The organism is Corynebacterium sp. HMSC08C04, from assembly GCF_001807495.1.
Lineage (GTDB): Bacteria > Actinomycetota > Actinomycetes > Mycobacteriales > Mycobacteriaceae > Corynebacterium > Corynebacterium simulans.
This window is the reverse complement of the sequence record NZ_KV789192.1, coordinates 1-57,127: the sequence shown is the minus strand read 5'-3', so window position 1 is coordinate 57,127 and position 57,127 is coordinate 1. Positions and strand designations below refer to the sequence as shown.

Annotated in this window: 51 protein-coding genes and 1 pseudogene (1 of these 52 cut by a window edge); 17 read left to right on the top strand and 35 right to left on the bottom strand. The window is 59.4% G+C overall.

Translation table 11 applies throughout. The features are described from left to right. The 10 genes from HMPREF3169_RS00700 to HMPREF3169_RS00655 form a co-directional block, all read right to left on the bottom strand. A protein-coding gene (locus HMPREF3169_RS00700) for a type I polyketide synthase (protein ID WP_070455342.1) crosses the window boundary here: on the bottom strand, positions 1-263 show its beginning. It extends 4,519 nt beyond the left edge of the window; only the first 263 of its 4,782 coding nucleotides appear in the window; it begins with the start codon at positions 261-263; its stop codon lies off the left edge, out of view. A gap of 179 nt (positions 264-442) precedes the next feature. Further along, complete coding sequence (locus HMPREF3169_RS00695) at positions 443-2,281, bottom strand: FadD32-like long-chain-fatty-acid--AMP ligase (protein WP_070455340.1); 1,839 nt, start codon at positions 2,279-2,281, stop codon at positions 443-445. A 102-nt stretch (positions 2,282-2,383) separates the two neighbouring features. Continuing rightward, positions 2,384-3,319, bottom strand: coding sequence for a cutinase family protein (locus tag HMPREF3169_RS00690; protein WP_061925032.1), 936 nt, complete (start codon positions 3,317-3,319; stop codon positions 2,384-2,386). A gap of 11 nt (positions 3,320-3,330) precedes the next feature. Further along, on the bottom strand, positions 3,331-3,864 hold the full coding sequence (locus HMPREF3169_RS00685; RefSeq protein WP_070455335.1) for a DUF732 domain-containing protein: 534 nt from the start codon (positions 3,862-3,864) through the stop codon (positions 3,331-3,333). Positions 3,865-3,866: 2 nt separating this feature from the next. Then, positions 3,867-5,834 (bottom strand): alpha/beta hydrolase-fold protein, encoded by a 1,968-nt coding sequence (locus HMPREF3169_RS00680; protein WP_070455333.1) that lies wholly within the window; start codon positions 5,832-5,834, stop codon positions 3,867-3,869. Positions 5,835-6,095: 261 nt separating this feature from the next. Beyond that, positions 6,096-7,118 carry an alpha/beta hydrolase gene (locus HMPREF3169_RS00675; protein WP_070455331.1) on the bottom strand — a complete coding sequence of 341 codons (1,023 nt, stop codon included), beginning with the start codon at positions 7,116-7,118 and terminating at the stop codon, positions 6,096-6,098. Between the two features lie 225 nt (positions 7,119-7,343). After that, positions 7,344-9,122 (bottom strand): arabinofuranosyltransferase AftB family protein, encoded by a 1,779-nt coding sequence (gene zomB / locus HMPREF3169_RS00670; RefSeq protein ID WP_070455329.1) that lies wholly within the window; start codon positions 9,120-9,122, stop codon positions 7,344-7,346. A gap of 110 nt (positions 9,123-9,232) precedes the next feature. Beyond that, a complete protein-coding gene (locus HMPREF3169_RS00665; protein ID WP_070455327.1) occupies positions 9,233-10,228 on the bottom strand; it encodes a decaprenyl-phosphate phosphoribosyltransferase in 996 nt (331 codons plus the stop codon). Next, positions 10,225-10,752 carry a phosphatase PAP2 family protein gene (locus tag HMPREF3169_RS00660; RefSeq protein WP_070455325.1) on the bottom strand — a complete coding sequence of 176 codons (528 nt, stop codon included), beginning with the start codon at positions 10,750-10,752 and terminating at the stop codon, positions 10,225-10,227. Before HMPREF3169_RS00660 ends, HMPREF3169_RS00665 begins: the two co-directional genes overlap by 4 nt. Continuing rightward, on the bottom strand, positions 10,742-12,721 hold the full coding sequence (locus HMPREF3169_RS00655) for a glycosyltransferase (protein WP_070455323.1): 1,980 nt from the start codon (positions 12,719-12,721) through the stop codon (positions 10,742-10,744). Before HMPREF3169_RS00655 ends, HMPREF3169_RS00660 begins: the two co-directional genes overlap by 11 nt. Positions 12,722-12,933: 212 nt before the next feature. Between HMPREF3169_RS00655 and HMPREF3169_RS00650 the strand changes: the two genes are divergently transcribed. Next, positions 12,934-14,244, top strand: coding sequence for a hypothetical protein (locus HMPREF3169_RS00650; protein WP_070455320.1), 1,311 nt, complete (start codon positions 12,934-12,936; stop codon positions 14,242-14,244). An 8-nt stretch (positions 14,245-14,252) separates the two neighbouring features. Here HMPREF3169_RS00650 and HMPREF3169_RS13205 read toward each other — a convergent pair whose 3' ends face one another. Continuing rightward, entirely contained in the window at positions 14,253-14,795 is a 543-nt protein-coding gene (locus HMPREF3169_RS13205; protein ID WP_061925057.1) for a three-helix bundle dimerization domain-containing protein, read from the bottom strand. Positions 14,796-15,086: 291 nt separating this feature from the next. Here HMPREF3169_RS13205 and HMPREF3169_RS12555 point away from each other — a divergent pair. After that, positions 15,087-15,477, top strand: a pseudogene (locus HMPREF3169_RS12555) (type I restriction enzyme endonuclease domain-containing protein); the annotation flags it as partial. Here HMPREF3169_RS12555 and HMPREF3169_RS00640 read toward each other — a convergent pair. Together HMPREF3169_RS00640 and glf are read right to left on the bottom strand one after the other, a co-directional pair. Further along, positions 15,474-16,970, bottom strand: coding sequence for an ATP-binding protein (locus HMPREF3169_RS00640; RefSeq protein WP_246815048.1), 1,497 nt, complete (start codon positions 16,968-16,970; stop codon positions 15,474-15,476). The pseudogene HMPREF3169_RS12555 and the gene HMPREF3169_RS00640 sit on opposite strands and share 4 nt — an antisense overlap. Before the next feature lie 252 nt (positions 16,971-17,222). Beyond that, complete coding sequence (gene glf / locus HMPREF3169_RS00635; protein WP_070455318.1) at positions 17,223-18,419, bottom strand: UDP-galactopyranose mutase; 1,197 nt, start codon at positions 18,417-18,419, stop codon at positions 17,223-17,225. Positions 18,420-18,623: 204 nt separating this feature from the next. Between glf and HMPREF3169_RS00630 the strand changes: the two genes are divergently transcribed. Continuing rightward, positions 18,624-20,783 carry an N-acetylmuramoyl-L-alanine amidase gene (locus HMPREF3169_RS00630; protein ID WP_061925063.1) on the top strand — a complete coding sequence of 720 codons (2,160 nt, stop codon included), beginning with the start codon at positions 18,624-18,626 and terminating at the stop codon, positions 20,781-20,783. A gap of 36 nt (positions 20,784-20,819) precedes the next feature. On the opposite strand, the gene HMPREF3169_RS00625 is transcribed toward HMPREF3169_RS00630, so the two are convergent. The 6 genes from HMPREF3169_RS00625 to serS all read right to left on the bottom strand — a co-directional run bounded on the left by HMPREF3169_RS00625 (position 20,820) and on the right by serS (position 29,424). Further along, positions 20,820-21,656, bottom strand: coding sequence for a Cof-type HAD-IIB family hydrolase (locus HMPREF3169_RS00625; protein ID WP_061925066.1), 837 nt, complete (start codon positions 21,654-21,656; stop codon positions 20,820-20,822). Positions 21,657-21,777: 121 nt separating this feature from the next. Next, a complete protein-coding gene (gene glpK, locus HMPREF3169_RS00620; RefSeq protein WP_061925069.1) occupies positions 21,778-23,325 on the bottom strand; it encodes a glycerol kinase GlpK in 1,548 nt (515 codons plus the stop codon). Positions 23,326-23,370: 45 nt separating this feature from the next. Continuing rightward, the gene (locus HMPREF3169_RS00615) at positions 23,371-24,111 is read right to left on the bottom strand and encodes an MIP/aquaporin family protein (RefSeq protein WP_061925072.1); all 741 of its coding nucleotides are present in this window, start codon (positions 24,109-24,111) and stop codon (positions 23,371-23,373) included. Between the two features lie 27 nt (positions 24,112-24,138). Beyond that, the gene (locus HMPREF3169_RS00610) at positions 24,139-25,851 is read right to left on the bottom strand and encodes a glycerol-3-phosphate dehydrogenase/oxidase (RefSeq protein WP_061925075.1); all 1,713 of its coding nucleotides are present in this window, start codon (positions 25,849-25,851) and stop codon (positions 24,139-24,141) included. A gap of 354 nt (positions 25,852-26,205) precedes the next feature. Next, positions 26,206-28,026 (bottom strand): lysophospholipid acyltransferase family protein, encoded by a 1,821-nt coding sequence (locus tag HMPREF3169_RS00605; protein WP_061925078.1) that lies wholly within the window; start codon positions 28,024-28,026, stop codon positions 26,206-26,208. A gap of 141 nt (positions 28,027-28,167) precedes the next feature. Next, on the bottom strand, positions 28,168-29,424 hold the full coding sequence (gene serS / locus HMPREF3169_RS00600; protein WP_061925081.1) for a serine--tRNA ligase: 1,257 nt from the start codon (positions 29,422-29,424) through the stop codon (positions 28,168-28,170). 65 nt (positions 29,425-29,489) lie between these two features. Here serS and HMPREF3169_RS00595 point away from each other — a divergent pair, with 65 nt between their 5' ends. From HMPREF3169_RS00595 to HMPREF3169_RS00585, 3 genes are read left to right on the top strand one after another with little or no spacing between them, the layout of a single operon-like run. Continuing rightward, a complete protein-coding gene (locus HMPREF3169_RS00595) occupies positions 29,490-30,224 on the top strand; it encodes a GntR family transcriptional regulator (RefSeq protein WP_061925084.1) in 735 nt (244 codons plus the stop codon). Between the two features lie 44 nt (positions 30,225-30,268). After that, entirely contained in the window at positions 30,269-31,351 is a 1,083-nt protein-coding gene (locus tag HMPREF3169_RS00590) for a septum formation family protein (RefSeq protein ID WP_070455316.1), read from the top strand. A 45-nt stretch (positions 31,352-31,396) separates the two neighbouring features. Further along, entirely contained in the window at positions 31,397-31,744 is a 348-nt protein-coding gene (locus HMPREF3169_RS00585) for a metallopeptidase family protein (RefSeq protein ID WP_096337089.1), read from the top strand. Between the two features lie 9 nt (positions 31,745-31,753). Here HMPREF3169_RS00585 and HMPREF3169_RS00580 read toward each other — a convergent pair whose 3' ends face one another. Together HMPREF3169_RS00580 and pheA are read right to left on the bottom strand one after the other, a co-directional pair. Further along, entirely contained in the window at positions 31,754-32,419 is a 666-nt protein-coding gene (locus HMPREF3169_RS00580) for a histidine phosphatase family protein (protein WP_061925090.1), read from the bottom strand. Positions 32,420-32,430: 11 nt separating this feature from the next. Beyond that, positions 32,431-33,348 (bottom strand): prephenate dehydratase, encoded by a 918-nt coding sequence (gene pheA, locus HMPREF3169_RS00575; RefSeq protein WP_070455314.1) that lies wholly within the window; start codon positions 33,346-33,348, stop codon positions 32,431-32,433. A 33-nt stretch (positions 33,349-33,381) separates the two neighbouring features. Here pheA and HMPREF3169_RS00570 point away from each other — a divergent pair, with 33 nt between their 5' ends. The 3 genes from HMPREF3169_RS00570 to HMPREF3169_RS00560 all read left to right on the top strand — a co-directional run bounded on the left by HMPREF3169_RS00570 (position 33,382) and on the right by HMPREF3169_RS00560 (position 36,723). After that, positions 33,382-34,530 (top strand): amidase, encoded by a 1,149-nt coding sequence (locus tag HMPREF3169_RS00570; protein ID WP_070455312.1) that lies wholly within the window; start codon positions 33,382-33,384, stop codon positions 34,528-34,530. Beyond that, on the top strand, positions 34,527-35,276 hold the full coding sequence (locus HMPREF3169_RS00565) for a CPBP family intramembrane glutamic endopeptidase (protein WP_070455310.1): 750 nt from the start codon (positions 34,527-34,529) through the stop codon (positions 35,274-35,276). Before HMPREF3169_RS00570 ends, HMPREF3169_RS00565 begins: the two co-directional genes overlap by 4 nt. Before the next feature lie 103 nt (positions 35,277-35,379). Then, positions 35,380-36,723 (top strand): LCP family protein, encoded by a 1,344-nt coding sequence (locus HMPREF3169_RS00560; protein ID WP_070455308.1) that lies wholly within the window; start codon positions 35,380-35,382, stop codon positions 36,721-36,723. Between the two features lie 118 nt (positions 36,724-36,841). Here HMPREF3169_RS00560 and HMPREF3169_RS00555 read toward each other — a convergent pair whose 3' ends face one another. From HMPREF3169_RS00555 to HMPREF3169_RS00545, 3 genes are read right to left on the bottom strand one after another with little or no spacing between them, the layout of a single operon-like run. Then, positions 36,842-37,762: a DUF5926 family protein gene (locus tag HMPREF3169_RS00555; protein WP_062036768.1), complete on the bottom strand. Its 921-nt coding sequence runs from the start codon at positions 37,760-37,762 to the stop codon at positions 36,842-36,844. A 21-nt stretch (positions 37,763-37,783) separates the two neighbouring features. After that, on the bottom strand, positions 37,784-38,482 hold the full coding sequence (locus HMPREF3169_RS00550) for a glycerophosphodiester phosphodiesterase family protein (protein ID WP_062043054.1): 699 nt from the start codon (positions 38,480-38,482) through the stop codon (positions 37,784-37,786). Then, complete coding sequence (locus HMPREF3169_RS00545; protein ID WP_061925105.1) at positions 38,482-39,429, bottom strand: L-lactate dehydrogenase; 948 nt, start codon at positions 39,427-39,429, stop codon at positions 38,482-38,484. The genes HMPREF3169_RS00550 and HMPREF3169_RS00545 overlap by 1 nt, the downstream gene beginning before the upstream one ends. 130 nt (positions 39,430-39,559) lie before the next feature. On the opposite strand from HMPREF3169_RS00545, the gene HMPREF3169_RS00540 reads away from it, so the two are divergent. After that, the gene (locus tag HMPREF3169_RS00540; protein ID WP_083286024.1) at positions 39,560-41,407 is read left to right on the top strand and encodes an alpha/beta-hydrolase family protein; all 1,848 of its coding nucleotides are present in this window, start codon (positions 39,560-39,562) and stop codon (positions 41,405-41,407) included. 40 nt (positions 41,408-41,447) lie between these two features. Here HMPREF3169_RS00540 and msrA read toward each other — a convergent pair whose 3' ends face one another. Then, the gene (gene msrA / locus HMPREF3169_RS00535) at positions 41,448-42,098 is read right to left on the bottom strand and encodes a peptide-methionine (S)-S-oxide reductase MsrA (RefSeq protein WP_070433105.1); all 651 of its coding nucleotides are present in this window, start codon (positions 42,096-42,098) and stop codon (positions 41,448-41,450) included. 197 nt (positions 42,099-42,295) lie between these two features. On the opposite strand from msrA, the gene HMPREF3169_RS00530 reads away from it, so the two are divergent. Beyond that, positions 42,296-42,898 (top strand): superoxide dismutase, encoded by a 603-nt coding sequence (locus tag HMPREF3169_RS00530; RefSeq protein ID WP_061925107.1) that lies wholly within the window; start codon positions 42,296-42,298, stop codon positions 42,896-42,898. A 95-nt stretch (positions 42,899-42,993) separates the two neighbouring features. On the opposite strand, the gene HMPREF3169_RS00525 is transcribed toward HMPREF3169_RS00530, so the two are convergent. After that, positions 42,994-43,902 carry a LysR family transcriptional regulator gene (locus tag HMPREF3169_RS00525; RefSeq protein ID WP_070433104.1) on the bottom strand — a complete coding sequence of 303 codons (909 nt, stop codon included), beginning with the start codon at positions 43,900-43,902 and terminating at the stop codon, positions 42,994-42,996. A gap of 92 nt (positions 43,903-43,994) precedes the next feature. Between HMPREF3169_RS00525 and HMPREF3169_RS00520 the strand changes: the two genes are divergently transcribed. Continuing rightward, positions 43,995-45,146, top strand: a complete 1,152-nt coding sequence (locus tag HMPREF3169_RS00520; protein ID WP_070433103.1) for an MFS transporter — start codon at positions 43,995-43,997, stop codon at positions 45,144-45,146. A gap of 11 nt (positions 45,147-45,157) precedes the next feature. Then, positions 45,158-46,438: a copper oxidase gene (locus HMPREF3169_RS00515; protein ID WP_246815567.1), complete on the top strand. Its 1,281-nt coding sequence runs from the start codon at positions 45,158-45,160 to the stop codon at positions 46,436-46,438. Between the two features lie 83 nt (positions 46,439-46,521). On the opposite strand, the gene HMPREF3169_RS00510 is transcribed toward HMPREF3169_RS00515, so the two are convergent. Beyond that, a complete protein-coding gene (locus HMPREF3169_RS00510) occupies positions 46,522-47,985 on the bottom strand; it encodes a TM0106 family RecB-like putative nuclease (RefSeq protein ID WP_083281292.1) in 1,464 nt (487 codons plus the stop codon). A gap of 66 nt (positions 47,986-48,051) precedes the next feature. Here HMPREF3169_RS00510 and HMPREF3169_RS00505 point away from each other — a divergent pair, with 66 nt between their 5' ends. Further along, positions 48,052-48,684 carry a DUF6474 family protein gene (locus tag HMPREF3169_RS00505; RefSeq protein WP_070433101.1) on the top strand — a complete coding sequence of 211 codons (633 nt, stop codon included), beginning with the start codon at positions 48,052-48,054 and terminating at the stop codon, positions 48,682-48,684. 53 nt (positions 48,685-48,737) lie between these two features. Here HMPREF3169_RS00505 and HMPREF3169_RS00500 read toward each other — a convergent pair whose 3' ends face one another. Next, positions 48,738-49,376 carry a LuxR C-terminal-related transcriptional regulator gene (locus tag HMPREF3169_RS00500; RefSeq protein ID WP_061925116.1) on the bottom strand — a complete coding sequence of 213 codons (639 nt, stop codon included), beginning with the start codon at positions 49,374-49,376 and terminating at the stop codon, positions 48,738-48,740. A 42-nt stretch (positions 49,377-49,418) separates the two neighbouring features. After that, a complete protein-coding gene (locus tag HMPREF3169_RS00495) occupies positions 49,419-50,591 on the bottom strand; it encodes a sensor histidine kinase (protein WP_070433100.1) in 1,173 nt (390 codons plus the stop codon). On the opposite strand from HMPREF3169_RS00495, the gene HMPREF3169_RS00490 reads away from it, so the two are divergent. Beyond that, positions 50,590-51,144, top strand: coding sequence for a DUF2020 domain-containing protein (locus tag HMPREF3169_RS00490; protein ID WP_061925122.1), 555 nt, complete (start codon positions 50,590-50,592; stop codon positions 51,142-51,144). The genes HMPREF3169_RS00495 and HMPREF3169_RS00490 overlap by 2 nt on opposite strands. Here HMPREF3169_RS00490 and HMPREF3169_RS13045 read toward each other — a convergent pair. Both HMPREF3169_RS13045 and HMPREF3169_RS00485 read right to left on the bottom strand, forming a co-directional pair. Beyond that, entirely contained in the window at positions 51,141-51,293 is a 153-nt protein-coding gene (locus HMPREF3169_RS13045; RefSeq protein WP_162839577.1) for a hypothetical protein, read from the bottom strand. The two genes, HMPREF3169_RS00490 and HMPREF3169_RS13045, sit on opposite strands and share 4 nt — an antisense overlap. Next, complete coding sequence (locus HMPREF3169_RS00485) at positions 51,294-52,025, bottom strand: class E sortase (protein ID WP_061925125.1); 732 nt, start codon at positions 52,023-52,025, stop codon at positions 51,294-51,296. It abuts the gene before it with no gap. Between the two features lie 61 nt (positions 52,026-52,086). On the opposite strand from HMPREF3169_RS00485, the gene yidC reads away from it, so the two are divergent. Next, positions 52,087-53,061, top strand: coding sequence for a membrane protein insertase YidC (gene yidC / locus HMPREF3169_RS00480; RefSeq protein ID WP_070433099.1), 975 nt, complete (start codon positions 52,087-52,089; stop codon positions 53,059-53,061). Here yidC and HMPREF3169_RS00475 read toward each other — a convergent pair. From HMPREF3169_RS00475 to HMPREF3169_RS13040, 4 genes are all read right to left on the bottom strand, one after another. Beyond that, positions 53,018-53,626, bottom strand: coding sequence for a TetR/AcrR family transcriptional regulator (locus HMPREF3169_RS00475; protein WP_070433098.1), 609 nt, complete (start codon positions 53,624-53,626; stop codon positions 53,018-53,020). The two genes, yidC and HMPREF3169_RS00475, sit on opposite strands and share 44 nt — an antisense overlap. A gap of 75 nt (positions 53,627-53,701) precedes the next feature. Further along, positions 53,702-53,965, bottom strand: a complete 264-nt coding sequence (locus HMPREF3169_RS00470; RefSeq protein WP_061925134.1) for a GlsB/YeaQ/YmgE family stress response membrane protein — start codon at positions 53,963-53,965, stop codon at positions 53,702-53,704. A gap of 155 nt (positions 53,966-54,120) precedes the next feature. Next, a complete protein-coding gene (locus HMPREF3169_RS00465) occupies positions 54,121-55,020 on the bottom strand; it encodes a universal stress protein (protein ID WP_061925137.1) in 900 nt (299 codons plus the stop codon). Positions 55,021-55,063: 43 nt separating this feature from the next. After that, the gene (locus HMPREF3169_RS13040) at positions 55,064-55,207 is read right to left on the bottom strand and encodes a hypothetical protein (protein ID WP_162839578.1); all 144 of its coding nucleotides are present in this window, start codon (positions 55,205-55,207) and stop codon (positions 55,064-55,066) included. Here HMPREF3169_RS13040 and HMPREF3169_RS00460 point away from each other — a divergent pair. Next, positions 55,155-56,195, top strand: coding sequence for a pseudouridine synthase (locus HMPREF3169_RS00460; protein ID WP_082778664.1), 1,041 nt, complete (start codon positions 55,155-55,157; stop codon positions 56,193-56,195). The two genes, HMPREF3169_RS13040 and HMPREF3169_RS00460, sit on opposite strands and share 53 nt — an antisense overlap. The last annotated feature ends 932 nt before the right edge of the window (positions 56,196-57,127 follow it).

The window sequence follows — 57,127 nt, the reverse complement described above, 5'->3', positions numbered from 1 at the left end:
GAATCGGCCGCGGAGTTGCTCGAGGATGCTACACCGTTGACCAGACGGTCAGCGAGCTGTGCAATAGTCGGGTATTCATAAGCGACAGTCGGTTCTAACTTCATCCCGAGTAGGTTCTCCAGTTCACCGGAGAGAACCACTGCATCGCGGGAGGACAACCCGAAGTTTTCTAGAGGCTTGCTATCAGTAATTTCCTCAGCGGATAGGCCGGTGGTTTGCGCGACCCAATTGCGTAGCCAGCCTCGTAGTTCTTCAACAGTCATCTAAATTAGCTTTCTATAAATGGGGAGTTTCCGCACAATTCTGCACAGCACTGGTTGCCGCATGCATGCAATCTTTATCGCTTTATTGTCTCATTTTGTTAACTTCTGTCACGATAACAACTCACCTCTGCTATATGGCAGTGCAATACAGCAGAGGTGAGAAAGCTAAAAGCGCCGCGTTAGCTCGCGAGGAAGTGCTTCTTCGCTACACGGCGTGCAATCTTCCCAGAAGAAGTGCGATTGATTTCATGCGCGCTAAACCAGCGAATGACCTCCGGTGTAATACCGTGTGCCTTCGAGACGGCGGTACGAATAACCTCAGTCGCTGCTTCATCGCCTGCAGAATCTGCATCATCAGCACGTTCGATCAGCAGCACTAGCTGCTCGGTACTGCCACCTTCCACAGAGAAGGCAGCGATGGAATCTGGTCGCACATGCGCCGAGGCCTCCTGGACGGTCGCCTCGATATCTTGCGGGTAGTGGTTTCGTCCCGCAACCACGATCAAGTCCTTCAAACGGCCCGTGATGTAGAGGTGACCATCCACGATGGTGGCAAGGTCGCCCGTGGCCATCCACTTGTCATCTTCCGGCGCCCCAACAACGCGGGAACCCTCCGGCAGGCGCGTGGCCAAAGTATTCCGGAAAGTAGAAGCTGTCTCGTCCTCGCGGCCTAGGTAACCGGCTGCCATGTTGTCCCCGTGCAGCCACAGCTCGCCGATCTGGGCGTCGGCAAGCTCAGCCTTGGTTTCTGGGTCCACGATCGTCAGATACTGAGCAGGCATGCCCTGACCATTTGATGCAAAAGCCACCGTCTGCTCGGACTTGTCCTCCACAACGGCCTTGCCTGCCGTCAACTGCTCACGGTTGAAGTGCGTGATGAGCGGGCGCTCGCCTTCCTGCGGAGTAGCCACCATCAACGCTGCCTCTGCCAAACCATAGGAAGGACGCATAGCCTCGCGCTTGAGACCGTACTTGCTAAAGACCTCCCAGAAGTTATCAACTGCAGTCTCTGTTACAGGTTCGGAGCCGATGATAATGCCATCGATATGCGATAGATCAATATCCTCACCCGCAACCGGTGCGCCATAACGAGCAGCTAGCTCCAGAGCAAAGCTCGGAACCACGGCATAGATTCCTGCGAAGTTCTCATCGCCTGGCTGGCGGCTAATCTGGCGTACCCAACGCTTCGGCTGCTGCACAAAGTCACGCGGTGTCATCATCTCGAAGTTCAAGCCCAAAATGGTGGCGAAAGAAGCCAAAATAATGCCCATATCGTGATGCAACGGCAGCCAGGAAACGATGCGCGGCGGCATCTTAATGTGTACCGCAGCAAAAATCTGCAGTACGTTCGTCAAAATCGAGCGGTTAGTCAGCAACACGCCCGCTGGAGTGCGGGTAGAGCCGGAGGTGTACTGGAGGAAAGCGGGAGCGTCGACGGGCGCTGCTGCGCCCTCACCGGCGCCTTGCTCAACTGGATTCTTCCACGAAGCCGCGAGCGAATCCGGCAGAGAATCGATGGAAATCACGCGTGGGCGCTGCGCCGACGGCAAGTCTGCGAAGTAGCGGCGAACTGCGGCTGCAGAAACATTGTTGGTCAGAACAATCGAAGGATTCGAATCACCAAAGACTGCGCGCAGGTGCTCGGAGTGCCCCGGCTCGTTCGGATCATAGAGTGGCAGCGGCGTCATTCCCGCATACATCGCGCCCATAAAGCCAAACAGATACTCAGGAGAGTTTCCGGCAAGAATAGCCACGCGGTCCCCTACTGCGCCGACCTGCTGCAGGCGCGCGGCCACAACCTTGATTCGCTTGTTTACCTCTGAGCGGGTGAAATCGCGCGGAGCACCAGCTGGGTCATCATCAAAGAGCCACTGGCGCAAAACCGGGCGATCAGGAACTCCTGATTGTTGTTCCATTTCAAAGACGTACTCACAAAGCCCCGGCAGGGTCAAGTGAGGCGGCAGAACAATGCGACCATTCCCGTCAAAGAACTGGCCAATCAATGCTTGGAGGTCCATCTAATCTCCTTTTGGGCTTAGATTGTTTACTTTTGACATTAAAAATATCATCTCGGAGACGCACAGCGTTACATAACATGACCGTTTTAAGTTTGAACGGAGTTAGGTGCGGTCGATAATTTCCCGCGCCCAGCCGACGACCCATTGATTGGCAGTCGTGCCCGGAATCACGTTCGGGTTGGTGGCATACATCGCGTGCACACCGTTTGCTTCAATGAGCCCGCGTGCGCGCTCAAGGCCGTTTGGGCCATCGAGTGGGGCATCACAGATAGAGTCATCAGGTGCACAAATCTGGAAGGTGCGATCTGCCAAGGAGCCGAAGCCATTTGCACGCGGCCCGCGCATGGATGCTCCAGGAACGATGCCTTGGATGAGCATGCCAACCGGCTGCAGAGCAATCTCTGCACCGACACCAGCAACGGGCACACCGGGGTTCTGGCCTACGCCTGCTTGGCGACGCCCATCTGCCACCAACGCAACGCCCGAAACAGCCTCGGCTGGGATTGGGCCATTGCCACCACCGATGCGGTCTGCGACGTCGCCCGCAATGACAGCACCCTGAGAGAAACCGGCGATGATGAACTTGGTGGCTGGGCAGTTCTCGTGCATGGTGGTCAGCTCGCCCTCGAGGCGAGAGGTACCCTCATCACGGGATTCGTCGTAGCTCATCTCCTGTTGAGCGTTGATGTTTTTAAACTGCGCGGTATAAGGCAGCGTCCAGACCTTTACGTCTTCAGGAACGTAGGCCTCCTTCAGCGGGTTGCTGATGGAAAGCATGAAGGACTTGGGGTTGGCGGTCGGGTTGATGGGGTCATCATCGGCCTTGGATTCCCAAGTGCCAGGGGCAGAAATCACTTCGAAGCGCGGGCACCAATCCGGCTGGGCAGGGGCCTCGACTCCCCCGCCCTGCTCGGTGGGCACCGGCTCACTCAGGTTGTTGGATTCTCCTGCCTTGTTGGCGTTTAAGAAGTGAACCGCTCCCGCGCCGATGACAGCTAATACGACGAGGACGGCAACAACCGTGAGTGTTTTTCGCATAAATTTCTACCTTATTTAGCACACAGGGTGCCGCGCGCTTGGTCCGTGAGGACAGCGGTTAGCTCCTCATGTGACAAAGGTGCGCGGCCCTGCTCGATGAGCTGACCTGCAACAGCGGGGATGGTTACGGCATCGCCTTCGTTGCACGCAGCTTGGCCTGCACCGATGATTTGATCTTCTGCACCTTCTGTTTTTACTCCAGCTTTCTGAACTGCAGCTAGGAAATCTTGCTCAGGTCCCTGAGTCCGGCTAGGCGAAGGGATAGCGGAGATTTCCCGGGCGCCACGGTCTTCAGGCTCATCGCTTGCCGAAGCAGCGCTGGATTCTGAAGAGGACTTTTCGTCCGAAGAATCCGCCGACTGCGAGCTAGCTTCAGAGGCGCTTTCAGAAGCACTTGCAGGCTGCGGAGAACGCTCGAGCGGGGCGACTTTCGTCTGCTCGGGAGAATTCTCGCTTTCAACCGTTGCGGAACCACAGGCGCTTATGCCGAGTGCAGCAGCCATGAAGGCTGCGCACATTACAGGAACCCGGAAGGAGGTACGCATGATTACTTCTTTTCCGCCTGAACGCTGCCCATGATTTCGCGGATCTCACCGTGCTGGAATGTCTGGGAGATGCCGCCGGCTGCGATCTGGTTGTAGTCACTGGTTGGCCAGCCGAACTCGCCCTGCTCGAAACCGCGCTTGCCCCACTCGTCCATGATTGCGCCGTACAGAATGTAGTGCGCACCGGATTCAGCGGACCAGTAGATGTTGCCGTGCTCGAATTCTTGGAAGAAGCCGCCCTTAATTGGCTTTTCGCCACCCTTCGGGAAGCCCAGCGGGGAGGACGGGCCGCCCAGCTCCTTGTACTTGGCACCGATGGCACCGTGGACGATGGAGTGGGACTCATCCGGGTTACGGGTCAGAACGCCATTCTGGAAGTCCTGTGCGAAGCCCTCGCCGACCTTAGTGACTGGGCCGGTTGGGTACTTCAGGTCGCCGCCTTCGAAGCCATTCTTGCCCCATGCCTCAACCATGTCACCTGGAATAGCCCAAGCGCCGGTTTCTGCGGTCCAGTAGATGGAGCCGTGCTGGAAGTGAACGAAGCGACCCTTGCCGTCTGGGGTCTTGGTCTCGCCGGTGGTTGGGAAGCCCAGCCAGGAGGTCGGGCCGCCGCTTTCTGCGTAACGTGCGCCGATGCGACCGAAGATGGCGTGTGCACCAGTCTCTGGGGACCAGTAAGCGGTACCCGCCTGGAAATCCTCGGCCTTACCGCCGGCGACGTCGTACTCATTGTTCAGGCAGGAGCCTAGGATGCCGGACTTGGTTGCCTCTGCGATAGCTCCAACCGGGGTGCAATCTGCGCCGCGGTCTTCCTTAGCGATGCCGAGGGCGTCGGCCATGACTGGCCAAGCCTCGCGCATTTCGAACTGCCAGTATTCCCAGCTGTGAACGCCAGATGGGCGGAAGCGGGAAACAACTGGCACACCGGCGCGCTTCGCGTAATCGACGAAGGTCTGGGTAGACATACGGGAGATGACCTCGAGGCCAACGCCAGCAGCATTTGCAGGGCCCTTTGCCACGGAGCTCAGATTGCCGTAGTCGTCCTTACCGGAGCCGGCGGAGACGTAGACCTTCATGTCCTTGAGTGCTTCGATGCCCAGCTTCGGATCATGGTCGATCCAATCCTGAGAGTAGTGCGGACCCCACATGTTGGTAGAGGTGTATCCGCCGGCGTCCATCTGGGCTGCGGCGATAGCCTCAGGCATGCCCTGCGTGGTGGTGTCCAGGTAGCCAGAGAAGGAACCAACGAACTGGAACAGGTGCGGGTTTCGCTCCGCCAAGTTCATAGCCGCGGTACCGCCCATGGAGATGCCGGTAACGGCGCGCTTCTGGTTGGAACGATAAGCCTTATCGAGAATCGGGACGAGCTCCCTAGTCAGGAAGGTCTCCCACTTGTAGTTGCGGCCATTGTCCGGCTTCTGCCAGTCAGAGTAGAAAGAGGACTCGCCGCCCACCGGCATGATGAGGTTGACGTTGCGCTCAGCGAACTGAGTCTCGATGTCGGTCTCGATGGTCCAGCCGGACTCGTCATCGCGTGCGCGCAGGCCGTCGAGTGCCCATACCTCTGGGAACTTCTTATCCGGGCTGGAGTACCAGTCACGAGCAAGCTGGATCTGGACAACCTGCTCCTTGTCCGGCATCGCTGCGGACTTGATGTAGACGCGCAGGTTGCGGTTGGTCAGGTATTCCACGCGGGAAATATCGACGCCTTCCGGAAGACCCTCAACCTCTGGGTACTCGGTCTGAATCGGAGTACGCTCCGGCGGGGTGCCAGGAGCGAAAGCATCGGATAGGTTGGAGCTACCCAGGTTCTGTGTCAAAGAACCAAGGGAGGACTGAGCCGTTGCATTCGGCAGGAGAGACAGGCCCACCGCTACAGCAGTAGGCAAAGCTGCGATGGCCAGACCCTTACGAGCCTTGGTCGGGGAACCTGGAGAGCGCAGGCTGGATGCAGACGCATTTTTACGCATAGATGAGTCCTTGTATGAAGTCGAGGTTTTAATGTCGAGGTAGCGGACTAGGCGTGGTTTCCGAAGGTTCCCCTCCTCCGGACTTTCCTCATCTAGGCCGCGAAGTGCTGTCTATTGTGTGCTCAAGTTTAAGTTGAACTTGAGACTTTTCATAGAGGAACACGCCCAAAACACAAAACCGGCCGCAGGAAAACCTGCGGCCGGTTAAGAACCCATCTAGGACAATTCGCCGGAGCGATTCCTAACGAATTCCCTAGATGCTTACCAAGCGTTCATCACATTGAGAACCTGTGGCTTAGAGCGCTCCAGCTGGTAGCCAAACTGTGCCCAGTTGTGTAGGCCCTGCATTGGGTAGTTGGAAGTCACGCGCAGACCAGTTGCACGAGCCTTAGCCTCCCAGATGCGGGTGGTCGCACCAGCGAACATCTCCAAAACGGCGCCAGACAGCTGATGCTGCGGCAAGTAACCTGCATCGCCTGCGCCTGGGATACCGGAAGCTGCAGAGATGTAGACGTCAGTGTTGCGCAGACCGCCCATGACGCGGAACGGATCGTTCTCGAAACGGCGCGGGCTAACCAGAGAACCGTACATTGCGTTGATGTTGAATCCGCCGGCGTCGAGAAGCGCGAGACGCATGAAGGTCTGTGCACCTGGCAAGGTGGTGGTCAGGTAACCAGAGTAGGACAGAACCTGGCGGAACTGGCCTGGGTGCTTGCCGGCCAGGGTGATGGCTGCGGTGCCGCCCATGGACAGACCAGCAATAGAGTTGTTGTTACGAGCAACGCCGAAGTTGCGCTCCAGGTAGCCTGGGAGCTCGGAGGTCAGGAAGGTTTCCCACTTGTAGTTAATCGGGGAAACAGCGTTGTAGGTAGCCGGGCCCTCCCAGTCAGCGTAGAAGGAGGCTTCTCCGCCAACCGGCATTACGAGGGTGATGTTGTGCGGCTCGTAGGTGCGGGCAGCATTTACGTCGTTGACCCAAGCGTTGGTGCGGTTCGTCGCGCGCAGGCCATCGAGCAAGTACAGACCAGCGTTGCCGCCGTTCTTAGCCGGCTGAATCTGCACCGGAATGTTGCGGCCCATTGCTGGGGACCAAACGTCACAGCGCTGCACCCACCAACCGACGGCATCCCAGTCACAGGTGCCCGTGGCATCGGCACGCAAAAAGTCGCGGTTTGCAGCGGACGCTTCCTGGCTACCGGCAGCAACAGCGAGTCCAAGCGCGACCGCAACGGCCATCACGACTGTGAGAACACGCGCCTTGAGACCCGAACTCAGTGAAGTCATGTCTCTCCTTTATGTACTTCTCAACAAGAGCTAGATAGAAAAATTTAGTGCTACTGACACATATCGTCGCCACATCTGGAAACGTTAACGTCACAGAAATATAACGAGGAATCTCTAGCAGCTTAACCCACTTAGCCAGGAAAGTTCCATCCAGAACCACGTTAACTGAGTAGGCGCAGGGCAGTTTAGGGAAGCTGCCACGCCGTAACGGAGATTAAATCCCTATCATTTCCCAAGGTAATCGTCAGGATCTTCAGAAAAAGTCAGGGTGCGGCCGTCGGTTAGCGCGAATTTGATGTTTTCGAAAAATCTCTTCGCATCAAGCGGATCTTTGTAGGTGGCAAACAGCTTCTGGAAGTCCTCTGTCTGCAGCGCCTTGCGTGCCTTCCGGGTTTCTTCCTTGTCGTACCAGGACGGCAGCTCGTCGATATCCACCGCGGTCTGCGCCGCCTGCCAATATGTCGGCAGGCTCTTGTCGTGACCAATGCGGCCGTCGGCGATGCGTGGTTGGCGGGCGGCGAGCGGCGTCGCCAAGCCGATGTCATCGAGCACGCGCACCTCGAGCGGTGCGTACATAGAAGTCATGCCCATGTTGATGAAGTAGACCGTGGGTAATTCATCAATGCTGGGGTCTCGTTCGATGCCCATCCAGCCATAGGCATCCTCCTCACCCTTCTTGGCATAAAGAACGGCAAGGGCGTCGCCAGCTTCGAGCTCATCCATGCCCTCTTTGTAGTGCTCAATAAAGCGCATGTGGCCGAAGTCTTCCAGCGAGCGCGGCGGGTGGCCGGTTTGGCGCTTGGTGGCATGCGTCCAGAACTCACGCTCGTCGACGATGTTGAGCGGGCCAGAAAAATCATCCCAGTCAACGGAATGCCCACGCAGAACAATCACGCATGCCCAGACTGCGCAGATAGCAGCGGTTAGACCCCCAAGAATCGAACGCAACGGGAGGACGAAGACCGGCAACAGCAAAGCGAAAAGCGGCAACAAAAGCATTCGGCCATGCATGAAGTCACCGCCGACGCGCAGGACATAAATCAGATGCAAAAGACCGGCCGCGAGCAAAAGGTAGGCTGCGGTGGCCGGAGTACGAAACCCACTGGGACGCAGTTCACGACGCAGGCTCCACAGCGCCCACGCAGCGAGGACAATGAGCGGTACGTAGAGCGCATAAGGCAGAGCGAAGTCGCCCAAATAGTTAAAGCCGTGGCTCCACACTGCGCCGGATGCGGACTTCGCCACCGCAGTGTGCGGGGTAAGTAGGCCGTAGTAGCCCATGCGGAAAATCTGGTAGCCCAGCGGCAAAGGCAGCGCCGCAGCGAGAATGCCGAGCCATGCTTTCCAATTACGGTGGGCAGCCAGCAGCAGCACACCAACCAGCCCGCCATAGAGAGCGAGCTCTGGGCGCACGAGCCAGGACAGACCAGCCCAGACAGCCAGCCAATATGGCATGGAGTCGCTGGCATTCGCCGCATGCTTGTCGACGCCCCGAGCCCACTTCAGCAGCATCCACCACAGCACGGCCAGATAGAAGATGGCTAGGCCCCATTCGAGGCCGGAGGTGAAAAAGTCGCGAGCTGGTGGCAACGCGAGGTAGACCAGTGCGCCGGCAGGAGCGACGAGGGTTGCGCTCTTGCCCCGCGAAACAAGACCAGCGGTGGCAAATGCGCCGAGCGCCATCGCACAGACAGCAAAGAAAAGCCCTAAGTAGATGGCAATGCCTGCGAGGTCGGCGCCAGTGATCCAGCGCAGCAGCAGAATCAGGTACTGCCAGAGCGTGGAAGTGTTAGCCTCGACGCGCTCGCCCATGTTGAACACGGGGCCATTTCCGGCTTCGAGGTTGCGTACGGTGCGCAGGACGATGAGGCCATCGTCGGAAATCCAGCGGCGTACGAAGCCACCCCAAAAAGAAAAAACACCAATAACAATCACCGATGCCGCGGCGCTGAGCCGGACCAGATTCTTGTTATTAGTGTTATTCACGGGGTAAAAGTTTAACATTACCCATCTTATTTGGTTATATTCCTAGCTTTGTGCTGCCAGAATACATTCTTTATGGTGTCATATTCCGTTCCTGTAGAGCGCCCTGCCCCTGCAGAGAACCCTGTTCTCTACAGCATCGGCATGATGTAGACCGCCATAGCGATGCAGGCCAGCCACGCGAGCGCAAGGACTTGCAGTGCTCGGTCTTCCAGGGCGATTTCGTCGGGAGCGCCGCCATTGCCGCGGTCGACGTCAGCGGCATAGCGCAGCACAGCGATGGTAAACGGAACCATCGAAACCTGGTACCAGACGCCAGCTGGGCCATCGGCGGCGTTGGAAAGCTGGAAGCCCCACAGCGAGTAGGACATGACCAAAGCGGTAGCCGCAAGGGTCCAGACGAAGCGTAGGTAGGTCGGCGTGTAGCCCTCGAGGGACTTGCGAATCTTGGCGCCGGTGCGCTCCGCAAGAAGAATCTCCGAGTAGCGCTTACCGGAAGCCATAAACAGCGAGCCGAATGCCGCAACCAACAGGAACCACTGCGACAAGACGATGCCCGCGGCAACGCCACCGGCCATTGTGCGCAGCATGAAGCCAGAGGAAACCAGCGCGATGTCGATAACCGGCATGTGCTTCCAGCCAAAGCAGTAGCCCAGCTGCAAAGCGATGTACACAGCCATCACGATTGCCAGCTGTGGGCCAGCGGTGGCCAGGAAGGACAAAGCAATGGAGCCAACGATGAGCACTGCCGCCATGGTGTAGGCCAGGCCAACTGGTAGGACGCCAGCGGCAATCGGGCGGAAACGCTTGGTCGGGTGCGCGCGGTCAGCTTCGACGTCGCGTGCGTCATTGATGAGGTAAATCGAGGACGCGCCCATGCAGAAGACGATGAAGGCAAGGAGGACGTCGAGAAGCACGCGCGAATGGAACAGTGCGTCCGCACCCGCTGCTGCTGGAGCAGCGAGGACGAGGACATTTTTGACCCACTGCTTTGGGCGGAGGGCCTTTACCATTCCGTCGGCGAGGTTCTTCGGCGGCTTACGCTTGCGGCCAGTGTCGATGCCTGCGGTATGCGGTTCAGAGTGGAACACGCGCTGCGTACCGTCGTCGTGGTGGGAATCGCTCACGCGGTCTTCCTTTCGTAGCGGGTTAATGCCTCTGCGGTGACTGCGCCGATCGCAGCTCCAACCGCGGTATCCGTTGGATAATGCACTCCGAGCACCATGCGCGAAGCCATCATCACGGGCACGCCGACAAGCGGCGCTGGGGTGGACAAAAGATGTGCGACGGCGACGAGGAACGCGGTTGTCGACGTCGAGTGGGAAGAAGGAAACGACAGCTTAGACGGCGTTGCCACGCCCACACGCACGTACGGGTAATCGGGACGCTTGCGGCGAACGATGCGCTTTAACACAACGCTGGCCGCATGGGCAGTAAAAGCACTCGCGCCGACGTATGCCCACTGGCGAGCCTTCGCTTTGTCCGCGCGATTGACCGCGTACATGAGAGCGGAAGTGCCCATCCAGCCCAGGGCATGCTCACCCAAGTGGCTAAGGCCGCGGGCGGCAGGTACAACTCCAGGAACGTCGAAAGCTGCGTTCTGGATGCTTTCCAGAACGTGTGATTCAGCTACAGAAAGCTTACTGGGCATCGAATACCTTCTTCCAGGATTCGCGGGAGGTCAGCTCCGGCATCGCGGCGCGATACTGCGCCTTCAGATCGTCGAAGTTCTCCTCGATCTCCTTGAGCAGGCCGCGGGTCTGCTTGACGAGGTCGGTGGCCAGATCGCGGTCGCGTTTGCGGAAGGCCACGCCGGTGCCACCTGCGGTGGAAACTGTTGCGGAGTCCACGCGGGACAGGGTGAACCAGCGCGCCTCGTCTGGGGTGAGGTTGAGCTGCGGCGCCTCGTAGTGCGCGCGGTCTTCCTTGGTGACCAGGTGCTTTGCGGACTTCAGCAGCCATGGCAGCTTCTTGACCTTGCCGAGGCGGCCGCCGATGTTGCGGGTCGGTACGCCCGGCGCGCCGGTCGGAGCCGGCAGTTGGTCGGCAGACTCGATGATGACGGCATCGGAGTAATTCTTGCGGATTTCCGCGATGCGCGGCAGGGAGGATTCCAGGATGTCGAAGAGGTGATCCGGGCCGGCGAGGAAGTCCTTCATGGCCTCAATCTGGATGGCCATGGTGGAGTATTCCATGCACATCATGTGCTTGAGGGTGGACTTGAAGATGGACTTCGTAATGCCCTTGACGTCGCCGTCGTAGTACATCGCAGCGACGATGAGACGGTTGCGCAGGTGGAAGTACGCCTGCCAATCGATGGCGTCATCCTTGTCTGCCCAGGCCATGTGCCAGATGGCAGCGCCTGGCCAAGTCACGGTTGGGAAGCCGGCGCGCTGGGCACGCAGGGAGTACTCGGTGTCGTCCCACTTGATAAACAGCGGCAGCGGCTGGCCGTTGGACTCGGCAACTACGCGTGGGAACAGGCACATCCACCAGCCGTTGTATTCGACGTCGACGCGGCGATGCAGAGCACGGGAGTCGTACTTGCGTGGGTCGAGGTGCGACTGGGCGTCGCCAATAGCGCGCAATGGGTACTTGGCGAAGTCGTGGTCGTAGACCGCGTGCGGTGCCCCGCCCCACATGAAGTCGTGCTTGTTGACCTGCTCGCCAGTGGTGCGCAGCTGGGAGCGCTCCTGCAGGTTCAGCATCTGTCCACCAACGATGATCGGCTTTGCGGCGTATCGCGCGGCCTGAACTGCGCGCAGGATGGAGTCAGGCTCGATGGCGATGTCATCATCCATGTAGAGGATGAACGGGGAATCGGTGTTCTCCAACGCTTCGTACATGATGCGGGAGTAGCCGCCGGAGCCGCCCAGGTTGCCCTGCCGGAACTCGCGGAAGCGCGGGCCGAAGTGCTCGACGGCCTGCTCGTAGCCTGGCTCGTCTGCTGGGTGCTGGTTGCCCTGGTCCGGCATAAGGACGTAGTCGATGATGCCGTCAACCACTGGGTCCTCGGCGAGAGCCTGCAGAGCTGCGACGGCGTCGGTTGGGCGGTTGAAGGTAGGAATTCCCACGGCAACGCGCTTTTCCGAAGCCGGCAGTTCGGTGCCATCGGGCAGGATCTGTGCCTGTGGGGCGTGCGGTGCACACCATGCCGCATTAGAAAGGACGGTTTCCTTCTCTGCGGTGATGTCGAACCACAGCCAGCCGCCGTCTTCGAAGTTCTTCAGCGGCAGTTCGAAGTCGTGGTGACCGCTGCCGACCAGGTGGTTGGCCACGGAGATGCGCTGACCGTCCTGTTTGGAGCGGTAAATGGAGACGTTGGCTTGGCCTTCGAGCTCGAGGGAGAGCACGATGGACTTCAGCTGGGACCAGCGGCGCCAGTAGGAGGCAGGGAAAGCGTTGAAGTAGGTCTCGAAAGAAGCTTCTTCACCCGCTGGAATCGTCACCGCAGTGCGGTTGGTCCAGCTCAGGCGCTCGCGGTTTTGCTCGGACTCGATGAGATAGAGCATCCGGACGTCAAAAGGCTCGCCGCGCTTGGGCAGCAAGATTCGCTGAACAGGTTCGAAAACGTGGGTTTCGCTGCCAGCGGCGCTGGCGGAGGGATTGTTGGCAGTCACGATTACTTCGATTCTCCAAACGGTTTTATGACAATATTCAGTCAAACAGCCTAGTGGTTTGTGGCCGATAACCTCGCTCCCACACGGATTCAGGGCTGCAGTGACGCATATTTAACACAACCCGGCCGTGAGCACTACGATTAATCCGAGCCTAAAGAGCCATAAATGCGCTCGCATTCTCTATCTCTTTAAGAGCGGACTCTATTTATCTAATGAAATATCTTTTCCAGCTACTTGCCGTAGCTTTCTTGCTGGTGACGCTGCCAGCAACGGCACACGCCGCTACGCCCACGGTGGAGATTTTTGATGAAGGTAATCTGCTTTCGCCCTCGGATGAATCAGCTCTGCGCCAGGAATCGGAGGCACTCGACCTACCTCCTGAGGTAAGCCGGATTCTGTACTTCACCTATGAGCACAACCACAAGGATGTATCGACTGATGCATTGGAATACCTGCGAGACAACGCCCGCGGCCTGCTGAACACGGATGGACGCAGCCTTAGGGAAGGAACGCTGCTCATCGGCGTTGGTTTGGATCCAATGTCATCGACTGCCCGTTGCAGTAATGATGTGTGCGAGGCGATTTCCATCGAGAAGCCGGGGCGCCTGGACGGTATTCTGGACCAGATGGAAGCGCCGGTGCGCGGCGGCAACTACACCGTCGGCCTGCTTTTAGCGGCCAAGGCTGCGGGCGATCCCTCTATCTCCCGCGAATCGACCACGGGGCTTCCGGGCTGGAGCATCTTCATCGCGATATCAGTGCTGGCGGTCACGATGCTCGTGGCTTCATTTCTGTATTCGCGCAGGGTAACCGCCCGTCGACTCCTCGAACAGCTGGATTTCAACCGTGGTACCCTCCCGGCTGCCACAAAGTTCATCATCGAGGGCGACAAAATCGTCGCGGGACTTAATACCCCGCTGATTAACGAAGCCTTCAAGGCTCAATGGGAACAGATCAAGGCTGACTATCGCCGGGTAAAGCCGAATATTGTGGCACTGGATTCGATGGATCCTTCGGCTAGCACTTCCCTACTTTTCCAACACAGCAGGTCGATTACGCAGGGTTACCGCCAGTTGCGCCGACTCAGCACTGCGAAGGCGCAGCTGGATGATCTCCAGCGCATGGCTAAGGGCGAAAAACTCACGCGGTCAACTGAGTTGGCATGGTTGAAAGCAGATATGCAGAAAGCTTCTGCAGTGGCAAAAAGCGGAGACCTTCCGGCGACGAGCGCGATCAGCGCCCTTCTCGAGCGCATTGAGATCTTGGAAAAGGATCTTTCTCGCGCGGATTTCTCGGCGCAGTTCGCGCGCCTTCTCGCCGACTACCGGCCCATCATCGGCGCGCTGCCCGAGCGGCTTTATGCCCACGGCGAACTCAATCAACAGCGCTCAGTTCCGCCGCAACTAGGCGAGCAGGATTGGCATCCAGGCATGGGCACGCACTACATGCCCTATAACTACGCCGAGTTCTGGGTAGCCAACAGCGCTATTGATGAAAAACTGCCGCCAGCCTATCGCTTCTAGTTGTGAGATTAGGCTTTGACAGGGGCCTTATCGCCCGCTGGCTCGATGCCCAGCTTGCCCAACATATAAAGCACGCGTGCGCCGAGGTCGTCGATAAGTTCGCGCTCTTCCTCTGGCGTATTGGCCGCAGCGATATCCCAAATCTTGATGTCCTTGCCAGCTTCGTCGCGCGGGATGTCGCGGCCTAGGTATACGATGAAGTCAGGCATGCTGACCATGCGGTTGTTGGGGTCAACCTCGGTGTGAAAATGGGCGGCGTCGACAAACAAGGCGTCACCGGCCTGTTCCTTGGTCAATTCAACAACCTTCTCCGCAAGGGCGTGGTTGGTGCCAGCAGAGAAACGAACATGGATGCGGTGCCCGCCGAAGTATTCTTTTACCTCACGTTCAACCAGAACAGGGATGAATTCTTCGACCGTTGCACCGGCAGTATGGCGCGCGATTGCCGCGTCTACCTCGGCGTCGATTTCAGCGGCAGCGTGAGTGTTGCCGTACAGGTCGTGGAGGTCCTGGCGCAGGGTCGCGAGGCGGTGATCATTGAGATGCGTCATGGTACTCACCCAATTACTTTCTGTTCTCTGTTTGTTAACCTAGTGTTAACTTTACGGAGTTTCACCCCCGCATTCAACACCGACCCGCGGCACACGTAAACCGGCAAAGCGCCGGCGTACAGATACAAAAAGCCCGCCGAAGAAGATTCAAAGCTCCTCGTCGGCGGGGATTTAAGCAGGCAAGCTGTTTTAGTGGCCGCGCTCCTGTTCAAGCGCCTTGCCTTCATTCCAGAACGGGGCCAGCTTGTTGTCGAACATGCTCAGCGCAGAAGCGATCGCCATGTGCATGCCATCGCCGAACTCATCCGCCCGTCCAAAGCGATTGTCAAGGACAAGCAATCGCGGTGAACAATTCACCCCGCCACTAGGCAATGACGAGCTCACCTTCTTCGACGCGGTGTCGACAAACGAATCCGCAACCGAGCTCATGGACGAAGTTCTTGCTGAAATCGCACGCCAGCTCGTTTCCATGCTGCGTCGCGATGCAAAGACCGACTGAACAGTACGCGATGACGTACGTGCGAAACTACGCCGCTCGGTCCGCAGGTTGCTTCGCGACTACAAGTATCCACCGGACAAGGCACCGGAGGCCATCAAGCTCGTGCTTGAACAGATGGAGAAATTCGCGCCGAGGTATTCAGCGGCGGCGCACGAACAAGGTGACGTTGAACGCCGTGGTTAGCCCTGCAGCCGATAGCGCTGCTTCGGGCTCTTCAGCGGCTCAGTGCGCACGATGACGCCTTCCTCAACAAGTTCGTTAATGGTCCTGCGCACGCCGTTGAGGGACAGCCCTGCAGCCGCTGCCAATTCGCGGCTGGACGCTGTCCTGTGTTCGCGCAGATAGTCGAGCACGCGCCCGCGGGTTCCGCCACCCAACGCCGCGGTGCGCTCCGGGGTAGTCGGATTTCGCCGCGCAAAGGTGAGCTCAAATTCGGTTAATGAATCCCGTGGTACCGGCGGCGGCAGCAGCTGCCGCTCCAGTTGGTCGAGAATCTCGATATATCCGGTACCACGATTTTCCGCAATGTACCCGTCTCCGTCACCGGCAGGAGTCACCTCCAGCAACGCAGACAAATGCTGATTGCGCGCGCTAGACATACCCGCAGTGCCCAATCGATCAACGGTGACCGTTCCATAAAGACCACCGGGGTTAAGGATCTCCAGCCGGTCGACATACAGGTTCACTTGTACCTGCGTGCCCCGCGCCTGCGGCGAATAATCACGGTGCATAAGCGCATTAGCGACTGCCTCACGCACAGCCTCCGGAGGGTAGTCCGGCAAGTCCTTACGGAAGACTCCCTCGATTACGCCTCCGACGCGCATATTGCGTCGGACTGCCCGCACGGCATCCGCGACCAGCACCGGAATGGGCCCCACCAGACTTTCGTTGTCGAGGAAGCGCTGCTTGCCTATTCCGGCCGATTTATCGGTGCCGGGATATGCTGCAAAGGTCACGTTGAGCCGCGGGAAAAACTGTTGCGGGTAAGTGCCCGCTGCCATAAGTCCGCCCAGAGTTGGCACTAGTTTTCCGTTGTCATTCCGGGTAATCAGGTGGAGCGCTAACATCGCCTCTTCATCGCTCAACCGTCCAAAAATGCGTTCATGGATGGAGCACTCGCGGGCCAAGATCTCGGCCACAATGTCAGGATCCAGATCGTCGATGTCAGCAGCCGGAACCGGCTCCAGATCCCATTCCGGCTGGGTCTTGTTTTCCTCCAGCCTGTCGATCTCGTATGGCTTTAGTACGCGGTCCCCATCATGGACCCGGATATAGCTGCCGTGATACTTCGACTGAGAAACGACCCAGCAAGGCTTCTCAAAAGGAGCACATTCGGGAATGGTGCCAACGACAATGCTCGCGCCCTCCCACTCAACAATGTCGATCTGGGCGCGAACCGACGGGGTCACGAGGTCTGCACATGCGCCAGCCAGGGCATCCGCCATGGCGGTAGCATCAAAGCCTGGTACCGGAACGAACCCGTTGTCTTCATCCAGCCCCAAGATGATGATTCCACCGGTTCCGTTAGCAAAGGCAGAGATAGAGCGAACAAGCTTCTTGGGAAAACCTCCCGCAGCTGCCTTGACCTCTACGGCGCGCGTATCGGTGCCCTGAGATCGCAGGCTCCCAATGATCTCGGCGATCTCCGCCTGGTCATCGTCCCAGACCACAATCACTCACCCCTATCAGCGCTCAACGCTCCTGAACACCCTCAAACACTACACACAACACTACACACACTGTGGTGTGTTGTGTAGTGTTCGCACGTGTTCCTCGTCCAAAATCCTCAAAGTAAGGGTTGATTTCGCAGGTCAATCATAGCTTTCCCGGCCTGCGCAACACTACATACAACACTCCACCCAACACTCCACAGTGTGGAGTGTTGGGTGGAGTGTTGAGTGTTAAGTGTTATGTTGACGGAGTTCGGCTTAGTGGCCGCGCTCCTGTTCGAGGGCCTTGCCCTCGTTCCAGAACGGGGCCAGCTTGTTGTCGAACATGCTCAGCGCGGAGGCAATGGCCATGTGCATGTCGAGGTACTGGTAGGTACCCAGGCGGCCGCCGAAAAGAACGTTGTTCTCGCGTGCCTCGGCGGCAGCGCGGCATCGATAAGCCTCGAGCTTGGTGCGGTCCTCTGGAGTGTTGATTGGGTAGTACGGCTCGTCGCCAGACTCGGCGAAGCGCGAGTATTCCTTCATGATGACAGTCTTATCTTTCGGGTACTTATCCTGCCGTTCTGGGTGGAAGTGGCGGAACTCGTGGATGCGGGTGTAGTCAACGTCAGCATCGTTATAGTTCATCACCGGGGCGCCCTGGAAGTCGCCGGTCGGCAAGACCTCAAGTTCAAAGTCCAGGGTGCGCCAGCCCAACTCACCCTCAGAGAAGTCGAAGTAGCGATCCAACGGGCCGGTGTAAACAACCGGCGCATCCGGATTCTCTTCGCGAACTTGTTCGCGAACCTCGAACCAATCGGTGTCCAGCTGGACGTCGATAAGCTCGTGCTTCGCCATGTTCTCCAGCCATGCCGCGTAACCGTCTACCGGCAGGCCCTCGTAAGTGTCGTTGAAGTAGCGGTTGTTGAAGGTGTAGCGAACCGGCAGACGGGTGATGTTGCCCGCCGGCAGCTCCTTCGGGTCGGTCTGCCACTGCTTTGCGGTGTAATCGCGGATGAATGCTTCGTAGAGCGGACGACCAATAAGAGCGATGGCCTTCTCTTCCAGGTTCTGCGCCTCATCAACGTCGAACTCGCCGGCCTGATCCTTGATGAGCTGGCGTGCCTCATCCGGCGAGTAGTACTTGCCGAAGAACTGATTGATAAGGCCCAGACCCATTGGGAACTGATACGCGGTGCCGTTGTGCATGGCAAAGACGCGGTGCTGATAGTCGGTGAAATCAGTGAACTGATTGACGTAGTTCCACACGCGCTCGTTAGAGGTGTGGAACAGGTGCGCTCCGTACTTGTGCACCTCGATGCCGGTCTCCGGCTCCGCCTCGGAGTAGGCGTTGCCGCCCAGGTGGTTACGGCGCTCGACAATGAGCACCTTCTTGCCCATTTGAGAGGCCGCACGTTCTGCAACGGTCAGGCCGAAGAATCCGGATCCAACAACGATGAGGTCATAAGAAGTCATGTACCCCACCTTATTGGAGATCGCCCTTGTCGCCGGGGATGACACCCACAAAGAACTTCATCAAGAATGCACTTTTGACGCGTGTCGGAACAGAATTAACAGAAACAACATAAGTAACATTTTGCGCAACTGTTAACTTTCGTAATTCGGTTTGAGCTGTCTAAACCACCCGCACGCGTTACGCAAAACCTCAAGGGAGATAACGTGCAACTACGACGCCGTCTCGTTCCTACCAAGTCGAAGTGGTCCACTCCGATCATCGCTGCTGTCACCTCTGTCTCGATGGTTGCGGCTGCCGCCTTCGGTGGCCACCAAGTGCTGCGCACCCAAGAAAACGGCTCCGGCCCCATCGAAGTAGCTTCCGCCTCGACGAGCTTTGGCGACGGCGAAACCGTCGTTGTCGATGACGCTGCTATCTCTGCCCAGGGCGAAGGCGACGGCCCCCGCGCCGTCAAGCAATTCCACCGCGACGAGCCTTTCTCCATGTTCGCTGTGACCTGGAAGGGCGCTCGTGACGTCGCCGCTTTCGTGCGCGCGAAGCAGGCTGACGGTTCGTGGTCGCAGTGGTACGGCATGGACAACTCGGGTTATACCAACGACGATCCGAACGCCACTAACGGCACCGAGCTGATTTACACCGGCACCACCAACGACGTGCAGGTTTCCATCAACAACGTAGATCTTGTCTCGGGCACCAACCTGGACAAGAGCTTCGAGGAAACCCCCGTGGAAGAAGATGGTGCACAGGCCCCGGGGTCCGCGGCACAGGAAACCTCGACACCGGCGGCGTCGGCAAGCCAGTCGCCTGCTTCCGCACCGGCGGAGGACTCCAATCAGTCCGTGATTGAACAGGCCGCGGAAGCAGCAGCCAACCCGCACCCGGCGCCGCTGCCGTACAACGTCGGTGACATTGCGCCGGTGGCTGACGTGCAGGAGATGGACACTAAGGATTCCGGCGCACAGGAATCTGGCGCACAGGAATCTGGCGCGTCGGCAAACAACACCAGCACCGAGGGCATGGAGGCTGTCTTCATTGACGGCAATGCGCAGGCTGGCGAGGCTATCGAGCAGACCGCCGTCACCGACGGCATGCCAAGGGTCGTCTCCCGCGCGGGCTGGGGTGCGGACGAGTCTAAGCGCTGCATGGGGCCAGACTACGACGACGGCGTTAAGGCACTGACCCTGCACCACACCGCGGGCAGCAACAACTACACCAAGGCTGATGCTGCAGCGCAGGTGCGCGGAATCTACCACTACCACGCGCAGAACCTGGGCTGGTGCGATATCGGATACAACGCACTGGTGGATAAGTACGGCACCATCTATGAGGGCCGTTACGGCGGCCTCGATAAGGCCGTGCAGGGCGCACACGTTGGCGGCTTTAACACCAACACGTGGGGTATCTCCATGATTGGTAACTACGAAACCACAGCACCGACGGAAGCCATGCTGAATTCCGTGGCGGAAATCGCTGGCTGGAAGGCCGCGATCTCCAACATCAACCCGAAGGGCTCCACCGACCTGGTCTCCGGCGGCTTCAACGGCTCCCGTTTCCCAGCAGGAACGGTTGCTCACGTTCCGACCTTCCACGGCCACAATGACCTGCACTACACCGCCTGCCCAGGCAAGTACACCGTGGCACGTTGGGGCGATATCCGCAATGCGACCTACCGCAAATACCAGTCCATCAAGAACGGCACTGCCGGCTCCGGTGCGCAGCTGCCATCCAACGATGGCACCAACACGAACACTGGGACGAATACCGGCACCACGACGCCGGGTACCAATAATCCGGGTGGAAACACCGGCGGAAACCCAGGCGGAAACACCGGTACGAACGGCGCTACCTCCTCCCTGGGCGGCGTCCAGGTGCCGGTTGCAGTAGTCCAGGCGGTTGCCGGTATCGCCGCGACTTTGGTCGGCATCTTCCTGTCTCGCTCGGGCCAGAAGGTCGACGGCAATAAGACCGTCGTCGGTGGCCTGACCACCTCGGAGATTCCAAACATTGTCTCCAAGGTCGTCCAGATCTCCGGCAACCCGAGCCTGCAGCAGTCCTGGACGGCAATCCTGAACGCCTTCGGCCCGGTTCTCGGCCTCGCAGTAGGCGGCCCGGACTTCAAGGCGGGCATTGTCTCCCAGCTCTTTGAAAACGGCGTTGTTCTCTCTTCCAAGGAAACGGGCACCCACGCCCTGACGGGCAAGGTCGCTGAGGCTTGGTCCGAGGGCGACAACTCCACCAAACTCGGCCTGCCGACCTCCGACGAGGTCTCCACCGGCAACGGCCGCGAAATCCGCGTGGACTTCCAGGGTGGCTACATCCAGTACGACCCAGCAACCGAGAAGATTAACGTCTTCACCGACTAGTTGGCAGGGGGTGTCAGCCCCTGCAGGATTAAGATGCTAGAACCATTGTTCTAGCACCTTTGCCACGCCCGATTGATGGTTGGCCATGGTGACTTCGTCAGCGGCCTCCTTCACGGCAGGATGCGCATTGCCCATGGCGACGCCGCGCCCCACCCACGACAGCATTTCGATGTCATTGGGCATGTCCCCAAAAGCGATTATGTCGCTACGTTCGATGCCGAAGTTCTCCGCCAGCCAGGACACGCCCTTGCGCTTGGTCACGTTGGGGGCAGCGACTTCGAGGATGCCCTCCGTCATCGAATAGGTAACGTGAGCAACCGTTGGGTCCACCCGCGGAGCAATCAGATCGTAGAGTTCAGGGGCGCTAAATTGCGTGTTACGGATAAGCAATTTCACCGCGGGCTCAGCCGCTAATTCATCGATGGAAACGACCCCAAAGCCGTCGAAAAGCGCGTTCTCGGAATAGCGGGGCTCCACCACAAAAAGCTCTTCGACGGGGTCGGCAAGCGAGGTCCCGCCGCGTTCCGCGCCGAAGCCTGCTCCCCCAAGCGGGTCGAGCACCTCCTGCGCCACGGCGATAACTTCTGTGATGGCGGCGGGCGAGAGCGCGTGAACATTGAGGAGCTTATCTTCCGCGGAATCGTAGATGACGGCGCCATTCGACGTCACGCATACCGGGCGGACGGGCAGCTGCTCGAGCACGGGCGCAATCCAGCGGAACGGGCGCCCGGTGGAAAGCGCAAAGTACGCACCCGAAGCCACGGCTCGGGCTATTACTTCACGGTTACGCTTGGTGACGCGATGGTTCTTATCTAACAAAGTGCCGTCGATGTCACTGGCAATAAGGCGCGGCGCCCATAAGGAATCAACCATGTCCCACAGTCTACTTCGCGCCCGCAGGCAATTTGCACCTCCTGTAAGAAATAAAGTCCCGCACCAAAAAGATGCGGGACCTAGAACGCGCTAGCTAATCGGGAGCTAGCGGGAGGGTTGCCTACTGAGCGACGTCGTCATCTTCAGAGTCTTCCCAAGCCAGGGAACGCTTGATGGCGCGCTTCCACTCGCTGTAGAGGTTGGAACGCTCCTCCTCATCCATCTTCGGGCTCCAGACCTTGAACTCACCGCTGCCGGTGTCCAGACTCTTCAGATCCTCGAAGTAGCCGACCTGCAGGCCAGCGGCGAAGGCAGCACCGGTTGCGGTGGTCTCCACGTTCTTCGGGCGGTGCACCTCGACGTTCAGGATGTCCGCCTGGAACTGCATGAGCAGCTCGTTGTGGGTCATGCCGCCGTCGACGCGCAGCTCGGTGATCTCCACACCGGAATCGGCAACCATGGCATCGGCGACGTCGCGAGTCTGGTAGGCAGTTGCCTCCAGAACCGCACGGGCGATGTGATTACGGTTAGCAAAGCGGGTAAGACCAACGATGACGCCGCGGGCATCCGGGCGCCAGTACGGCGCAAAGAGTCCGGAGAAGGCCGGCACGAAGTAAACACCGCCGTTGTCTTTGACGGAGCGGGCCATGTTCTCGATGGAGGCCGCGTTCGGAATCATCTGCAGGTTATCGCGCAGCCACTGCACCAGGGAACCGCCCATGGAGACCGAGCCCTCGAGCGCGTAGACAGGGCGTTCACCCTCGCGCTGGAAGCACACCGTGGTCAGCAGACCGTTCTCGGAGAACTTCGGGGTGGTACCGGTGTTCAGCAGCAAGAATAGGCCGGTGCCGTAGGTGTTCTTTGCAGAACCCGGGCGGAAGCAGCCCTGGCCGAACATTGCTGCCTGCTGGTCGCCAAGGATGGCGCGAATCGGCACACCAGCCAGGGAGCCGCGGGCACGCACAGTGCGGAAGTCGCTGAGGGAAGGACGAATCTCCGGCAGCATGGAGGTAGGAATGCCCATCTCCTTGCACAGTTCCTCATCCCACTCGAGCTTTTCGATGTCCATGAGCAAGGTGCGGGATGCGTTGGTGACGTCGGTTGCGTGAACTGGCGGCTGGTCGCCGTCGCCCTCGGCGCCACCGGTCAGGTTCCACAGCAGCCAAGTATCGATGGTGCCGAAGAGCAGGTCACCAGCCTCGGCACGCTCGCGAGCGCCCTCGACGTTATCGAGGATCCACTTGACCTTCGGGCCTGCCGGGTAGGAGTTGATGACCAAGCCGGTGCGGCGACGCCACTTGTCCGGGCCTTCCTCCCCCGCCAGCTCCTTGCAGATCTGGGTGGTACGGGTGTCCTGCCAAACAATTGCGTTGTAGACCGGTTCACCAGTGTTTTTATCCCACACGACGGTGGTCTCGCGCTGGTTGGTGATGCCCAGCGCAACGATTGACTCGACGGAGACGTCGCCGTTGGCCAAAGCCTCGCCGACGGCGCGGCGGGTGTTGTCCCAGATTTCCTTCGGGTCGTGTTCAACCCAACCCTTTTCCGGGAAGATCTGCTCGTGCTCGAACTGGCCGACGGAGACCTGCTCGCCGTCGTGGTTGAAGATGATGCAGCGGGTGGACGTAGTGCCCTGGTCGATTGCTGCTACGAACTTGTTTTCGCTCATGGATTTACTCCTTGCGTATTTTCAAAAATGCGGTGAGATGCGTATTTAAGCCAAAGCCATGGAAAGGAAACCGATGGCTACTGCAGCAAGCAGCGGGGCGACGATTGGCACCCAGGCATAGCCCCAGTTGGCGCTTCCCTTGTCCTTGATGGGAAGGACGAATGCGTACATCAAGCGCGGGCCCAGGTCACGGACCGGGTTGATGGCGTAGCCGGTTGGGGTACCCAGGGAAAGGCCGACCGAAACGACGACGAATGCGACTGCGAAATACTTCAGTGCACCAATCTCACCGCCGGAAGGACCAAAGGCAATGAACATCAACAGTACGCAGGTACCGATGAACTCAGTGACCGCATTCCAGAAGTTATTCGGGTGAGCAGGGCCAGTGAAGAAGATGCCACCGGTGGAGGCGTTCGCACCGGTTTCATTGCCAGCTTCGTCGAGGTTATTGGCGTCGAAAAGCTGCTTGAAGGCCGCCCAAGCAAGCAATGCGCCGAGCATTGCGCCCAAAAGCTGGCCTGCGATGTAAGCAGGAACGAGGTTCCACTCAAGGCCGCCGTTGATGGCAACCATCAAGGTCACGGCCGGGTTGAGGTGGCCGCCGGAAGGGTCCGCCACGCTGGCGCCCACGAAAACTGCCATGCCCCAGCCCAGGGCAATGACAATCCAGTCAGATCCTTTGGCACCGGAGGTGCGCAGGGTAACCAAGGCGCACACGCCGTTACCCAGCAGGAGGAGCAGGGCAGTTCCGATGAACTCCCAGAGGAAAGCATCCATTGCGGTCATGCTTTTAGTCTTTCTCTTGAATGGTCCTTATACCTGCGGCTTGCCTGCCGCGCGCACGAGGATGTCGTTTGCTTCTTGGTCGGTCAGTGCTGCTTCTGCCTGCAGCTCGGCTTCGGTGTGCTGCTTGAATGCGGCGATTTCTGCCTGCTTGGTAGCATCGTCCCAGCCCAACAGCGGAGCGACGAAGTTGGCCACCGCATCGGCGCAATCGACGCCGCGGTGTGCGTACTCAATGGCGATGCGCAGGCGGCGCGAAAGGATGTCATCCAGGTGCAGTGCACCCTCGTGGGTGACGGCGTAGCGCACCTCAGCCCACAAGTACTGCTCTGCGCCTGGAACCGGCTTCAGCAGCTCAGCGTCTTCTTCTGCCGGAGCGAGGACCTCGCCCAGCAGGGAGCCGTAGCGGCCAAGCAGGTGCTCGATGACGTCCTGGTGCACTCCGTAGCGCTTAGCCAAGGTCGGTACCTGGTTAGCCAGAGCGTGGTAGCCCTCGGCACCCAGGATTGGGGTGCGTTCGGTGACGGACTCTGGAGCGTCGAAAGTCAGCTCCTTGACGGCCAGGTCAACGGCATCCTTACCAATGACGCGGTAGGTGGTGTACTTGCCACCGGCAACGGAGACGAGGCCCGGAGCAACCTTGGCCACGGCGTGGTTGCGGGACAGCTTGGTGGTGGTGTCGGACTTACCGGTCAAAAGCGGGCGCAAGCCGGAGTAAACGCCGACGATGTCGGAGCGGGTAATGGTGCGGGAAACGCGCTGGTTAACCTGATCCAGGATGTAGTCGATGTCGGCCTTGGTTGGTGCCGGATCCGGCAGAGATAGACCCTTTTCCCAGTCCGTGTCGGTGGTACCGATGATCCAGTATTCGCCCCATGGAATAACGAAGAGTACGGACTTCTCGGTGACGAAGCACAGTGCAGCATCGGCGTCGAGGGCGTCCTTCGGCACGACGATGTGCACGCCCTTGGAAGCGTGGACGGTGAACTTGCCCTCCACGCCGGCCATCTCCTGGATCTTGTCATTCCACACGCCGGTGGCGTTGATGAAGACGCGGCCCTTGATGGTGGTCTCGCGGCCGGTTGCAACGTCACGGACATGCGCGCCGGTAATGCGGCCGCCGCGGTCCTTTTCAAAGCCCACGACCTCGGTGCCGGTACGGACGCTGGCGCCGAACTCGGCGGCGGTACGCAGGACGGTCATGGTGTGGCGAGCGTCGTCGACAAGCGTGTCGTAGTAGCGCACGCCACCAACCACTGCGTGATCCTTCAGGCCCGGGGCAACATTCAGCACGCCCTTGCGGGTCAGGTGCTTTTGCATCGGAACGCTCTTTGCGCCGCCCATGAGGTCATACAAAGTAAAGCCGCCGAACATCATCACGCGCTCCCAGACTGGGTGGGTCAGCGGGAAGATGAATTTCAGCGGCTTGACCAGGTGCGGAGCCAGGGTGGACATGTTGAGCTCGCGCTCATGGAGAGACTCGGCGACCAGGCGGAAGTCGAACATCGCCAGGTAGCGCAGGCCACCGTGGAACATCTTGGAGGAGCGGGAAGAGGTACCTGCCGCGAAGTCGCGGGACTCGACAACTGCGGTCTTCAGGCCACGGGTAGCGGCGTCGACTGCTGCGCCTGCGCCAACGGAGCCACCGCCGATGATGACGACGTCATATTCCTCATCGGAGTAGTTCTCCCATGCCTTTTCAAAGTATTCCGGGTTGAAACTCTGATTGCTTAGCTTTGTCATTACTAAACTCATCTCCTTAACTTGCCCCTTATGCCATCGCAATACAGTCGCCGTGCTCTCGCACGGCGCGCGCTACGGTGACAGGTGGAGCCTCATGGTCGCCCAAAGTGGTCCATTCCCCGCCTCGGGCCTTGAAGATCTTTTCTCCTAAATCTTATGTTAGGGGTCACGACAGAAAGCGCGCTGTTGCACTACTCACTCGTAAGTTTCGCCACCGTAACCAGCATTTTCCATGAGTTTTTATAAAGGAAAGAAACTTATTATACCCCTATAGGGGGGTGTAGACAGACAAATAAAAAGGAACGTCTGGTCATATCCAGACGCTCCTTGCGGTTTCCCTAACCTTTTTAAGGTCTACTTCTTCTTATTCAACTTCGCCATCGCCTCCAGCACCTCGGAGACGCCAGCGCGCTCTGCCGAGTAGGTCACGGAACCTGCTTCTTTGACCAGCTCAATGGGCGCAGTCTCCAGCGCGACCACCTGCGTGTGGTCCAAGAAAACCTCGTCTCCTGCCTCACCAGCAAAGACGGTCACCTCACGCGGGGCCGCCCCCACTAGCTCAAGAATCTGCTCAGTAGCAACCCAACGACATGCCTCATCTGCAACCACGATTAGCCCCGTTGGGGTGTCCACGAAACGGGCACCGGGTACTTCACCCAGGACGTCCTTCACCTCACGCAGCTCGCGCTTGATATGACCAGAGACCACTTCCCCACCTTCGTAGGCCCATTCGACGACAATGTCGCTGTGTGCTTCGATGGCAGCAACGGCGGCGTCGGAAAGCGGGTGCATGGCAATAACCTCGGAGCCATGCTTGACGACGCCGCCCTGATGCTCAATCCTCCACAGTTCCTGCTGGATATTGGCAAAGGTGGAGTCTGGGTGAGCTGCCGCCTGCGGGGACATCAGCACCAGCATCTGCGACTCCGGATAAACGCCGGCGAATGCATCGTGCAGGCGCTTGGTCACGGAACCATCCTCATAATTCAAGGTGGATTCATCTGCCACAACGATGCGCGGGATCTGCGTGAAGTGCGCCTTCATGCGGTGCGGCAGGCGGGAGACGATAAGGCGCGACTGAGTTGCAGCGCTCAACAAGCCCTGCTCCACCTTGGAGCCCGCGAAGACTTCCTTGCTACTGGTGGCGATGTTGGCCTGCGTCTCAGCCACATCAACCTTGAGCTGTCCCATGATTTCGGTGACTTTGTCGCGGCCCTCACCCAAGCCACGAGTGGCCTCCTCGATGACGATGTTGAGGTTTTCCTTGATCCACTCGAGTGTCTCCGGGGTGGTGCGCTTGAGCTCCTCCACCTCGCCGCTGGCCGGCTTTGCGGTAATGGCCAGACGGTCCTTGACCAGCTCAGAGGTGGCTTCGGAGATGCGAGTCTTGAGCCCCATCAGGTCATCGCGCAGGCGGCGCACGCGGTAGCGCTCCGACTCGACCGCCTTATCCTCGCGCTCTGCTTCCTCCAGGCTCGGCGCTCCGCCGCCCATGCGGGCTGGAACCCAGAAAGCGCCCTTCGGCATTGGACCAAACTCCGCCTCGTAGTCCTTCCAGAGCATCTCGAGGCCTTCCTGCATGCGGCGACGAATCTCGGCGGTGTCTGCCTCGACGTCGCCAGTCGGTTTAAAAGGCTCGAGGGCACGGATAAGCAGCGGGGTATTGCTGCGGCCCAGGTTCTTCTTCTGTCCCTTGGTCCACAACCGTTGGGAGCCGAAGGTGACCGTCGGGATAATCGGCACGCCGGCTTCATAAGCGATGCGGGCTGCGCCGCCACGCATGCTGCGGATTTCGAAGCTGCGGGAAATCGTACCCTCGGCGAAGACGCCGACCAGCTCGCCGGCCTTGGCCAGCTCGATGCCTTGGCGGATGGAAGCTCCACCATCGATACGGTCTACCGGGATGTGGCCCATCATCTTCAGCAGTGGGCCCACGACTGGGGTCTTGAAGACGCCGGCCTTGGTCAGAAAGCGCACCAGGCGCTTCTTCTTATGCGGTAGAAAACCTCCGAAGACAAAGTCCATGTAACCGGTGTGATTGACCACGAGCACCGCGCCGCCCTTGTCCGGGATATTCTCCTCGCCCCAGGTGCGAAACTTAAGCCCCTGCGCAATAGTAACGCCCCGTGCCAGGGTGACAATGCGTTGATAAAAGAAGTCTTTAACGGCGTTCATAGTTCTTCCCCCTGGTTAAAATATGCGGGACTTTGTGAAGGCTAAAGGTAGCTCGGACAAAACAACTACTAGTTAAGCACGACAAGTCCCCCGGGTCAGGAAAACCCGGGGGACGTATATATAACTGTTAACTAATCTGCTTTAGCGCGGACGCAGAACATCCTTGCCCACGAATGGGCGCAGCGCTTCTGGGACAACCACGGAGCCGTCGGCCTGCTGGTGGTTTTCCAAGATGGCAACGAGCCAGCGGGTAGTGGCCAGGGTGCCGTTGAGGGTTGCGGCGTACTGGGTCTTGCCGTTTTCGTCGCGGTAACGGGTCTGCAGACGACGCGCTTGGAAGGTGGTGCAGTTCGAGGTGGAGGTCAGCTCGCGGTAGCAGCCCTGGGTTGGAACCCATGCCTCGTTGTCGAACTTGCGGGCCGCAGACGAGCCAAGGTCGCCACCAGCGATGTCGATGGTGCGATAAGGCAGCTCCATCGCAGCGAGCATGTCCTTTTCCATCTGCAGTAGCATCTGGTGCATCTGCTCTGCTTCTTCCGGCTTGCAGAAGACAAACATTTCCAGCTTGTCGAACTGGTGAACACGCAGGATACCGCGGGTGTCCTTGCCGTGGGAGCCAGCCTCGCGGCGGAAGCAGGAGGACCAACCGGTGTACTTGATTGGGCCGTCGCTGAGATCCAGGATTTCATCCTTGTGGTAGCCCGCGAGCGCAACCTCGGAGGTACCGACGAGGTAGAGATCATCTGCCGGCAGGTAGTAGATCTCATCGGAGTGCTGGCCCAAGAAGCCGGTGCCAGCCATGATGTCTGGGCGAACCAGAACTGGCGGGATCATCAGTTGGAAGCCAGCCTCGCGCGCCTTCTGTGCCGCGAGCATGAGCATGCCCAGCTGCAGGAAGGCACCGTCACCGGTCAGGTAGTAGAAGCGGGCGCCGCCCACCTTGGCGCCACGCTTTACGTCGATAAGCCCAAGGGACTCGCCGAGTTCCAAGTGATCCTTCGGCTCGAAGTCGAACTCTGGGATCGTGCCAACCTCTTCGAGGACGATGAAGTCATCCTCGCCGCCAGCCGGCGCGCCCTCCACGACGTTGGAGAGCTGGAACTGCAGCTCGTTTACCTTTTCTTCAGCAGCAGCCAGTTCCGCCTCGGCCTTCTTGACCTTTTCCTTCAGCTCATTAGAACCCTCCAGCAAGGCTGGGCGCTCTTCTGGGGAGGCCTGGCCAATCTTCTTGCCAAAGGCCTTCTGCTCGGAACGTAGCTCGTCGGCTGCCAGGATGGCAGAACGGCGGGCTTCGTCGGCGGCCAGAAGCTCGTCAACAAGAGCTGGATCCTCACCACGGGTTACCTGGGAGGCACGGACAACGTCTGGGTTTTCGCGGAGGAACTTTAGATCAATCACGCTTAAAAGTTTAGCGCACTAAGCTGCCCTTGCAGTGGTAATAACCAGCGAATTATTATGTGTTTATGACCGCACAAATCATCACCGATGGACCCGTCCCAAAGCATGCCCAGCTGCGCGACATCCTCACCGAGCTGTGCAACACCACTTTGAAACCAGGGGACATCCTCCCAGGTGAGCGCATTCTGGAAGAGACTTATGGCGTCTCTCGCATCACGGTGCGCCGCGCCATCGGTGATTTGGTTGCCGCCGGACGCCTGCGGCGCGTGCGCGGCAAAGGCACCTTCGTCGCCCCTAATCCCCTAGTATCTCGTCTGCATTTGGCCTCATTCTCCGATGAAATGGGTGCCCAACGTGTCCAGGCCTCCAGCAAAATCCTCTTGGGCGGCCGCGCGTCAGCCCCGGATGAGGTGTCCGAGTTCTTCGGCGCCGATCCTTCCGTGACGCATACCCACCTACGCCGCCTCCGCTTGGGCGATGGGGAGCCCTATTCCATCGATGACGGTTGGTATAACTCTGCCTTTGTTCCCAACCTTCTGGAAAATGACATCTACAACTCGGTCTACGCCATCCTGGACTCCAACTTCGATCTACCGATCACGGAGGCGGATCAGACGGTCACGGCGATTGCGGCGGATGCGGAGATAGCGCAGCTTCTCGACGTCGAGCCCGGCACCCCACTGCTGCACATCATCCGCAAGTCCCGCTCGGGCGATCGCCCAGTTGAGTGGTGTTCTTCGGTCTATCGCACCGACCGCTACCGGCTTACCACGCGGGTAAGCCGCGCTCTCGACACCTAAGAGATAAGAAGAATCCCAGGCAGGCGGGTACTATGGGAGGCCTTATGAGTAAGAATTCTCCTTGGCGCTCATCGTTTGCCGTCCGCTTATTCTTGGTGGCCACCCTCGCAGCCGCCGCGTTTCTCGGTGCATACGGGCTGCTTAGCCCGAATACTGGCAACCAGTCCGCTCCCAATAAAGCAGAGCAGCCCTCCGCCGAGCCGGAGGTAGTTGCATTTACCTCGGCCGAGTCCGGCACCTGCTTATCCTGGGACATCGACGGCAAGGGAGAAATCTCCAACTTCGCCGAGATTTCCTGCGATAAGCCGCACCGCTTTGAGGTTGCTGCTCGCGAGGATCTCAGCACCTACCCCACCAGTGAGTTCGGCCCCGACGCTGAGCGGCCCGACGTCACCCGCCAGAACGCGCTGCGCGATGAGCTGTGCGAGTCCAGCACCCTGGGCTACCTGCACGGCAAATGGGATCCAAACGGCAAGTTCGACATTGCATCCGTCCTGCCGCCACAGGCAGCATGGCAGCAAGGAGATCGCACCCTACTCTGTGGCCTACAGACCACCGATGAGGCAGGCGTTCCACAGCTAAATACCGGCAACGTGGAAGCGGTGGATCAGTCGGTCGTCGCCAAGCCTGGCGAATGCCGCAGCATTGATGACAAGCAGATCGTGCGCACCGTGGACTGTGCGCAGCCGCACCAGCTGGAGACCGTATCCATCGTGAACCTAGGCGAACACTTCACCGGTGGCTACCCCAACGGTGAGGAACTAAACTCCTACCTCAACGAAACTTGTACGGCCGCCGCCATCGAGTACCTGGGCGAGGAAGAAAACCTTTATCAGTCCACCTTGCAACCCTTCTGGGGCTCGGTCAGCGAGGCCGCATGGAACGGTGGCAGCCGCTCCGTGAACTGCTCTTTGATGCACCCGAACGATGGCCACTTCTCCACCATCACCGGCTCTGCCACCGGCGGCCGTAACGCTCTGACTATCGACGGCGCGCCACCAGCAGTCCAGCCAGAGCGCAATCCGGTGCGCAACCCTTCCGCAGCGCCCAGCCCAGCGCCTAACGCACAGGGCGCCCCAGCAGACAATAGCTCGGCGGCTAACGCTCCGGCACCTGCCACGCAGTAATAAGCCGAGCAAATCGGTAATACAAAAGGCGATAACGAGCAGCAGGTGTATTTAGTAAGCGAAGAGCGCTTCGATGAGATGGTCAACGATGCGCTCGATAAACTCCCGGACGAGTTCGTCCAGCGGATGCGCAACCTGGCCATCTTGGTGGAGGATTTCAACGCAGAAAATCCCCACCTGTTGGGCCTCTACGTGGGCGTGGCCCTTCCAGATCGCACTTTCGACCACACGGGCTTTCTACCCGACACCATCTTCATCTACCGCGGTGCGCTGCAGGAATGGTGCAACACGGAAGAAGAGCTGGCGCACCAAGTCGAGGTGACTGTCTTCCACGAGCTAGGCCACTACTTCGGGCTAGAAGAACACGAGCTACACCATCTGGGCTGGGGTTAGCGCCCTCGGCTAGATGCTGCTGGATTCTTCCATATCGGTATCTGCCCAGCGCTTCAGTGTCCACTTGCCAAAGGGCTGGCCGTTGGGTTCCATCACCGTAAAACGTCCGTTTGCCATGTACCCGGTGTAGGCGAAGTCCGCGTCGACTCCGGTGGCGTGACGGCTGACCACACGAATGGCAGCGCCATGGCTGACAACGACCGCGTCCTCGTCCTCGCCTAAGTTAGCGGCAACTTCTTCAATCACCGGCTGATAGCGCTCCAAAACGTTGCGGTAGGTCTCGCCGCCTTCCATGCAGGCGTTCTCGTCGCCGTCGAGCCAGCCGCGCAGCGCCACCATGTAGGAGCGGTGGGCGTCCTCGCTGCCGTCCATCTCGAAGTCGCCGGCGAAAACTTCGTGGATGCCCGTCTTCACCTCCACAGGCACACGGATTTGGCCGGTGGCCTTGGCAAAAGACTCCGCCGCCAGCATCGCGGTTTGCTGGGCGCGCAACGCAATAGAGCAATAAAAGCGCACCTTGCGGCCTGCGGTTAGCTCCGCAAGCTCTTGGCCCACGTCCGTGGCCTGACCACGGCCACGCTCGGTAAGCTCGGCTCCCGGCGGGCGTGTATCGAGCAGGTGCTCGACGTTGGAGTAGGTCTGGCCATGGCGCACGAGAAAGATTCTTCCGCTCATAGTTTCCTACACTATTGGCCCTTCCGTGCCCGCGCTACCCATTCATCTGCCGCTTTCAAGCGCGATAGATCACGCGGCTGCGTGCCCTTATCCGAATAGGAGGGCCACGAACCCAAGAAGACGAGTTCTTCCGCGCGCAACCACAATGCGCGCAGCGCTGCGGCCACGGGTTCGTCATCGATGTGGCCTACTAGTTCCACGTGGAACCTATACGTGCCGAGTCCGGTGCGGGTAGGCCGCGATTCGATACGGGAAAGATCCACACCGCGGTGGGCGAATTCCTCCAGTGCGCCGACCAACGAACCTGGTTCGTTGGGCAGGGTAAAGACCACTGCGGTCTTGTCACGACCGGTGCGGGTCGTTGGTTTTCCGGGCAGCCCCGCGAGGACGAAGCGGGTGGTGGCGCCCTGGACGTCGGCCACGGCATCGGCAAGCGTGTCCAGCTCAAAGAGTTCCGCGGCGCGGGTCGGCGCTGCTGCCGCATCGACTTCCCCCGCAGCTACCGCCTGGGCTGCGGCACCATTGGAGCTGGCGGCAACAAACGTGGCAGCGGGAAGATTGCCTGCCAACCAGCCACGGACCTGCTGCAAGGCCACCGGATGGGTGGAAAAGGTACGCACGTCATTGGGCTTAGTGCCGGGCCGGACCATGATGCTAAACGCAACAGACAGGTCGACTTCGCGATAGATCTGCACTGCGTCGCCATCGACCAGGGCGTCGGACGTGGCGGTCACCGCACCGTCGACCGAATTTTCCAGGGCAACGCAGGCATAGTCCGCTTTACCTGCGCGCACCGCGTTCACAGCTGCCGCGGGCGAGTCCACTGGCAGCGGCTCCACGGCGGCGAATTCGCTGGCCATCTGCTGCAGGGCAGCCTCGGTGAAGGTACCGGCGGGGCCAAGGAAAGCAATTTTTGTTGCGTTGCTCATGCTGGCAACCCTAGCCCACTAGACTGTGGCGCCATGGAGTTTTCCCCGGATTTCAGCTTGGCGGCTCTCCGCGAATCGCTTGGGCATTTAAGCGCCGAAGAGCATGGATTTACCCACCTCGACTTGGAGCGCGCACCGCAGGCGGAAGGCCGGTTGAGCGGGTGGATTCTCTCCGCCAAGGATCTCAACGATGTAGCGGGCATGCCTACCACCATGGGGCATGCGCAGCGCACCTATCTCCCAGAGTTCAGCGATCCTTTCATCGAGCGCTTGGAGCAGCAGGGAGCGCGCATCGTGGGTAAGTCCGCGGCACCGGAGTTGGGCCTGCGGGTAGATACGGAACCGGTGGGCCTGCCGCATCCGGATAACCCGCTCTATCCAGGAAAGACGCCGGGTGGTTCCTCGGGCGGTGCGGCCGTGCAGGTGGCCCGAGGGTTGCTGCGTGCGGCCCATGCTTCGGACGGCGGCGGCTCCATCCGGGTGCCCGCTGCAGCTTGTGGCGTGGTGGGCTTCAAGCCCTCCGGCGAGGAGCTGGCGGTGCAGGGCTTTATTGCGCGCACTCTTGACGACGCCGCTTTTCTCCACGAACTGTGCCCACGGACGCCACGCGCACGGGTAGGCGTGCTGGTCGATCCGCTCTTTGCTTCCACGGCCGTTGCCCCGCACATGCTGCAGGCGGTCAAAGAAGCAGCGCAGGTACTAGAGGGGCAGGGCTTCGAAACGGTGGCGATTTCGCCCTATCCGCAGGCAGGCGAGACATTCCAAGCTTTCCAGCGCCTATTCATGCGCAAGCTGGCCAAGCTCCCGGAGACCACCGGCTACGCCGAGTGGATCCGCCAACTGGGGATGCAGGTAAGCAACGCCGAGCACGCGGCGGCGCGCGAGCACGCGGCGCAGCTGCCGGCGTTGTTGGCGGAGTACTGGCAGGTAGACGCCATTCTCACGCCAATGCTGGCCTATGATCCGCCCAGGCGCGGCGCGTTTACCTCCCTCCCGCACCAGGAGAATTTCGACGAACAAACGCGGTGGTCGCCGTGGGGCTCGCTGTTCAACGTCGCGATGCTGCCCGCGGTTTCGATTCCCTGGAAGGTGCCAGACCACCCGCCGGTGGGCGTGCATTTGGGAGGCATAACGCTTGACGACGCCGAGCTGCTCGGCTTAGCGAAGGTGCTGCACCCATGACGCGCGGGCATCTTAAAGAGGCCGGAAACCAAAAGAACCGGACGAGGCTGACGGAAATCCTCATCGTCTTGGCCTTGAGTTTTGGCATTTCGGGCGTGCGCTCGGTGCTGCGGCTCATCGATGACCTGCTCAATCCAGCACCACTAAACGCGCAATCGGTGACCATCAACTCGAGCCAATCTGTCTCCCCGTGGCTGGACCTGGGCCTGCAGCTCTGCTCCGCCGCCGTGCTGTTTTCCTGGGGCGCGCTGGCGCTCTATTTGCTTTCGGTCCGAAACAAACCCGCGGCGATGCTTGAGCGTTTCCCGCGTGTAAGGGATTGGCTGCAGGGCGCAGGCCTGGCCGCGCTCATCGGGTTGCCGGGGCTCGCACTGTACTACTCTGCGCTGCACTTTGGTTGGACCAAGGAAGTCGTCCCAACCTCCTTCGATAATGCCTGGGTGGAAATGCCAGTGCTGCTTTTGAAGTCAGCCGCGAACGCCTTTGCCGAGGAAGTCGTGGTGGTCTACTGGTTTATGACCCGCCTGCGCCAATCAGGCTGGGCGCTGCCGGCCACCCTCGCGGCGTCATCAATCCTGCGCGGTTCTTATCATCTCTACCAGGGTGTATCGGCAGGTTTCGGCAACATCGTGATGGGGCTGGTCTACGGATACTTCTATGCCAAGACCGGCAAGGTCTGGCCGCTTATCATCGCGCACTTTCTCATCGACGCCGTGGCTTTCGTGGGATATGCCCTGCTTTTCTAGATTGCGTATTCTGTTTATTCACGGCCCAGTTCGGGACACACGCATGTGGACAAACGCATGTACACATATGGGACAGGAGTGAATTCGATGTAGAGTTGAGCGCATGACTGAATCTGGACGAGACCCGCATCGCGAGGCACGCCGCGCAGGTGATAGCCCTGTGCCCGCCTCCGGAGCAGATTCCGGCGCAGGCTCGGCCGCAGACTACGTGCTCGGTGCTGACGGCAAACCTATAAGGGACCGATTTGGGCGCCCAGTGCGGCGTCGCCAAGCAGCGCCGCGCCCACCGCGGGCAGGATCTGCAGCGAGTAACCCTAGCTCCCGCCCAGCCTCTCCCCGCCCGGAAGAAACCCGTTTTGATGTGGGCGCATACATGGAGCGCAATCAGGGCGCGCCACGGCGCACGCCGCCCCGGCTCGAGCAACAGCCTATGCCACAGCGCGCGCCTCGGCGCGCAACGCCGGATGTACCGCGCAGCTATCGCTCACCTGAAGGCACAAGGGGCGTAAAGCCGCAGCGTCCGCATCGCCGCCGCAAGAAGGTAAACCCGATTAAGAAGTCTTTGGGCTGCCTGGGCTGGTTCGTGGCGATCATGCTCGTGCTGACTTTGGTCTTTACCTTGTGGACGGATTCGCGCCTGACCCGCATCGAGGCGATGCCGGAACAGCAGGTCTCCAATACGGCGGGCACCAACTGGCTGTTGGTGGGCTCCGATTCCCGCCAGGGGCTGACGGAGGAACAGCAGGCAGAGCTCGGCACCGGCGGTGACGTGGGCGTTGGCCGTACCGATACCATCATGGTCCTTCATATTCCGACCTCCGGCAAGGCCAAGCTGGTCTCCATTCCCCGCGATAGCTACGTCGAGGTACCCGGCTTCGGCATGGACAAGATCAATGCTGCCTTTACCTATGGTGGCCCGCAGCTGCTGACGGAAACCGTGGAGCAATCCACTGGCCTGCACATCGACCACTATGCCGAAATCGGCATGGGCGGCCTGGCCAACGTGGTCGATTCTGTTGGCGGCGTAGATATCTGCGTCAAGGAAGCGATTGATGATCCGCTCGCCGGCATCAACCTGCAGCCGGGCTGCCAGGAGCTGCGCGGACCGGAGGCGCTGGGCTATGTGCGTACGCGCGCTACCGCGATGGGCGACCTTGACCGTGTCCAGCGCCAGCGCGAGTTCTTCGCAGCGCTGCTGGATAAGATCACCTCGCCGGGCACGCTGATCAATCCGTTTAGGACCATCTCCCTGGTCAACCACACCGCCAGCTCCTTCATCGTGGGCGAAAAAGACCACGTCTGGCACCTGGCCCGCGTGGCGCTGGCCATGGCCAGCGGCGTGGAGACCGAGACCGTGCCAATCGGCGGCTTCGAGGACACCACGGTGGGCAACGTGGTGCTCTGGGATGAAGAAGCAACCCAGCAGCTGTGGGATTCGCTGAAGTAAGACCGCTCCCGGTAAAGCAGCGATCATAAAAGGGGAGGCACCTCATCGGAGGTGCCTCCCCTTCTTTGTGTCTTTTGTAGGCGCATCGTACGCGCGGAAAGTACTAAACAGCTACTTTCTAGCGCAGGGTGACCTGGCGGGACTTGATGTTCTCGAGCTGCTTGCGCTCGTCGGAGTTCAGGTTCTCGTCGTTGTCGATCTCTGCGGCGAGCGCCTTGTCGACACGAGCAAGCTCTGCCTCGTAGGAGTCGAATGCTACCTCTGGCTGCAGGTCAAAGACCGGCGCGATGAGGCCGTGGGTGCGGAAGACGCCGGCGAACTTGGTGTTTTCACCAAGGTTCAGCTCGCCGCGTGCTGCAACGCGGGCCAGGGCGTTTAAGAAGGCGTTCTCATCATCGTTCGGGCGTACCCAACGGATGTGCGCCTTGCCGCCGCCGGCGTTTGCCCAGAAGGCGATGCCCTCGATGTCGTTGCCTACCTGGTGGGACTCGATGACGGAGTCGTTTGCCATCTGCATAGACTGCGCCACCTGCGGGGTGATCTGAGCGCCCTCTGGCATCCACCAGGAGAAATCCTGGTAGACGTTAATGTCCAAGTCTGCAGATTCCTCAAGCAGCTCGCTAAGAGCCGGCTCAGAGCCGTCTGCCGCGGTGGACTCAAGGGTAGAGCCCGGCTCATTATTCTTTACCCAGTTCAGGGCGAATGCGAGGTCGCGGCCCGGATTGTGGGTGTGGGACTGTACTTGCAAGCCCACGAATGCGTCGCCGCCGAACTCATCGTCACGGATGAGTGCGGCAGAAGCGCCCGGCAGAACGGTGGCGACATAAACGTCCTTGTCAAAGCCCTTGAGGGAGAGCTTTGCAGTCGCGGAAGGAACGAATTCCTGCATCGCAACGAGGGAAGCCTCAGCGCTCAAGCCGCCGAATGGACGGGCATCCTTTTCTAGGGCCGCGCGCTCTGCGGCGCGAGCAGCTAGCTTGGCCTGACGGCGAGACATTCCCTCAGGCAGCTGTTCCTTGTTCTTTTTCTTCTTGGCCATGTTCACCAATCTACCTGCTGGCTAGAGCTCTATGGCGTGTAGGGCCACTTCTGGTTGATTCGTGGCCAAAATGTCTATTCCGTTGGACCACGCCCATTTCATGTCATCCGGTTTATCCACCGTCCACAGATAGGTGGGAAGCCCAAAGGCCCCGATGTCATCGGGGCGCAATTTGGCACGCAACAACGACATGCCCAGGCCCGTTGGGCGGGAAAGCAAAACATCAGGGAAGTGCCGCTCCCAGTCGCGACGTAGATAGAAGCGATCGACCTGCGGGGCAAGAGACTGCATGCGCCGGACTGCTTTGTGGGAAAAGGAAATCATGTGGATGCGGGGATCGTCGAGAAGCCCGGCGTAGCGCAAGCGCAGCACCAGCTGTTCTTCAAGGACATCGCCCTGGCCGGAGGGATGCTTGGTTTCGATGTAAAGGTGATGCGGGTTATCGCCCAGCATCTCCAGCAGTTCATCGAGCAGCATCATGCGCTGGCCGCCGCCGATTCCGACTTGGCGCAACTCCTGCCAATCCATCTGCGCGATGCGGCCTGGGCGGCCCGCGGTGCGGTCAAGGGTGGCGTCATGGTTGACCACCACCTTGCCGTCCCGGGACAGGCGGATATCGCACTCGAGGCCGTGAATCGGCAGCTCCAGCGCCTTAGCAAATGCAAGAGGGGACAATTCCGGATATTTACCGGAGTATCCCCTGTGCGCGACGATTTTCACTATCCGAAGATCTCAGTCTTGATCTTGTTGAGCGTTTCATAGGAAGCGCGGAAGCGCTCCTTCTCGTGCTCGTCGAGCGCCAGCTCAACAACCTTGTTGATACCGGAACGGTCGATCACCGCTGGGGTGCCGATGTAGGCATCCTCAACGCCGTACTGGCCCTGCAGGTACGCAGAAACCGGAAGCACAACTGCCTGGTTCTGGATGACTGCACGAGTGATGCGTGCCAGGCCCATGCCGATGCCGTAAGAGGTGGAACCCTTGGCGTCGATGATGGTGTAGGCAGCGTCGCGAGTATCTTCGAAGATCTTCTCGATGCGCTCGTTGTAGCCCGGGTCCTCCTCGGAGCGGTGGGACAAGGACACACCGCCGATATTGGCCGAAGAGACAACCGGGAGCTCAGAGTCGCCGTGCTCGCCGATGATGTAGGCGTGGACGGAGGTCGGAGCGATGTCATCCATCTCCGAGAGCATGTAGCGATAACGCGCGGAGTCCAGGATGGTGCCGGAGCCGATGACGCGCTCATGCGGCAGGCCGGAAGCCTTCCACACTGCGTAGGTCAAAAGGTCCACTGGATTGGAAGCAACCAGGAAGATACCATCGAAGCCGTTGGCCATGACGTCGGAGACGATCGAGTTCATGATGTTGACGTTTTTATCCACCAGCTGCAGGCGGGTCTCGCCCGGCTTCTGCGCGGCGCCGGCGCAAATGACCACCATTGCGGCATCAGCGCAATCCGCGTAGGTGCCCTTGGTGACGCGGGTGCGCGAAGGCGCCCAGACCACGCCGTGGTTCAAGTCCATCACGTTGCCGGCGAGCTTCTTCTCGTCGATGTCGATGATGGCCAGGTGGTCGACGGTTCCTTGGTTAACGAGTGCGAATGCGTAGGCAACTCCAACATCACCTGCGCCGATGAGCACGACTTTGTTTCCTACATGATTTCCCATGAGCCCTATTGTGCCCCGAGTCTCCCAACTTTGCCTGTTGTACGCCCGATCTCACACAAGGGACTGTCCGATTTCACATCATTTATGCCCGATCAAACATCCCCTGCACGAGGGTGAGGATGCTGGTTGAATGGTTCGCATGCGTGATATCGCCCGCAAATTCGCCCGCACCGCAGCCATACATACCCTTTCAGCTGCGGTTTTCGGTCTGGAAGTGCTCAGCGATCTTACCCCTGGAGTACGCATGACGGGCAGGAGACGTTTGCCACAAAATATGGCGCCCGGCATCTTTGTGGCGGAAATTGCTACCTGGGCCGCAGTCTCCCCGTCGCTTTTGCCACGTCCTTGGTGGGTCACCGCAGCCAACGTCGCCATCGGTCAGGCAGCCGGACATTTCACGGCAACCACCGCTGCGTTTATCACTAAACGCGGCCTGCGCTACATCGGTAAGCGCCCACAAGACAGGGTTGGGCCCACCACCCGTAGCCGCACCCACCTCGCCCTGGGCGTAATCACGCTTTTGATGGGCGTGCGCTCACTGCGTAATCAGAGCGAGCAGGCCAAGCTGGTCAACAAGTACAACGAACGCGGCCCCCAGTCGGCAGCACTCGGCATCGCCATCGGAATCCTAGGTTATGGCAGCCTGCTCGTCATCGGCGAGGCCGCTCAGCTCACTGTCACCCAGCTCTCCCGCCAGGCCCAACGCTGGCTGCCACGCTGGCTGGCGTGGCCGTTGGCCGGATCAACCGTGGGTTATCTCATGACTTTGTTTAGTGACCGCATGCTGTGGCGGCGCTTCATCCACGACGCCTCGATGCAGGCGCTGCAGCTTAATAAGCTGGTCTATCCCGGCTCTGTGATGCCGTGGGAGCCTGAGCGCTCCGGCAGCCCGTGGTCCCTGGAGCCATGGACTGCCGTGGGCTCACAAGGCCGCGCCTTTTTGGATCGCGGCCCCCGCGCGCACGACATCAAGGACGTCATGCTCTGCTCTGATGCGCACGAACCGATCCGCATTTTCATTGGATTGGTCCAAGGCCGCGGCCCCATCGCTGCCGCTCAACAGGCGCTCGCCGAGCTGGAACGCACCGGTGCCTTCCGCCGCGACACCATTGTGATTGAGATGCCAGCAGGTTCCGGTTGGATCAACAACTATTCGGTATCCGCCTATGAGTTTTTAACCCATGGCGACTGCGCCACCGTGACGCTGCAGTTTTCCTATCTTCCTTCGGTCTTTTGCTACGTCGTGGACCGCAAAGCACCAATCAATGCTGCACGCGAACTCATCGCCGCGGTGCAATCACGCATCAACGATATGCCGGAGGATAACCGGCCGAAGCTTTACTTCGCCGGGGAGTCTTTGGGCTGCTACGGCATCGTTGAAAACTATCGGGACTTGGAGGAATTGCTGGCGGCTTGCGACGGCGCGGTCTTTACCGGCCCGCCGCGGATGACGGCTTTTACCCGCCGTTTGGCCCGCGCCCGCGACCGCGGTTCATTGGAGCGGCTACCGCTTATCGACGCCGGGCGGCACGTCAGGTTTGCCTCCGTACCTGCTCATATGGAGCACGATGCCTTCGGCAACGACTATCAACGCTGGCAGCGCCCCCGCGTGGTCTTTGGCCAACACGCCTCGGACGCCATCGTATGGTGGGATCGCCGCCTTATCTTCATGCGCCCTGACTGGATCCAGGAACCCACCCCAAGGACGCTGTACGCAGATACCTTCAGGCGCCTGCCATGGGTGCCGTTTATCACCTTCTGGCAGGTTGCTTTGGACCAGCTCAACTCCCTCAACGTTCCCGGCGGGCACGGGCATAACTACTTCGAGGAAACCTTCTGGTACTGGGATAGCGTGCTCGGCTCACAGGCGCGTACGCAGCTAACGCCAGAACTGGCAGAGCGCATGCGCGCCTTCGTCGAGCGCGACCAGCTCAACAAGCCTTCCGATTTCCGGCACCAGGTAAAAAAGCGTTTTTAGCTAAGAAACGCTTCTCGCTCTATCCCGGCATGGCTGGGTCTTAGCCACACTTCACGCCAGTGGAATGATGCGGGCAGTAGCCGTGCGGGTTTTTGTGCAGGTACTGCTGGTGCTCGTCTTCGGCGAGGTAATACTCGCCTGCGTCGGTCTCAGATAGCACGACTACTTCGGTGGTGGTGTCACCAAAGCCGGCGTCGGCAAGCTTGCCCGCGTAAGAGCCAACGATGCCCTGAATATCCACGCGCTCGGCCTCGGTCTCTGGATAAAAGGCCGAGCGGTACTGCGTTCCCACATCATTGCCCTGGCGGAAGCCCTGCGTTGGATCGTGTGCCTCCAAGGCCTTGACCACGAGCTCTTTCAGGGTTACCTGCTGCGGGTCATAGGTAATCTGCACGACCTCCGCGTGATTGGTCAGCCCGCGGCAGACCTCGTAATAGGTGGGGTTTGGGGTGGTGCCGCCGGCATAGCCAACGGACGTGGACTCCACACCGGGGGTTTCCCAGAACATTTTCTCCGCACCCCAGAAACAGCCGATGCCGATCACGAGAGACTTCTGCCCCTCCTTCCAGGGGCCGGTAATCGGCGTGCCCAACACAGCGTGCGGCTGCGGCTCCAAGATCGGTTCCGCGCGCCCCGGCAGAGCATCTTCCCGGCTAACGATTTTCGGTTCTGGTTTAAACAACCACGACATGTTTTCTTCCTCGTTTCACTTTGAATTTGATGGTTATTTGATGGTTTTCACGAATTTTCTTCGGGCCGTTTGGCCACCGTTTAGGGCCAAGGCCTGCTCTTCGATGCGGACGAGTGTAGCGCGGGGTGGAAAAATTGTGGCGGAATACTTTCAGCGCTCCTATCATTGGGCACCGTACCCAAAGAAAGGAATTAACAATGGCTGTCTACGAACTTCCAGAACTCGACTACGCATACGACGCACTCGAGCCACACATCTCCGCAGAGATCATGGAGCTGCACCACACCAAGCACCACGCTAACTACGTTGCTGGCGCAAACGCTGCTCTCGAGGCTATCGACGCTGAGATCAAGGGTGAGGGCAACGCTGACCGCCTGCGCGCTCTGTACAAGAACCTTGCTTTCAACCTGGGTGGCCACACCAACCACTCCATCTTCTGGAAGAACCTTGGCCCTAACGGTGGCGGCGAGCCAACCGGCGAGCTGGCAGAGGCTATCAACCGTGACTTCGGTTCCTTCGAGGCTTTCCAGAAGGCCTTCAACGCTGCGGCTCTTGGCCTGCAGGGCTCCGGCTGGGCAGTGCTTGGTTACGACCACATCGCTGGCCGCCTGCTCGTTCAGCAGCTGACCGATCAGCAGGGCAACACCTCCATCAACTTCACCCCGCTGCTCATGCTGGATATGTGGGAGCACGCTTTCTACCTCCAGTACAAGAACGTGAAGGCTGACTACGTCAAGGCAGTCTGGAACGTATTCAACTGGGATGACGTTGCTGAGCGCTTCGCTGCAGCTTCCAAGTAAGCGTTAATTCACGCTCTTAGAGCCGGCCTTTACCCGCCTTTGATTGGCAGGAAGGCCGGCTTTCTTTTTGTTTTCACCTACTTCTCGAGCCCTTGTTAGCCCCTGCCTTTAGCCCAGGCCCCTTCCACGATGAAGTCGCGGAACTGCGCGACCGGCGGAGCCTCATCTCCTTGCCGCCAGACGAGGCCAAGCTCGCGGTAGGCGGGCGGCTGCAGCGGAACGAGGTTCCCCACCTGCAGGTAGGGGTCGTCGAGGGGCAGAAGCGCGCTACCCAGGCCGGCGGCAACGAGTCCTGCTACAGTGGTTAGCTCCATCGACTCAAAGACCAACCGTGGGCTAAAGCCTGCACTGTCTGCCAGGGCGTCGAGAAGCATGCGCGTGCCATACCCGGGAAGCATGCCGATGAAGGGTTCCTCGCGGAACTCGGCGATTCCTACCTCCGCGCGGCCTGCGGCCCAGTGCCCCTCGGGCACGGCGAGCCCCAGCCGCTGCCTCTCGATCTGATGCCAACCTACCTGTGCGCTAGTTGCCGGCTCCGCCGCTTCGGGCAAAGTAGGCCGCGGGCCCACCAGCGCTAGGTCAGACTCGCCCGCGAGCACGCGGCCAACCAGCTCTTGCGCGGCGCCTTGATGCAGACGAATATCCACGTTCGGATGCTGTGCGCGATAAGCCTTGACCAGGTCAGGGACCATCCAGGTGCCCAGCGAATGCATGAAATCTAAGCGAACCGTGCCGCGTTCCGGGTCCATGAGCCGGGCCACCATATCCCGCCCGGCGCGCTCGGCGGCGAGCATCTTCCGTGCGTGCACTACGAATGCCTCACCGCGGGTATTGAGCACCAGCCTGCGCCCCACGCGGTTGAAAAGACTTGCCCCCAGCGCGCGCTCCATGCGTTGCACTCGGCGGGTGAGCGCAGACTGGGAAATGCCTAGCTCATCGGCCGCGGCGCCCACCTGCCCGAGCTCCGCAACGGCGACGACGCCACGAACGTCATCCAGGTTCATTCCCGCACCCACTTTTCTATATGCGCCGTCTGCATTAAGTTTCTAACTTTCAGACATTTTACACATGCATTGCCGCCACGCATGCTATTTATATGACTAGAACCCGGCGCGCCATGCTCGCAATGCTCTTCGTGGGGCTGGCGATCTTTTCCTGTCTCTACACCACCCAAGCCCTACTGCCCACGCTGGTGGAACAGATGGGGCTCAGCTCCACGCAGGCCGCCCTGACGGTGTCAGCGGCCACTGGCGCGCTGGCACTATGCGTGATTCCCGCTTCCATCCTTTCGGAGCGATTCGGACGCGGCCGCCTGCTCATCGTCTCGGCGGTGGGCGCGACGTTGCTGGGCTTAGTCGTACCGCTAGCCCCAAACGCCGCACTGCTCATTACTTTGCGGGGCCTGCAGGGCGCGGTGATTGCCGGCGCCCCAGCCACGGCTATGGCCTGGCTATCTGAGGAGCTTTCTGCCACCGATCTCGCCCGCGCGATGGGCCTCTACATCGCCGGCACCTCCATCGGCGGGCTAACCGGCCGTCTCGTGCCCACCAGCATCGTGGAGTTCAGCTCTTGGCGATGGGCGTTGTTCGGCTCAGCCTGCGTCTCGTTGTTTTTCGCCCTCGTTTGCATCTTGTTGCTGCCTGCACAGCGCAACTTCACCCCTAAGGAACTGCGCTTTGGCAACGAGCTACGCGCCATCTTTGGCCATCTGCTCAACCGCAAACTGGTGGAGCTATACCTCGTGGCATTTCTGGCGATGGGCACCTTTGTCTCGATGTACAACTTCTTAGGATTCCGGCTCATCCAGCACTTTGGCCTGGCGCCAGCGCTGGCGGGTTCGGTGTTCCTCTTCTACTTGAGCGGCACGTGGGCCTCGGCTCGCGCAGGCCGGCTGGTACAGCAGATCGGCCATGGAAAGACACTGTTTTCTTCCTGCCTCCTTTTCGCGCTCGGTATCTTTGCCTGCGCCGGCCCCCTTCCGCTAGTTCTGCTGGGCATCGTGGCGCTGACGGTCGGTTTCTTTGCCGCGCACTCCACGGCTTCCGGCTGGGTGGGCCACCTGGCCACCCATGACCGTGCGGAGGCCTCCAGCATGTACGTCTTTTGTTATTACTTTGGTTCTTCCGTCCTGGGCGCGGTGGCAGGCCTGCTTTTCGACGCCCTGCCCTGGGCCGGCTTCATCGCCTGTTACGGCGGCGCGGCGCTGGTACTGACAGGCCTGACTTTGACCTTGAGAAAAAACGAATAAACTCGTGTTTTATGGATAAATGGTCAGCGCGCACGTGGCATCGCCGGGCCTCGCGTCCCGTGACAATCTGGATGATGGTCTTCATCGTTGCAGGCGCTATCCACACTTTTATCCCGAACGCGCGCTGGGTGCTCATTCACATCTTCACGCTGGGCATTCTGAGCAACTCCATCGTGGTGTGGTCCCAGCACCTTTCTGAGAAGTTTGTGCAAACCCGCCTGCCGGATTCCGCCCGGCCCGCCCAGCTCACCCGCATCTACGTGCTCAACGCGGGCATTGTGCTGGTGCTTATCGGTCAATTGCTTCTGCATGCGTGGTCACAGCACTGGATACTCACCCAGGTCGGCGCCACGATAGTTGCTGCGATGATTGCCTGGCATGGCGTTTCCTTGTCCGGCCAGTGGCGTGGAAGCAAGGGCAAACGCTTCCGCCCCGTCATTGCCGCCTACGTCGCCTCCGCCTTCTTCCTCGCGGTGGGCGCTGCTTTGGGCGCGCTGCTTTCGGTGCATCCTGCCCACCCACAGCTGCTCATCGCCCACGTCACGGCCAACGTCGCCGGCTTCGTGGGCTTGGCCGCGGCCGGCTCGCTGACAATCTTGTTCCCGTCCATCTGGCGCACCAAGGGCGTCAACAAGCGTATGCGCCCAAGCTTCCTTTTGTTGGCGCTCGGCGTTGTCATCACCTTGGTCGGCACCATTGTTAACCACCCGGAGTTCGGGCTCGCGGTCTACTGCGTGGGTTGGGTCTTAAGCCTTGAGGGATGGGTCACCAACGTGCTCAATGTGGCTAAGGATCCGCGCGGGCGGGTGAACTACCCTTCGATCTCCGTTCTGTGCTCCGCTTTCTGGCTGGTAGGCGCGCTGACCTACTACACGGTGCAACACTTCTTTAGCCCTGAGCCCGGCATTCCCACGCTTGGACTGGTGGTGGGCTTTGCCGCACAGCTCCTCTTTGGCGTGATGAGCTACCTGCTTCCCATCACCATGGGCGGCGGCCCGGCAGCCACCCGTTCGGGCCTGCAGGAACTCAACCGCTTAGGCCTGCTGCGCGCCACTTTCATCAACGGCGGCGTGGCGATCTGGATGTCCTCGACGACAGTCTGGGTCACCCTGTGCGCCGCCCTCTTGTGCATCGGCTCCCTCGCGGTTTACCCGGTGCTCATCGTACGCGCGGTGAAAGCCCAGAAAGCAGTGCTGCAGAAGAAAGCCGAGGGCCCTGCCCCGGAGACCACCATTCCGTGGCACCAAGTGGGCATAGGCGCTGCCATCCTGGCACCACTGCTGCTGTTCTAATACGCAGACTCGTCGCTTACAGCGGCGGTTCCGGCGTATCCAGGATCGGAGGATGCTAGAGAGATTAGATAAAGCCCCAAAGGCTAGATGCTAGAAAGCGCAGGCACGCCCGGCGCGCCAGCACTCATAAAGTCGCGCACGGCACGGGTGGCCTGCACGTCGCCAGAATTATAGTCAAGGATTTGCTGGCGAACTTCCATATCCCCTGCCAATGCTTCGCGGCGGGCGTTGACGGATTCCTCGCCGTCGAAGTCTTCGGGCCATTGAAAACCGGCAACGGGAGCCACGGTCTTAAGGCCGAGCCCATAGGGGCCCATAAAGTTGCGCTTGACGTGGACAAACATGTCAACCCACTCGGGTGAGGCGATGAACTCTTCGACCTCTTCGAGCTGTGGGGCGCCAAAACGCTTGGCGGACATGCGCATCCAGTGGTTCTCACCGTGCGCGGAATAGCAATAGGCCGCGAAGGTCTTGCCCGCAGCATGCGCCTGGGCACGCAAGCCCATCAGCCACTCCCAGAACTCCGCGAAGTTAGCGGCCTCAGCGCGCCCGCCGAGCGGTTCCCAGGTCACGAAGGCGTGGTACTCACCCTCATACCAAGCACCCCAGAGATAAGCGCCCTGGTCCAGGTAGGCCTCCATGTCCACATCGACTTCGACGTCGGCACGTGGCACGGTGAGTCCGGGCTGAGCGCTCTGTGCAGTTTCATCGCGGCGCAAAAGTGGCTCGCCCACGCGCCAGGCCTTGGCGAGCTGGGAGGGCTCGCCCAACTGGGCGTCGATAAGCGCTTGCACCGTCTCAATGCCCTTTTCACGGTAGGCCTTGGCGCGATCGCCCGGCAGGAACAGTGAAATGTCGTCGCGGGCGCGCAGCTCAGGCTCGCACAGCTTCCAGAAACGGCAGGTTGCGCACTCTTTGACGCGGCGTGGACCCGTGGGCAAAGGCTCCGCCAACGCACTCGCGACGTCGAAACGTGCGGTGTCGGTGAAAAATACCCGCGAGCGATCCTGGCCAATCGCTCCGCCCCGGCCCGAATTTAGATCAAGGTCCTCCAGCGCACGCGCGGCAAATGCCAGACGATAGCCGTCGACGGAATGATGCCGCAGCTTATAAGGCACCTCTAGTGGTTCACTAAGGCCTACCCTGTGGGTGGGCACCGCCAGAGTGCGCGCATTTTCGTTACGGCGCGCTACGCGGTGATTCGAGACGATGATCGGCGTATAGGCCTCCCCCTCACGCAGCAGAAGGTCTATTTCTACCTTCCATTCGCCGGTGGCGAAAATGGCTCCCGTAATATGCGTGTATCCATAAGCCAACGCTTCTAGCGTGGCCATAGAACGCTCCCACTCATCACCTTCCAAGTCGATGCGCCGGAAGCGGCCGGGAGCCTTGACCGGCAGGTTCGCCATCGCGGCTTCTACGGCGGCCACGTGCCTTTCGGCCCGGGCCTTGGAGGCCTCAGTTGGTTGGATCTCCGGATGGGCACGCCGCTGCACCAGCCTATAGCGGCACCCCACGAGGTCCGCAGCACCAAGCACATCCTTCACAACGGGTGAGCTTAATAGAACAGCAAGGTAAAGTTGAACCCAGACAATTAAGTAAAGGAAAAATTTATGAGCATCGTGAAGAAGATTAGGAAGGCTCGCCGCGAAGCACGCGCCGAGGTCAAGGCCGCTAAGACCCGCGTCAAGGCAGAGGTTAAGGAAGCATCCAAGGCCCAGAAGCGCCAGCAGAAGATCCTGGCCAAGCAGGAAAAGGCGCTTATCAAGTCCGAGGAGAAGGGCCTTAAGAAGCGCCGCAAGCACGAAAAGAAGATGGCACAGCTCGAGCTCGATAAGCTCAAGCACGGCCGCCTTAACAAGGACAATGTCAAGCGTTACGCCGGCGCTCTGCGCACCGCTGCCCCACTGCTGCTGCCGCTCGTTTACCGTGGCATCGTTGCGGCACAGGGCCAGCTTGAGGCCAACCGCGCTAAGAAAGCCGGCCTGACCACCGATCAGATGGCGGCATTCTCCGGCCACGGTGCTTCCTTAAAGGCTCGCACCGCAGGCATCCGCAACACCCTCAAGGATTCTGATCTCCCGGCCGGCTTCAAGCGTGACGTAAAGGAGCGCCTCAACGAGGTTGATTCTTCCATCGATAACGCTGAGTACATGACCGACCAGCAGCGCCGCCGCGTGCACAAGACCATCAACGCGGAGATTGACAACATCACCGCTGAAATCCAGCAGCGTCTGTCCGCATAAGGTCGACCAGTAATATCCCGTTTCCCCCTGTGGGCAGTAAGGCCGAGAAGGCTCTACAACACGCCCTGCTCGCGAGCAGCCGCCACAGCGGAGGTACGCGAGCGCACGCCCAGCTTGTCGTAGATGTGCACCAGGTGGGACTTCACGGTTGCCTCAGACAGCATGAGGTCTTGGCCGATCTCACGGTTGGAAGCGCCGGCAGCCACCAGCTTGAGTACCTCTAGCTCTCGCGGGGTCAACGAGGTGCGCGGAGTGCGCACGCGGGTCATCAAACGATCTGCCACGATCGGCGAAAGCGCCGAGTCACCATCTGCGGCGGAATGCACGGCAGCGAGCAGCTCGTTCGGCGGAGCGTCCTTGAGCAGGTAGCCCACTGCGCCAGCCTCAATGGCGCCGAGAATATCGGCGTCGGTGTCATAGTTAGTCACTACGAGAACCTTCGGCGGATGCGCCATGGAGGAGCGAATAGCTGCGGTTGCCTCAGCACCGCCCATCACGCGCGTGCCTTCCACACCGGCGCCGAAGCGCAAGTCCATCAAGATGACATCGATTCCGCCGGCCTGTGCCGCGGACACCGCGGCCTCCGCAGTTGCCACCTCGCCTACAACCTCGATGTCTTCAGCGCCTTCGAGTACGGATCGCAGCCCGAGGCGAACGATCTCGTGGTCATCGGCCAACAAGACCCTAATCACGCGCGCTTCCTCCTAAAGTGGTCGAGACAATCATCCAAAAGTTTAATCTACCGTGCCGCCCAAGGGCATACTAACTGACACCGCAGTACCGGAACCTGGTGTTGACTCCACCACGACCTCACCGCCGAGCTCCTCCGCGCGCCGGCTCATAGCGCTGAGCCCAATATGCCCCAGGCCCGCGGGCTGGTCCTGCACCTCCGCTACGTCAAAGCCATGCCCGTTATCCACGACGTCGACACGCACCTCGTCCGGGGCATAAGTCACGGTGATGCGCGCGCGGGTGGCACCCGCATGCTTGACGACGTTGCCCACCGCGCCCTGCGCGATACGCAAAAGCGCCGCCTCTACCTTCATCGGCAGCTTAACTTCTTCACCTTCTGCCTCCACCTCGACGTTCACGCCGCTAGTGGCCGCGAAGTTCTCAGCCATGCGGTTAAGCGCCGCCTCCAGTGAAGCCTCCGCCAGCGCGGGTGGTTGGAGCGCCGCAATCATGGCGCGGGCTTCGTGCAGGTTATCGGCCGCAGTTCGCCGCGCGAGTTCGATGCGCTCCTGGGCTCGCTTGATGTCTTCCTTCCCCAAGTCCCGATCTGCCGCATGCAGCAGCATCTGGATGGAGGAAAGCCCCTGAGCCAGGGTGTCATGAATCTCGTGCGCGATGCGCTGGCGCTCTGCGATCATGCCGCTTTCACGTTCCGATTCCGCCAGCTGCGAACGCGTCTCGATGAGCTCGCGATTCATCAGGGACAAGGCTCGGAATGCGTAGTAGATAGCCACCGTCACTAGCGCAGAGACCGCAGGTCCCATGACACCGCCGAAGGTCAACCCACCCGGGATCTGCATGATCACCGAAATCGCCGTCGCCGCAATGACGCAGACTATGCCCACGTACAGGTCCAGTACGTAGAGATACAAAAAGAACAGCGCGAAGACCAGGTAAATCGCAACGGGAGCGACGAACATGTCTGCCATCCACACGACGGATAGAATCACCAGCCATAGGTATCGCACGCCCTTTGGCCATTGCTCCAAAAAGACCGAGCCTGCGAAGTAAATTGCCGCAAACGCCGTCAGCAGCAACAGGTTAATCACGGCCTGCCACAACGGCAGGCGCACCGTGCTGAAGATGGCCACCACGAGCAAGGTCGCGGTAAGGATATGAATGCCATTGCGCAAAGCCTCAGTCTCTGAGGAACGCTGGTCTATTGTGGACATCATGCGCAAAAGCCTACTGTCCGGCCTTCTGGCCGTCACGCTCGCCCTCGGCGCCTGCAGCTCCCAGGAGACCGCATCCACCGACTCCGCACCCGCGCCTCACGACGCCGCGCCGTCTTCCGCGGCTCCAGGAGACGGCCTGCCCGTCGATGCCACCGCCGAGCCGAATGCCGAAGAAGCCTGCCCCTATCTCGATACCCAGTGGGTAGCTGATACGAATGGGCAGAGGATGACCCGCACGGCCGTCGACAAGCGCTTTAGCACCCCCGCGTGCATCTTCTGGTCCTATCCGGAAGACCCGCAGGCCACGGTCGTAGTCCGCGAGATGCCGGACGTTGAACAGGCCCGTGCCGTGGTGGATTGGGCCGCCCCGGTCGATTCCACGGAACTAGCCGAGTTCGCAGGCTGGTCCGGCGGCCGCGGCGTCTTCGACGAAGCGTATTCCGTATACGCCGTGCAAAAGGACAACAAGGCCGTGCTGGTGTGGTCGAATCAGCTCCAAACCTTGAAGGCTGAGCTCATCGCCCAAGAGGCGATTAAGAACTTGGGCCTTTAAACCGCCACGTCGTTATACGGCATTATCGTCGAAACCCACGGGAAAATAACCTCCATCAGGAGAAAAAATACGCCAACCGCAATCGCGAGCACCAACACCACTTTGACGGCGGTAGGCCCTGGCAAAAGATTCCATAGTGCGCGATACATCTAGCTCTCCTCCAGTACGGCAGGGGTCTTGCCCTCTACCTTCGGTTCATGTGCGACTTCCATGGCATGGACAATCATGCGCTCCGCATTCGAAAACTGCGGGTGGCAGGTGGTTAGGGTGAGCAAGGCTTCCGACGCCTGCTCGACCGGGGTATCCCAGCCCGGGACAGGGGCGATAACCCCGACATCGCCAGGCAGCGTGATATGCCGACCGCTCAGACCTTGGTACTCAGGCTTAGCCTTCTGTTCAGGGCTAAAGCAATCAGCTGGCGCGCCGTCGATTGGCAACACGCGGTAGGTTATCCACTCCGACTGGGTTTCGACCACGATGGCATCGCAGGTCTCAAGATTAGCCAAGTCATTAAATGGGGCACCCTTGCCCACGCGGTGGCCGGCGACGGCGAAGTTTCCGAGTTCCCCCGGCATCTGACTATCGGTGTAGCGACCTGGACCGCGCAGTAGATCCTCTTCCTGCGTGCCTTCAATGATGGCGAATTGGAAATCCGAGCCGAACGTCGGAATATACATCCGGGCAAAGGCCTCACCCAGCTTGGGGTGGAGTTTTCCGCGGGGGTTATGCCACTGAGTTTCCAAGTTTTCGCTCGCCTTTTCCTGCAGACGGTCAGACTCAAGGTTGGTCCAGTAGGCCTCATAGAAGGCAAAGAGAAGCAAGATGACGCCACTGGTCAGCAATAGCTCACCGATGACGGTGCTCACTCTATTTTTGCTCATAATTTAAACTTAATCGCTGTACAGTACAGAAAGCCCTATCCGCGCCTCGTGAAGGATTAACATGCTCGAAATATTCATGTACCCGGTCTCCGGAATCATGAAGTTGTGGCACATACTTTTCGCCCAATTCCTCGATAGCTCGCTGGCGTGGTTGGTGGCAATCGTCTTCCTTGTGATCACAATCCGCAGCTTTATCGCACCGCTGAATTGGCTTTCGGTGAAGTCGGGGCGCATTGGCGCGCTCATGCGCCCAGAGCAGGTCGCTCTCAATGCCCGCCTCAAAGAGGCAACCACGGTGGAAGAGGCGATGGAGATCCTCACCGCGCAAAAGGAACTGCGTGAGCGATTCAAATTCAACCCGGCGGTAGGCTGCCTGCCCATCTTCATCATCATGCCGATGTTCTTGGGCCTCTACCAGGTGGTTTTGCGCGCCTCCCGCGAGGGCAACAGCGACCATGTGGGCCTTTTAAATCCCGCAGACGTCGCGGCATTCCGCACCACCTTGCTCAACGGAGTACCGATTACGGATTTCGCCCGTGAGCACAAGGATCTTGTGATTCCCATCTTGGTGCTAGCGCTTTTGTTCACCGTTCTGAACATGGTCATCACGCTTTACCGCTCTTATCTGACCACGCAGTTTGATAAGAAGTTCAACCGCCGCATGCTCTGGTTTACGGTCCTGCTCATCTTCTTGGTGCCGTGGCTGCTGTGGAACACCGCAATGAACGCACCTATCCCGGTGGCAATCATTTACTACTGGGGCTGGACGTATCTTTACACGCTCATCCAGACAGTGGTTTATGAGCTAATCCTGCGCCGCCGTTACCCGCTACCAGAGGAAGTCCATGCCTTCCGCCGTGAGACCATCGGCCGCTGGCGTTCCAAGGAAGAAAAGCGCAAAAAGAAAGCCCGTTCCGGCAAGGAGGCAAAGGAACAGGCTAAGGCGAAGCGCAAGGAAAACATGCGCATCGTAGCGCAGGCTCGCAAGCAGCTTAGATCGAATAGTCAGCAGGAGGCGCAGAAAGAAGCTGAATAGCCAGTTCGCGCGCGGTCTTCAGCGGTGAAAGCTCACGGGTAAGGCGCGCGCCTGCCATGCCGCCGTCCAGGAAGATGAGCAGCTGGCTTGCCTGCGTGGCAGAAGGATAGCCGTTCTTTGCGGTAAGCAGCGCAGTCATGGTGTTGTGCACCCAGGTGCGGTGCTCTACGCAGGCTGCCACGATGCCGCGTTCAGCATCGGTTTCAGGGCGTGGATATTCGCCCGCCGCGTTTAAGAAGTGGGAGCCGCGGAATTCGATTCCTGGCTGTTCCTCGATTGCTTTATCGAAGAAGGCCAGCACCTTCTGGTGCGGATCGGTCATGTTTGCGGTACGGGCTTCCCAATCGGCCCGATACTTTTCATCAAGCGACTCCACATATGCAATGACGAGGGCGTCTTTAGAGCCAAAGAGGGAATAAAGGGATGCCTTGGCCACATCCGCCTCGCGGAGAATGCGGTCAATACCGATGACGCGAATGCCCTCGGTGGTGAAAAGATTGGTTGCGGACTCAAGGAGTCGGCTGCGCGGACTCGGACGGTTCCTGCGCGATTTCTTTTCTGGCATATCCTCTCCTAAAACGACAAAACCGGTTCATCTATACAATATAGACAAACCGGTATGTACGCTAATTAACCCTGTTTACTTGGGAGACTTCTTGGTAACCAGGCCGACAATCCACAGAAGCAAACAAGCGCCCAAGGTGGCGACGACGATCATCATGATCCATCGATTCGGGGAGTCAAAACCAACAAAGGACATAATGCCTGCGCCCAAGAGGCCGCCAAGTACACCGACGATCAGGTTGGTCAGAAGGCCGTGATCACGCTTCATAATCTTCTCTGCCAACCAGCCAGCGATAATGCCGACGATGATCGATCCGAAAAATCCTAGGCCCATGCCCATAGCTATCTCCTTTTATTAGTTCTTTCAGCTACAAGCACTATGGTGCCAGCAAAAAATATAAACACAAAAGGGACGATCTGCGTTTCCGCAGGTCGTCCCTCGAAGCGTTGATGAATCGTTAGTTAATTGCCAGGGAACCCCCAGAAACTAGCGCTCTATTCTCCGGAGTCCGGACGCACAACCATCATCGGGCATGGTGCCGACTGCAAGAGTGCGCGGGAGGTGGAGCCAAGAAGCATGCCCTTGAATCCGCCGCGGCCGTGGGAGCCAACGACGAGCAGCTGGGCGCCATCAGCGGCGTCGGTAAGTGCGCGGACCGGACGGTCACGAGCAATAACCTTCTTGACCTGAACGCCTGAGTACTCCTCTTGAAGGGAAGCAATGCGCTCGCTGAGCAGCTCTGCCTGCTCCTTCTCCACGTCTGCCCACTCAGCCTGTGCGGCGGAGAGGCCAGCGAGGGAAGCCTGAACCTGCATGTCCATCCAAGTGTGAACCGCGATGAGCTCGGCGCCACGGGCATCTGCTTCCTTGAAGGCATAAGCGGTAGCCTTCTGGGAAACCTCAGAACCATCGACACCAACAACAACCGGACCGTACTTGTTCAGCTCGGTGACGTTGTTGTTATCACGAACCACAACAACCGGGCAGGCAGCGTGGGAAACCACGGAAGCGGAAACGGAACCCATCACCATGCCGGAGAGACCACCCATACCGCGGGAGCCCATGACAATCATCGTGACGTCCTTGGACATTTCCAGCAGCATGTCAATCGGGGAGCCTTCAGCCACCGTGTGGCCGATCTTCAGATCCGGCGAAACCTCATGAGCGATGGCGCGGCCTTCTTCGATCTTCTCCAGAGTTTCTGCCTGCAGATCATCGAAGAGTTCCTTCGGAGGGACCATGCCCTCTGCGTACAGGAATTGCGGCATGGTGTAGCTGGAGGCAATGCGCAGCGGAATGCCGCGCTTGGTTGCGGTGTTAGCAGCCCAACGAACAGCGTTCTTGGAGGCTTCCGAACCGTCTACGGCAACAACAACAATGTCTTCCTTGGCCATGATGTTTTCCTTTCAGCTGGTTATACCCTCAGTCTAGTACGTACTAACCAATCTCCGCAGTAGTTGCAGCGCCTGCATTAGCTGGGAAAAATACGGAGTACAAGAACTCCGCAATCTGTGCGATTACGGCGCCAATGCCGTTAGAGAAGAATTCAATTACCGGTGCGAGAAGAGAGTCAAAATCCATGGGAAACAGACTAGTGCATATGCGCAAGGGGTTCAGCCCATTGCCAATTAAAGATGGTCTGAATCCGACCAGGGTGCGCGTACCGGCCGGCCCAATTACAGCCTGGGCATTTTTGGAAGAAGTGATTACAGCACAGCGCCATCGCAGTCCGCTTGACGACGCCGCGGCGCTCCAGGCGCGCTTCGACAACAATGAGGTGGTTCTGCGCGACCAAACGGTCCTGCGCTCGGATACACTGCTCAGCACCGACACTGACGTGTTCTTCTACCGCATGCCGGCGCCCGAAACACCGGTGCCCTATGACATCCCGATCATCTATGAGGACGAGCACCTGCTCGTAGTAGACAAGCCGCCATTTATGGCAACGATGCCGCGCGCAAAGCACATCGTCCAGACGGCCACTGTTCAGATGCGCCGCAAGACCGGAATCGACGAACTCACACCCGCGCATCGCCTCGACCGACTTACTTCCGGAATCTTGGTATTTACAAAGACGAAGGACGTACGCGGCGCCTACCAGACACTATTTGCGGAAAGGCGTGTGCAAAAGACTTACGAGGCTATCGCCCCGCTTTCCGACGTCGCGGCGGGCACCGTGTGGGAGTCACGCATCGAAAAGACCCCTGGCGAAATCCAAGGGCGCATTGTGGACGGCCCCGTAAACGCGATCACCATCCTCGCCGACGTGACCGCTGTGGACAACACCGGTTACGAAAATATTCATGGCAAGCAACCCCCGCTCGCCCGCTACACGCTCAAGCCGAAGACGGGTAAGACCCATCAGCTAAGGCTCCACATGTGGCAAGCCGGCGTACCCATTCTCGGCGACCCCGTGTACCCCGTCATCTATCCCGCCGACGCGGAGGACATGCGCGTCCCAATGCATCTCACCGCAACGCACATCGCATTCACCGATCCACTTTCTGGCAAACCTCGCGAGTTCTCCTCAAACTTGCCACTAGTCGCCCATAATTTCCTTCACCCATAAATGTTGTAATTCGTACGTCGATCCCATCGAACTTTTCACCAGGAAAATTACGAGCGTCTACAAACTCATCTTTTACCCAACCCACTAAACCGAAAAGAAATAAAAACAGCCGACCCGCATTCCAAACTTTCAAAAGCCGTGCCTCGCCCACATTAAAATGCAGCGCGCATTAGAGCATTCATGCTCAAGCTATCGTGCCCTGGACCCGACCAGAAAGCAATAACCCTGGCGCGAGCAAACCACCAAACAGGCACGACCCGTTACAGCAACCACGTACAAGCCGCAGACTTAGAGTTATAGCCCGCAGCATAAGGTCACCCCGAACGACTAAGACTCAACGCTCCGCAGACGATGAAGTCGGAGCCGCCGCGACGCAAACGAAACGACAAAACTTGAAAGGGCGACTTACCTCGGTGAGGTTGCGATTCCCCGAAACTACACCGGCACCGTAAGCCCCATAGCAACTCCGTACCCCACTCGTCGCCACTACCCAAGGACCAACCGGTCCACGGCTGCAATCGCAATAGAGAAATCGACGGCGAAATGTCTACTTTCATGCGATCCATCCATAAGAAGCGTTTCGACACTGTGCTTTAAGCCGAGACTAAGGACGGCGAATTGGAACAGTCACCGACACCGTCGCCCACGGGCAATAAATCAGTCCGGCGGCGCGCCGCTATCAGTGAAACTGTCTCTACCTGCACATTCACGAGACGGACAAGCACCAATTGCACAGCTATGCAAACAAATAGACGCAATTACCCACCGGCTCAAAATGGGACTACTCACGGAAAACGTCTCGACTAGCTGAACAACGAATAAAGCGATCTAAACGCCATTCAAAAACGCAGGGATTGAGCATTCCTAAGGGAAACGGGAAAATCGGTGTACAAACAGGTGTCGATTTGGGGTAGTTGGTACCGCGAGTCCGC

Bases quoted from the DNA above. Each gene is read 5' to 3' on its own strand.
- HMPREF3169_RS00695 (WP_070455340.1), bottom strand. From the start codon at position 2,281: ATGGACCTCCAAGCATTGATTGGCCAGTTCTTTGACGGGAATGGTCGC.
- HMPREF3169_RS00690 (WP_061925032.1), bottom strand. From the start codon at position 3,319: ATGCGAAAAACACTCACGGTTGTTGCCGTCCTCGTCGTATTAGCTGTC.
- HMPREF3169_RS00685 (WP_070455335.1), bottom strand. From the start codon at position 3,864: ATGCGTACCTCCTTCCGGGTTCCTGTAATGTGCGCAGCCTTCATGGCT.
- HMPREF3169_RS00680 (WP_070455333.1), bottom strand. From the start codon at position 5,834: ATGCGTAAAAATGCGTCTGCATCCAGCCTGCGCTCTCCAGGTTCCCCG.
- HMPREF3169_RS00675 (WP_070455331.1), bottom strand. From the start codon at position 7,118: ATGACTTCACTGAGTTCGGGTCTCAAGGCGCGTGTTCTCACAGTCGTG.
- zomB (WP_070455329.1), bottom strand. From the start codon at position 9,122: ATGTTAAACTTTTACCCCGTGAATAACACTAATAACAAGAATCTGGTC.
- HMPREF3169_RS00660 (WP_070455325.1), bottom strand. From the start codon at position 10,752: ATGCCCAGTAAGCTTTCTGTAGCTGAATCACACGTTCTGGAAAGCATC.
- HMPREF3169_RS00650 (WP_070455320.1), top strand. From the start codon at position 12,934: ATGAAATATCTTTTCCAGCTACTTGCCGTAGCTTTCTTGCTGGTGACG.
- HMPREF3169_RS13205 (WP_061925057.1), bottom strand. From the start codon at position 14,795: ATGACGCATCTCAATGATCACCGCCTCGCGACCCTGCGCCAGGACCTC.
- glf (WP_070455318.1), bottom strand. From the start codon at position 18,419: ATGACTTCTTATGACCTCATCGTTGTTGGATCCGGATTCTTCGGCCTG.
- HMPREF3169_RS00625 (WP_061925066.1), bottom strand. From the start codon at position 21,656: ATGGTTGATTCCTTATGGGCGCCGCGCCTTATTGCCAGTGACATCGAC.
- glpK (WP_061925069.1), bottom strand. From the start codon at position 23,325: ATGAGCGAAAACAAGTTCGTAGCAGCAATCGACCAGGGCACTACGTCC.
- HMPREF3169_RS00615 (WP_061925072.1), bottom strand. From the start codon at position 24,111: ATGACCGCAATGGATGCTTTCCTCTGGGAGTTCATCGGAACTGCCCTG.
- HMPREF3169_RS00610 (WP_061925075.1), bottom strand. From the start codon at position 25,851: ATGACAAAGCTAAGCAATCAGAGTTTCAACCCGGAATACTTTGAAAAG.
- HMPREF3169_RS00605 (WP_061925078.1), bottom strand. From the start codon at position 28,026: ATGAACGCCGTTAAAGACTTCTTTTATCAACGCATTGTCACCCTGGCA.
- HMPREF3169_RS00595 (WP_061925084.1), top strand. From the start codon at position 29,490: ATGACCGCACAAATCATCACCGATGGACCCGTCCCAAAGCATGCCCAG.
- HMPREF3169_RS00590 (WP_070455316.1), top strand. From the start codon at position 30,269: ATGAGTAAGAATTCTCCTTGGCGCTCATCGTTTGCCGTCCGCTTATTC.
- HMPREF3169_RS00580 (WP_061925090.1), bottom strand. From the start codon at position 32,419: ATGAGCGGAAGAATCTTTCTCGTGCGCCATGGCCAGACCTACTCCAAC.
- pheA (WP_070455314.1), bottom strand. From the start codon at position 33,348: ATGAGCAACGCAACAAAAATTGCTTTCCTTGGCCCCGCCGGTACCTTC.
- HMPREF3169_RS00570 (WP_070455312.1), top strand. From the start codon at position 33,382: ATGGAGTTTTCCCCGGATTTCAGCTTGGCGGCTCTCCGCGAATCGCTT.
- HMPREF3169_RS00565 (WP_070455310.1), top strand. From the start codon at position 34,527: ATGACGCGCGGGCATCTTAAAGAGGCCGGAAACCAAAAGAACCGGACG.
- HMPREF3169_RS00560 (WP_070455308.1), top strand. From the start codon at position 35,380: ATGACTGAATCTGGACGAGACCCGCATCGCGAGGCACGCCGCGCAGGT.
- HMPREF3169_RS00555 (WP_062036768.1), bottom strand. From the start codon at position 37,762: ATGGCCAAGAAGAAAAAGAACAAGGAACAGCTGCCTGAGGGAATGTCT.
- HMPREF3169_RS00545 (WP_061925105.1), bottom strand. From the start codon at position 39,429: ATGGGAAATCATGTAGGAAACAAAGTCGTGCTCATCGGCGCAGGTGAT.
- HMPREF3169_RS00540 (WP_083286024.1), top strand. From the start codon at position 39,560: ATGGTTCGCATGCGTGATATCGCCCGCAAATTCGCCCGCACCGCAGCC.
- msrA (WP_070433105.1), bottom strand. From the start codon at position 42,098: ATGTCGTGGTTGTTTAAACCAGAACCGAAAATCGTTAGCCGGGAAGAT.
- HMPREF3169_RS00530 (WP_061925107.1), top strand. From the start codon at position 42,296: ATGGCTGTCTACGAACTTCCAGAACTCGACTACGCATACGACGCACTC.
- HMPREF3169_RS00525 (WP_070433104.1), bottom strand. From the start codon at position 43,902: ATGAACCTGGATGACGTTCGTGGCGTCGTCGCCGTTGCGGAGCTCGGG.
- HMPREF3169_RS00520 (WP_070433103.1), top strand. From the start codon at position 43,995: ATGACTAGAACCCGGCGCGCCATGCTCGCAATGCTCTTCGTGGGGCTG.
- HMPREF3169_RS00515 (WP_246815567.1), top strand. From the start codon at position 45,158: ATGGATAAATGGTCAGCGCGCACGTGGCATCGCCGGGCCTCGCGTCCC.
- HMPREF3169_RS00505 (WP_070433101.1), top strand. From the start codon at position 48,052: ATGAGCATCGTGAAGAAGATTAGGAAGGCTCGCCGCGAAGCACGCGCC.
- HMPREF3169_RS00490 (WP_061925122.1), top strand. From the start codon at position 50,590: ATGCGCAAAAGCCTACTGTCCGGCCTTCTGGCCGTCACGCTCGCCCTC.
- HMPREF3169_RS00495 (WP_070433100.1), bottom strand. From the start codon at position 50,591: ATGATGTCCACAATAGACCAGCGTTCCTCAGAGACTGAGGCTTTGCGC.
- HMPREF3169_RS13045 (WP_162839577.1), bottom strand. From the start codon at position 51,293: ATGTATCGCGCACTATGGAATCTTTTGCCAGGGCCTACCGCCGTCAAA.
- HMPREF3169_RS00485 (WP_061925125.1), bottom strand. From the start codon at position 52,025: ATGAGCAAAAATAGAGTGAGCACCGTCATCGGTGAGCTATTGCTGACC.
- yidC (WP_070433099.1), top strand. From the start codon at position 52,087: ATGCTCGAAATATTCATGTACCCGGTCTCCGGAATCATGAAGTTGTGG.
- HMPREF3169_RS00475 (WP_070433098.1), bottom strand. From the start codon at position 53,626: ATGCCAGAAAAGAAATCGCGCAGGAACCGTCCGAGTCCGCGCAGCCGA.
- HMPREF3169_RS00470 (WP_061925134.1), bottom strand. From the start codon at position 53,965: ATGGGCATGGGCCTAGGATTTTTCGGATCGATCATCGTCGGCATTATC.
- HMPREF3169_RS00465 (WP_061925137.1), bottom strand. From the start codon at position 55,020: ATGGCCAAGGAAGACATTGTTGTTGTTGCCGTAGACGGTTCGGAAGCC.
- HMPREF3169_RS00460 (WP_082778664.1), top strand. From the start codon at position 55,155: ATGCCGTTAGAGAAGAATTCAATTACCGGTGCGAGAAGAGAGTCAAAA.
- HMPREF3169_RS13040 (WP_162839578.1), bottom strand. From the start codon at position 55,207: ATGGATTTTGACTCTCTTCTCGCACCGGTAATTGAATTCTTCTCTAAC.